Below are 48,477 nucleotides of genomic sequence, written 5' to 3'. Positions count from 1 at the left end.
TGGAGTTCGACGCCACCGCAACCGGCATGTGCTCGCTCAGGAAGCCCAGGAACTTCTGCGCACCCTCAATCAGGTCCACGCCGGAGCTGATGACCTCGTGCTCGGTGGTGAGCAGGTCCTTCATCACGCGTTCATGGTGTTCGGCGTACTCTGCGGAGGCGGTGTCCGGCTTCTGACCGTTCTGCGCCTCGTAGGAGAGCAGGGCAAGCTCCTGCGCGACGTCGGCTGCCGCCAGGCCGGTGAGGCGGTGCTCCACCTCTTCGGTGAAGGGAACAGACCAGCGGGCGAAAAGCTCACGCTGCACATCGTTCCAGACGGTCTCGGAGTCGAGGAGGATGCCGTCGCAGTCGAAGATTGCGCAGCGGGGGAACCATTCGGGGGGTACTGTGTGTTCAAACATAATGTCAGTCTCTCACAGGGCTTTAGGCTATGGAAGCGGTGGCCCGGTGCGTGAGAAAACATGCAGGGCGCAAACCGGGCGAGGGCACAAAAGCACGCAACACAAACGTTGGACATGAAGAAACCCTCCCGCCGCATCCACTGAGAACGCAACGGGAGGGTAGCAGCCGTACAGCTTAGAGAGCGGACACCGGCTTATGAGTCACCTGACGCATAAACGGAATGGTCGCCAACAGGCCCACATAGACCAGCGCCAGACCCAGTGCAATAGCGCCGAAGGTCATACCGAACATCTTCGTCAGAATCTCACCGGAAAGACCCTGCGCCGCAATCAACGCCGTCAGCGGCAGACCCAGCAGCGCAGAAACCACGCTAATGAGCACCAGCGGACCGAAAACCACGGTAAGGCGCGAAGCCTGCAACATCCTCGTGGGGGTACCCATCATATTCAGCGAAGAGTACAGCGAACCACGCTCGTAAATGGCGGCGCTCTGGTTCAACACTGCGGAGAGAGTGATCAGCAGGTACGAGAAGAACAGCATGAGCAGCATGCCCTGGAACATGTCCGACATGATGGTCATGAAGGGGCCGGCGGCGGGGCCTACCTCCTTCGCCGTTTTGTTCATCTCACCCGCCAGAATCAGGATGGGGCCGAAGAAGGTCACCAAGAAGGTCGACAGTGCCACACCCGAAACCTGACGCCACGCCCCGCGCGGGGACTCCAGCACCGCACGGTACCCCAGCAGAACCGACGCCTTCTGGGTCATGCGCACACGAATCTTTGCGTACGCCCACACCAGGAAGGTACCAATCAGGTCGATAGCAACCATCATCAGCAGACCCGGCAGAGCAATGAAAATCGCTAGGTTCTTAATCGCGCTATCGGCACCGCCGTCCTGGAAGGGTGAGAACATGCTAAAACCCTTCGAGGTCGAAGCCAGAATCATCACGGCAATGACCAGAACAACACCGATACCCAGAGCAATGTAACCGGCGGAGCCAGCCTTCGCGCGGGTACGCACGCCCAGCGGGCTGATGCTGACCTTCGCCAGACCGAAGAGGGAGCTGAGAGCCGCCAAAACCATACAACCCAGGAAGCAGTAGAAAATCACGCTCACCGGCAGGAGCATATTCTCAGCACCCAGCGGAACGTTCATGAAGTGTAAAGCGCCAAAGGGGAAAATCAGCACCAGGTAGAGCAACAGACCGATGACGAAACCCACAAGAGAGTACACCAGCGCGTCCGCAACGGACAGACCCACAATCAGGGTTGTGGAGGCACCAATCAGGCGCAGGGACGCCAGACGCTCATCACGGCGGCGGGCACTCAAACGAGCAGCCGAAGCGCCCAGGGTAAAGAGCGGAACAATCAGCACCAGAGCGGCAACCCACGCCAAACCCATGTAGAGCTTCTGAATGCCCATCAGGTTGATCATTTCGTGGTCAACGTTGGCGTGCTCAAGCCAAGTACTCAGCGCCTGAACACCACCGGCAACCGTCAAAAACAGTGCCGAGGAGGCGGCAAAAGCCAGCACGGGAAGAATCGCCTGCGAACTCCATAGGGTTCGCTTGGCGAGTAGAGCATAGATTTGCATTATGCACCTGCCTGAGACTGAGCGCCGAAGCTCTGAGCGTGGTTCTGGGAAGCGGGAACACCGCCCTGGTTATTGCGCTGATCGCTCACAATCTGACCGTCCTGCAGGTACACCACGCGGGAGCACGCCGCCGCCACGTTCGGGTCGTGAGTAACCACCAGCAGAGTCTTACCCTGCTGCGGAATCATGGTCAGCAGCAGAGCCATCACCTCACGCGCGGTCTTCGAATCCAGCGCGCCGGTCGGCTCATCCGCGAAAGTCACGGGGGCACCGTTCACCTGGGAGCGGGCAATCGCCACACGCTGAGCCTGACCACCGGACATCTCGCCCATACGGCGGTCCAGCATCTGACCCAAACCCAGGCGGTTCAGCAGATCAGCCGAAATGGAACGCGCCTGCTGGCGGGGAACACCGGCAATCATCGCGGCGAGGGAGACATTCTCCTCTGCGGTCAGCTCGGGAACCAGTAGACCCTGCTGGAACACGAAACCAAACGAGTTAGCGCGCAGGGAGGTGCGCTCACGCTCACTGAGGGACTCCACCGCCACCTGACCGGTCGGGCCATTGAACAGCACAGAACCGGCATCGAGCTTGATAATGCCCGAGAGCGCGTGCAACAGGGTGGTCTTACCGGAACCGGAAGGGCCCATAATCGCCACGGACTCGCCGGGGAAAATATCCAGGCTCACGTTACGCAGCACCGGGTTATTGCCGTACGACTTGTGCAGGTTACGGGCAGAAATAATCGCACCGCGCGCGAAGGGCGCCTGCTGCGCCTGCTGCGCCTGCTGAGGCACCTGAGCCGGGTAGCCCTGCTGAGGCTGGTAATAACCTGCCTGGCTCTGCTGGTTAGGCTGACCGGGCTGGCCGGGCTGACCCTGCTGGGGCTGACCCTGGTGACCGGAATACTGACCGGCAGGCTGCGCCGCCTGCGGAGGGGTCATTGAATACGGGTTCTGAGCCTGGAACTGCGGGTTCTGAGATTGAGGATTCTGCGTCATGACAACCTTCATTGGGTATGAACTAACGGAAGTACACTTCTATCATCTCAGCTTCTCGGCGGCTCACCCCTCCGTCTGGGGGCTGAAAAATATGGGAAAACCCTGAAAAAATTTGCCCGACCGGGTACTCAACCACCCCGCAGCTCATACCGCGGTATGAGTGCGCTTCATGAGAGAATACGCCTCTTGCCCCCTTGAACTGCGCGGGGGCAATGCCATACTAGAAGGATGACCGACGCACAGAACACCCCCATCATCACTCCGGTAGCCGACCCCGAGGCAGGAACCCGCATCATCTTCCTGCGCCACGGCCAGACCGACTGGAACATTGACCACCGCTTCCAGGGCGGCACCGACATCCCCCTCAACGACACCGGCAGAGAACAGGTCCGCACCGCTATCGGCGCCCTGAAGCAGGCAGCAGCTGAAGGCACCACCGTGGACGCTATCGTCTCCTCGCCGCTCTCCCGCGCCGTAGAAAGCGCCGAAATCGTAGCCGAAGGCCTGGGCGTACCCTACCGCGGTGCCGTTGACGGCTTCCAGGAACGTTCCTTTGGCGACTTGGAAGGGCAGATCGCTACCCGCGAGCTGATCCTCGCCTCCCGCCAGTCCAACAATGCTTTCAATGTGGAACCGAAGAAGGACTTCCTCGCCCGCTCCCTCGCGGCGCTGAACCGCGTCCGCCGCGAATACGAGGGTCAGACCGTTGTGGTCGCCGCGCACGGCATGCTGATTGCCATGACCATGACCGCCCTGGTCGCTGAACGCCACCCCGAACTGCTCAACGAGGACGGCATCTACCCGATCCCGGTAAACGCTTCCCTGACCGAGGTGCCCCTGCAGTACCTGGACAACGCAATCGACCGCCTGGTTGTGCAGCACCTGGAGCCCGAGCTGGGCCCCGAAGAGATCCCGGCGGGTGCCGAGAATACGACCCTCACCCTGATCCGTCACGGCCAGACCGACTGGAACAAGGCGAATCTGATGCAGGGCATCACCGACATTCCGCTCAATGACACCGGCCGCGAGCAGGCACGCACCACCGGCAAGAAGCTTGCCGACATGGGTCTGGAATTCACCGTGCTGGTGTCCTCGCCGCTCTCCCGCGCCCACGAGACGGCGCAGCTGGTCGGTGAGCACTTCGACCTGCAGGTGCACAAGACCTACCCCGAGCTGGTGGAACGCGCCTACGGTGCCGGCGAAGGCCTGGACATTCCCGCCCCCGAACGCCGCGCCCCCGAACGCTACTACCCGAATGTGGAATCCGAACGTGACGTGTACATTCGTGCGGTGCGTACCCTGCGCAATATCGTGCGTGAACTCTCTGAAGCCTCGGGCGACCAGAAGATTATTGCTGTCAGCCACGGCAGCTTTATCCGCCGCGCCCTCTCCGCCGCAGCTGGTGAAGAATGGACCGTGACCGTGCCGAACGCCGAACCGCTCACGATTGACGTACCGGGCCTGTTCGCGTGGGATTCGACCAAGCAGTTCGACGAGGTGGGTCGCCTTGTCTGGTAAAGAATGGTCTGGCGCTCGCGTGTGGCGGCTGATTCTCTGGCCCGTCACGGCGCTGTACTGCGCGGTGGTGGCGAGTATCGTGTTCGCCCCCGTGCACGTGGACGATAACGAGATGGGCGGCCGCCTGGCGCAGCTACTGGATACCGGCCACGCCGAGGGGTGGCTGCCTGCGTTCATCACCTATTCGAGCATTGAGCAGCTTTCGAACGTCATCATGTTCATTCCGGGCGGTTTTCTTTTCGCCCTGCTACTCAAACCGAAGGCTCGCCCGCACGTGCTGTACTCGGGATTTTTGGTCAGCGCCTGCATTGAGACAATCCAGAGTTTCATGCCTGATCGTACCGGCGATCCGGTGGATGTGCTGATGAACGGTTCGGGTGCACTGCTGGGTGCGGCGGGTGCTTTGGGTGTACATCGTTGGCGTCGCGTGCGTCGTGAACGTCAAGGTAAATAAGGTTCTGTGCCCGGTGGAGGCGCTGGTTTCGAGGGTTCTCGGCGAGGTTTCTCGGGGCCGGCGCCTTACGCTTTTTGCCCTGTGAGGGCGCCGTGTAGGTGTTGGATACTGTGCGGATGAGGGGGGAGCGGGAAAACCCAACAGTTCATTAGGTCAAACAGACATAAACAGGCAGTGACCTCCGATATAGTGTGGTTTCTGTAGGGAACATTCGGGTAATATTCCGGTAAATACAGCGTTTTATATTGACTTGCCCACAAAAACCCACATAAAATCAAGTATTACCCTAAAGCGTTCTGTCGGTTCGCTGAAACCATGTCTCTCACGGTCCTGAAAGCCGAGCAGAACGCAGAAAAGAACGCACAGATTTCCTCCCACTAGCCCAAAGGAACACCAGATTTATGTTCGCAGAAGAACGCCGTGCCGAAATTGCAAAGCTTGTTGCCTCCGCACGTCGTGTCAACGGCGCTGACCTTGCGCGCCGTTACGATGTGACCATGGAGACCGTGCGTCGTGACCTCGCCGCACTGGAAGAGGCAGGTAAGCTCCGCCGTGTTCACGGTGGTGCTGTCACCATTGAGCAGTCCACCTCCCTGGAGTCCTCCATCTCCTCCCGACAGGGCATGAACACCCCCGAGAAGCGCCGTATCGCCACCAAGGCATACCAGATGCTGCGCGACTCCGAGGCAGGCTCCATCGTCCTGGACGCAGGCTCCACCATCGAAATTCTCGCCGACCACATCGGCGCCGAGAACTTCAGCCTCAAGACCGGCAACGACCGCATCATCATCACCCACGCACTGCACATTGCAGTCAAGCTCGCCGAAGCCGAGGGTGTCACCCTTGAACTGGTTGGCGGCCAGCTGCGCAAGATGACCTGGGCTGCTGTTGGTGCACGCGCCGCAGAGCACTTCGGTACCATGCGCCCCGATATTGCTTTCATCGGTGCCAACGGCATTGAAGCCCACTTCGGCATCTCCACCCCCGGCATGAACGAAGCTATTGTCAAGACCGCAATTTGCAAGGCAGCCCGCCGCGTGGTCTTGCTTTGTGACTCCGCGAAGTTCGGTCAGGAATCCCTGGTCCGCTTCGCCGGATTTGAGGATATTGACACCCTCATTACTGATCGCGAGCCCGAAGGTGCCCTCCGCCAGGCACTCGAGGCCGCAAATGTTGAGATTGTGATTGCCTAATGATTATTACTTTGACCGCCAACCCCAGCCTGGACCGCACCATTGAACTCGGTGCACCCCTGGCTCACGGTGCCGTGCAGCGTGCTGTCGGTGCCGTACAGGATCCCGGTGGTAAGGGTGTGAATATTTCCCGCGCCCTGCAGGTTTCCGGTGTGCCGACCCTCGCCATTGTGCCCGGTGAAGCCAGCGACCCGGTGCTGACCGCACTGCAGGCGGTGGACGTCGAGTTCGCTAACCTGCCCACCGGTGAGCCGATTCGCTCAAACATCACCGTGGTTGATCCGGATGGTACCACCACCAAGCTGAATGCCCCCGGCACCGTTTTTGATGCCGAACTGCGTCAGAAGCTGGACGAGCTGGTGGTTGAGCGTTCCAAGGGTGCCGACTGGGTGGTTTTGGCTGGTTCGTTGCCTCCGGGCCTGGAGCCGACCTACTACTCCGAGCTGGTGGCGGCACTGCGCGCCTCCGGCTACGAGGGCAAGATCGCTATCGATACCTCTGAGGCACCGCTGATTGCGACCGTCGCCGGTGAGCATAAGCCCACCCTGATTAAGCCCAACTCGGAGGAGCTGGCTCAGCTGACCGGTAGCGATAACTGGGAGGAGCTGGAGGCTAGCCCCGAGCTGACCGCTCGCACCGCCCAGAAGCTGCTCGGCGACGGCATCGAGTACGTGCTTGCCACCCTCGGCGGCGGCGGTGCAGTGCTGGTCACTGAGCAGGGTATCTGGCACGCTGTGCACGAGCCGATTCAGGTTCGTAGCACTGTGGGTGCCGGTGACTCGTCGCTGTCCGGTTTCTTGATTGCTCACACTCGTGGTGAGGATGCCCCCGGTTGCCTGGTTCAGGCGGTAGCTCACGGTTCGGCTGCTGCTGCTCTGCCCGGTACCCGTATGCCTTCGCTGGAGCAGACCACTCCTGAGAAGGTCACTGTTCGTCAGCTGCAGCTCTAATTCGGTCTGTTTTCGCACCTCCAGCTTTTATTCTCAGAAGGGAATATAAGCTGGGGTGCTGTGCGCATATGTCGCACATATACGCACGCTGCACACTCAACACACACTGCGCACACTTTGAACTCATATAGGGGAGAAGCCCGGCACCGCTGAGCGAATCCCCGCCCCAACACATACCCGAGGAGGGAATATGTCTGATCTGATCACCGCAGATCTCGTCCTGCTGGACGAGAACCTCGGCGAGACCCGATTCGACGTAATTGCCAAGCTCGCCCAGGCAGTCGTAAATGCCGGACGCGCTACCGACTTCGAGCAGCTCTACGCGGCTGCCGAGGCACGCGAATCCAAGACCGACACCGGTATCCCCGGCGGTATTGCGATTCCGCACTGCCGTAGCGCCGCCGTCACCGAGCCGACCCTGGCGATGGCACGCCCCAACCCTGCAGTTTCCTTCGGTGCAAAGGACGGCCCCGCCGACCTGATTTTCTTCATCGCTGCACCCGATGGCGCTGACCAGGCCCACCTGAAGCTGCTCTCCACCCTGGCACGCTCCCTGATGAAGAAGAGCTTCACCGCGTCCCTGCGCGAAGCCTCCTCGGCTGAAGAGATTGTTGAGCTGGTCAACGGTGCGCTCGGCGTGGGCGAGAAGAAGGCAGAGGCTAAGCCCGCCGAGGCTGCACCTGCCGTAGCTGCCACCTCCGCTCAGGAAACCCCCGCCGCTTCGGCTCCGGTGAAGAAGATTGTTGCTGTGACCGCGTGCCCCACCGGTATCGCTCACACCTACATGGCTGCGGACGCCCTCAAGTACGCTGCCGAAGAGCTCGGCTACGACCTGAAGGTTGAAACCCAGGGCTCCTCGGGTAACGAGAAGCTGACTCAGGCTGATATTGACGCCGCAGACGCCGTGATTTTTGCGGTGTCCGTGAACGTGCGTGAGCGTAACCGCTTCGCTGGTAAGCCCTTCGTTGAGTCTCCCGTCAAGCGCGGTATTGACGAGCCGAAGGAAATGATTGCGGAGGCTCTGGCTGAGGCCGAGAACCCCAACGGTGCACGTGTTGCCGCTGCCGCATCCAGCGGTGAGGACAGCGCAGGCGCTACCGAAGGCGCTTGGGGCTCGCGCATCTACAAGGCTGTGATGACCGGTATCTCCTACATGATTCCGTTCGTTGCCGCCGGCGGTATTCTGGTTGCCCTGGGCTTCGTTTTCGAGGCAATCACCATGCCGAACCTCGGCGATGTGAACACCAAGGCGATTCTCGAATCGGCAACCCTGTTCAACCTCGGTGATGTGCACTGGACCCTGTACCTGGGTGCTGTTCTGCAGACCATCGGTGGTTTCGGTCTGAGCCTGATGGTTCCGGCTCTTGCCGCGTACATTGCGTACGGTTTGGCTCAGCGTCCCGGTATTGCTCCGGGTTTCATCGCCGGTTCGGTGGCTCTTGCCGTGAACGCGGGCTTCCTTGGCGGTATTGTTGGCGGTATTCTCGCCGGTCTGATTGCGTACGCTCTGGGCACCCTGAAGCTGCCCCGCTGGCTTGGCTCGATGATGCCCGTGGTCATCACCCCGCTGGTGACTTCTCTGGTTGCCGGCCTGGCAATGTACCTGCTGCTCGGTGCGCCCCTGGCTTGGGTTATGACCACCCTGCAGGATTGGCTGACCTCCATGTCTGGTGGTTCCGCTCTGCTGCTGGGTCTGATCCTGGGCGCCATGATGGCTTCTGACCTGGGTGGCCCCATCAACAAGGCTGCTTACCTCTTCGCAACCGCTGGCCTGTCCTCGGGTGCGACCGTGAACCAGGAAATCATGGCTGCCGTCATTATTTCAGGTATGGTTCCGCCGCTGGCTATGGCTCTGGCAACCACCCTGCGTCCCAAGCTGTTCAACGAGAACGAGCGTGAGAACGGTAAGGCTGCGTGGCTGCTGGGTGCTTCCTTCATCTCTGAGGGTGCTATTCCCTTCGCTTCGGCTGACCCGGCTCGCGTGATTCCTTCGACCATTGTTGGTGGCGCTATTGCCGGTGCAATCTCCATGGGTGCGCACGTGGCTTCCCCGGCTCCGCACGGTGGTATTTGGATTATTGGTCTGGCGCAGAACCCGCTGATGTTCTTCGTGGCCGTGCTGGCCGGTACCGTGCTATCGGCTCTGGTGTACGTTGTGCTGAAGTCCATGGGGGCCCGCTCCAAGGCATCCGCATAAAGGCCGTATAACCTCACCTTCATTTGATCGTCTGTTTGCAGGCGTGAGCGTGAAAAAACACGTTACACTGTAGACAAACCACAGATAGGACATGAATTTATGACTACCTACAAGGGCGTCGGCGTATACGCCGGCCGCGTTATTGGCCCCGTTCTTCAGATGCCTAAGCCCATCGAGGAACCCAAGGACGGTCTGCGTCTGAGCGGTGAGACCGCTGAGGCTGCAGCGCAGCGCATCAAGGACGCTTCGGTCCGCGTGAAGGAAGACCTGCTCGCTCGTGCAGAGCACGCTAGCCGTGACGGCAAGGCTGTTCTGAAGTCTACCTCTCAGATGGCTACCGACCGTGCACTCATCAAGAGCGCTATTAAGCTGGTTGAGACTCAGGAGATGGCTCCCGAGCGCGCTATCTGGGAGGCTGCAACCTCCTTCGCAGACCAGATGGCTGCCCTGGGTGGCTACATGGCTGAGCGCGTCACCGACATCCACGACGTGCGTGCCCGCATTGTTGCTGAGCTGACCGACCAGCAGGCTCCCGGCATCCCCGTTTCTGATGAGCCGTTCATCCTGGCCGCTATTGACCTGGCACCGGCTGACACCGCGACCTTGGACCCCGAGAAGGTTATCGCTCTGATTACCTCTGACGGTGGCCCCCAGGCACACACCGCTATTCTGGCTCGCGGTCTGGGTCTGCCCGCTATTGTGGCGGCTAAGGGCGTGACCGAGATTGCTGACGGCACCGTCGTCTACGTGGACTCCAACGAAGGCATCGTTGACACCGAGCCCACCGACGCTGACCGTGAGGCAGCAATCAAGTACGCAAACCGTAAGCCTGTCGCTGACTTTGACGGTCAGGGTGTGCTGGCTGACGGCACCCGCGTTGAGCTGTACGCAAACGTTGGTGACGGCAAGTCCGCTGAGAAGGCTGCAAGCCTGAAGGCTGAGGGTGTTGGCCTGTTGCGCACCGAGTTCGGCTTCCTGGGCCACGACTCTGAGCCTTCTATCGAGACTCAGGCTAAGACCTACAAGTCCGTGTTTGACGCATTCCCCGGCAAGCACATTGTGGTTCGTACCCTGGACGCTGGCGCTGACAAGCCCCTGCCGTTCCTGAACGTGAACCCCGAGGAGAACCCCGCACTGGGTGTTCGCGGTTTCCGTACTGACTGGACCGTTCCGGGCGTTCTGACCCGCCAGCTGGAGGCTATTAAGGCTGCTTCGGAGAACTCCGACGCGGACATCTGGGTTATGGCTCCGATGATTTCGACCACCTCCGAGGCACGCAACTTCGCGAACATGCTCAAGGAGATCGGCCTGCCCGTTCACGGTGTGATGGTTGAGACCCCCGCAGCTGTGATGAACGCTGAGGCTATCCTGGGCGAGGTCGACTTCGTGTCCATCGGCACCAACGACCTGACCCAGTACACCATGGCAGCTGACCGTCTGCTGGGTGACCTGGCGCACCTGAACAACCCCTGGCAGCCTGCAGTGCTGAAGATGATCAAGATGACTGTTGAGGGTGCTCAGCGTGCATCGGTCACCGCGGGTAAGAAGAAGTACGTGAGCGTCTGTGGTGAGGCTGCTGCTGATCCGGCTCTGGCTGTTGTTCTGATTGGTCTGGGCGTTGACACCCTGTCCATGAACGCTGGCGCTATTCCCGCTGTGGCTGCGGTTCTGAAGTCCGTGACCAAGGAGAAGGCACAGCAGATTGCGGCTATCGCTCTGCAGCAGATTTCTTCTGCTGAGGCGAAGGAGAGCGCACGCAAGGCTCTGCCGATTCTGGACGAGCTGGGCCTCTAAGCCTTAAAACAATTTCGGGCTGCCTGCCGCTTCTTGATGGGGTGTGCTGGGCGGTGCCTGAGTCCATGAAAATGCCGGGTGTAGAGTTTTATTTCTGCATCCGGCATTTTTTGTACTTGTTAGCGTATGGCTGAACGGTACAATTTATAGAGTAAGGGCGGGTCCTGAAGCGCCCCGTTCATTTAGAATAGGTACTGATATAGTTCGGTTCCTTGATCAAAGGAGAAACATAATGGCAGAGCGCGAAGCCACTATTGCAAGCCGTGTTGGCCTGCACGCACGTCCGGCAGCTATCTTCGCTGAGGCAGCTGGCGACCTCCCCGTCGAGGTCACCATCGCAGCTAAGGGCGAGCCCGCAGATGAGGCTATGGACGCTGCATCGATTCTGTCCCTGATGTCCCTGGGTGCAAAGCACGGCGACGTTGTTGTCCTGCGCGCTGAGGGTGAAGGTGCTGAAGAGGCTCTGGACTCGCTGGTTAAGATCCTCGAGACCGACCACGACGCTGAGTAATTGACTTTCGCCTCTGAGGTGACCCCGAGCGGTACGCTTCAGATGCTGTGAAGGCTAATAGCCTTAAGGCGTGAATATCCCGTCACTTCGGTGGCGGGATATTTTTTGTTATGAATAATTCATTTTTTATTGAGGTGTGAGTGGGGGTAGGTGGGGGATATTTCTCTGCAAATCTTAATGTATATATAACCTTTATTTTTCCTCGAAAATAGCTCTAGAAATATCTCCCAAAATATCTTCTGTGCAGTAATGACCTGGATTTCTCTTCATATCAATGAACCTTTCTGCCCTAAGTTCCGCAGAGCGCTTTTGCTCACAAAATCACGGGTCAGAAAAGTGATATTTCTGCTCTCCAGTGCTACCGCAGAATCGTGCCCTTGTTAGACTAAAAAGGCACTGTCTATCTGGGAGGGACATTGGCAGAATCGAGGAACACCCCCGCGACCCCCACATCGCGGGAAGCTTCGCATGCAGACGAAGTGAACACTGCCGCAACGGAAGGAAGCGAGCAGAATACCACCGCGGGCTACATCGCCGGTAAACGCGGTTTTCCCCTGGTATCACTAGACCAGGTCACCGACGAGAAATTGCGCCGCGTGCTGGCTCAGCATGCTACCTCCGCGACAAGCCAGGAGGGCACCGTCGCTGCAGAAGCTGTCAGTGATGTACTGCAGGAGGCCGCAGCGGATATGGGTATCACCGCGCAGGAGCCGGTTGAGCTCGCCAGCGACCCCGAACTGACCCCTAACGGCCACGGCGCGCGTACCGTCATTGACCCCTCCCTCGTGCCTGATCATGAGCTGGACGCGTACCGTGAGGACCCGAACCCCGTCACCTCCAGCAATATGGTGACCGAGGAGGCGCTGACCCGCCCCTCCCAGCCAGTGCCCATGACCGGCATGATCCCGCAGGTGCCCAACTCTCACGCAGCCCGACGCTACGGTGCGGATCCTACCGCAATGCCGAAGACCGGGCCCGTCTCGATGCCCACCACCTCCGTACCGCTGGTTGAGGGCGGCTCTCGCGGCCTATTTGGGCGCGGTAGCGGTGGTCGCTGGGGTTCACGTCGCTTCCGCTCCTTCGTGCGCACTGAGGAGGCGGCACCCGCCGCCCCGCGCGGTGCCCAGCGCATTGCGCAGCGCCAGTTCGTGCCGACTATCCGGTCTGACGAGCATGAGCGTCGTGAGGCGTTCCGCCGTGAGAAGGAGTACGCACGCGATACCCTGAACTTCACCCTGCGCCTGGCGGAGGCGATGTTCCACTACGGTGCGGACGCAATGGATGTGGACTCGGCGATTATTGCGGTGTCTTCGGCGTACGGGCTGGATTCGGTGGAAGTCGACATTACGAACCAGTCGGTGACCATCAACTACACTTCGGACCCCGATATTTACATGGAGTCCCGCATCGCCAAGCGCAATGCGAACGCTGAGGAGCGCTTCACCCATACCCTGGTGCGTGTGGTGCGTTCCTCCACGGAGAACTATGAGGCGCTCTCCGAGGTGTACGGCCTGATCTATAAGATCACTCGGGGCGGTATGACCCTGGAAATTGCCGATTTGAAGCTGAACCAGATTACGCACCGACCCAAGCCGTTCCCGCCTCTGGTGGTGTGGTTGGCGAACCTGGCGTGTGCCGGAACCCTGACGGCGGCGCTGGGTGCAAGCTTTGCGACGGCGTTGAGCGCGGCGATTATTTTTATTCCCGTGTACCTGCTGATTCAGTGGTTGAGTTCGATTGGTATTCCGGCGTTCTTCCGTATGGCTGCTAGTGCCGGTCTGATGACCTTCTTGGCGATTTGGCTGGGCGGTGAGGGATCCATTCTTTCGGTGTTGCAGCGTCAGGGGGAGGCGATTTCGGCGCCTCTGGTGGTGGCTGCGGGCATGATTATGTTCTTGCCAACGCCGCGTCTGGTGGGTGCCGTGCAGGACGCGATTAATGGCTTCCCGGTGACGGCTGCGGGTCGTTTCGTGTCTACGGGCATGAGCTTCTTGGGGCTGGTGGTTGGTATTGCGACCGCGGTGAGTGCGATCAATATTTTCAACGGCCCGACCCTGGATATTGAGCAGCTGCGTTTTGAGCCGACGACCCCGCTGGTGGCGTCGTTCTTCTTCCTGGTGGCGATTGCGACCTTTGCGATTACCTTGCAGACGAAGCTGGTGAAGGTCGGGTGGCTGATGGTCATTACGGGCTGCGGTCTGGCGGCGTATTACGGTTATGAGCTGCTGGCTGGCCCGAGTACTGGTCGCGGTCCGACGGCGTGTGCGGCGGTTGTGATTGGTGCGTTGAGCACGTATTTTGCGTACCGTCTGCATGTGCCTCAGGCGATCTTCTCGATTCCGGCGATTACGTTCTTGCTACCGGGTCTGTCGTTCTTCCGCGGCATGTATTTGTTGACGGTTGAGACGGACGTGATTCTGGGTATGCAGAATATGATTACGGCGGTTTCGATTGTGGTGGCGATGGCTTCGGGTGTTGCGTTGGGTAATTACACGATGCAGTATGCACTACAGCGTTTTACGACTCCGCGAAACGTGGAACCGGCTGATTCTTAGCCCTTTTTCAAGGGTATATAGCCAATATTGCATATATTGGATGTTGGGAAGGGGCGGTAGCCTGCGAGGTGAACTCACAAGCTACCGCCCCTTCACTACGCCCATTGCGCCAGCTCGTACACTGGCTCTTATGTTGCGCCTAGCGGACCGTCCAATCCACCGGCTCCGCCCCCTGCTGCACCAGCAGGGAATTTACGGTCGAGAACGGGCGCGAACCAAAGAAACCACGGCGAGCAGACAGTGGCGAGGGATGTGCCGACTCCACGCTCGGGTACGGCTGCAACATAGGTGCGCACTTGCGCGCATCCGCACCCCACAGCAGGCCAACCAGCGGCTGGTTACGCGCCACCAGTGCACGGATAGCGCACTCGGTAATCTCCTCCCAACCCTTGCCGCGGTGCGAACCCGCATCAGACTCGCGCACCGTCAAAACCCTGTTGAGCAGCATGACGCCCTCATCAGCCCAACAGGACAGGTCGCCGTGATCAGCCGGGGCGATACCCAAATCGTCCTGCAGCTCCTTGTAAATATTGTTCAGTGAACGAGGCAACGGCATACCGCGGTGCACCGAGAACGACAGACCCATCGCATTGCCCGGAGTAGGGTAGGGGTCCTGGCCAATAATGAGGACCTTCACCTGGCTCATCGGGCGGCGGAACGCATTGAAAATATCGGCGGCAGGCGGGAAAGTACGGTACCCCGCCGCGTGCTCTTCACGCAGGAAAGCGCCCATGGCGTGAATCTGCTCTTCGACGGGGGCGAGTGCTGCCGCCCAATCCTCGCTCATAATGCTGCTGAGGGGCTGGTTCATGAATCTCCTCGGGAATCTCCTGATGCTGATGCGACCCGGACGGTGACGGAACCGGGCGCGGGATGAACGTTTCTCCTCTAGACTGAGTTTCTCTTCTAGACTAGGGGATGACGGATACACGCGCTAGGAGACGCCAGCCGCGGCAGGCGAGCTGCAGACAGGAGGGAACGTGTCAGAACGGGAACGAGCTGAAACCGCGCAGACCCAGCCGGAACAGCAGACCCAGCCGGAAGCACAGAACCAGCCGGAAGCACAGAACCAGCCGGAAGTAGGGAGCCAACCCGGTGGCCTGACCCCGGTGGAGCGCCGCATCCTTGAGGTGGAGCGCCGCCGCTTCAAGCACCAGGGCTCCAAAGAGAAGGCGATTATCGCCGCCGGATTCACGCCCATTGCCTACTACCAGCGCCTGAACGTGATGCTGGACGATGAGCGGGTACGCGCCGCAGCGCCGCAGATAATCGACGTTCTGCGCGCCCGCCGAGACACTGACTAGGGGCTCAAACTGGGAGAGCCGTGCGAGCTTTCCAACTCCTGCTTTTAGCCCTGCGCACCTCAAGTTCAACCAGAGATTGAACACTGTGCGGTGTCCGTCTCTTTCACAGCCGGTTGCGGGGCGTTCACGTTGGTTCTCGCTAGTTGAGACGGTACTCTAGGTACTAGAACACCAAGACCGCACCTTCCGCAGCCGCGCCCGCGCGCCCGGTAGGGCGGTACGGTACCAGCCGGTAAACAGAGACCCGTGAAATGAGGATAAATGAGCTACCCCCGCGACGAATTTGACGAGGTAGACGAAAACACCGCCCGCCGCGGAACCTACCGCGCGGTCAATGCTGACCCGGCAAAGAGCCCCAAGGGCGCTATCCCCCTGGTAGCTGCAGGCGTAGTTGGTCTGCTCATCGGCGGCGCAATGTACGTGTACGCGCCGCGCACCGCCTCCCCGCAGTACTCGGCGTCCACCGCGAAGAGCAGCTCCGCCCCCGCAAGTGCGTCGGCGTCCTCTGCGCCGGCTAAGGCTTCCGCCTCGGCAAGTGCTACGAAGACTGGTCTGGCTGAGTCCATCTCTGTGGCGGTCTACAATGCGGCGGCTCCGGCGGGTAGCGCCTCCAGCGCGGCGGCTCTGCTGACCGGCTACACCATTAACGAGACCGCGAATTACACCGGTGTGGCTCCTGCAACCAGCGTGGTCTACTACGCTGAGGGCTACCAGTCGCAGGCGCAGAGCATCGCCTCGAAGCTGGGCATTACTCAGGTGCGCCAGGCGACCGCCAACGTTGAGATGGGCAACCACGAGGTCATCGTGATTCTGTCGTCGGATTACACCGCCTCCGCTACTGCCGCGGAATAGGTTTAGGCGGTTGCTCGGGTGATTCTAAGCCCGTGCCAGCTGTTTCATCCATAACGACTTCTGCTCAACCCCATCCGCGCAATTCCACTGATGCGCCGGGTGGGGTTGATGCTTTTAACACCCCTCCCGCACTCCCGGCGGGCACACCGATAACGCCCCTTTTGACGGGGTTGATGAGCGCAGATTAAGCACTGGGCGATTAACCCTTCAACCTTGGGCTTAAACGTTTGCTCCATGCCGGTGCGGGTGCCACAATTGATGTAGCGTTCGGGTGCTTTATGCCCTGCTCTGCCCGCACCTCCGTAACGGGGGCGTTGTGGAGGGGCAGCCGCCCGATTTTAGATGTACCGCACCCGCAGGGGTGAAGGAAAAAATCCGATCGTCCAGGAGGACACTTATGGCAAAGCTCATTGCTTTTGACGAAGAGGCACGCCGCGGCCTTGAGCGCGGTTTGAACACCCTCGCCGATGCAGTGAAGGTGACCCTCGGCCCCCGCGGCCGCAACGTTGTGCTGGAGAAGGCGTGGGGCGCCCCCACCATCACCAACGACGGTGTCTCGATCGCGAAGGAAATCGAGCTGGAGGATCCGTACGAGAAGATTGGTGCGGAGCTCGTCAAGGAAGTTGCTAAGAAGACTGACGACATCGCAGGTGACGGTACCACCACCGCTACCGTTCTGGCTCAGGCACTGGTCCGCGAGGGCCTGCGCAACGTGGCTGCTGGCGCTGACCCACTGAGCCTCAAGCGCGGCATTGAGAAGGCTGTTGAGGCTGTGACCGAGGCTCTGCTCTCCTCCGCGAAGGAAGTTGAGACCGAGGAAGAGATCGCTGCAACCGCGTCTATTTCTGCTGGCGACGCTGAGATCGGCAAGCTCATTGCTGAGGCAATGGAGAAGGTCGGCAAGGAAGGCGTCATCACCGTTGAGGACTCCAACACTTTCGGTCTGCACCTCGAACTGACTGAGGGTATGCGCTTCGACAAGGGCTTCCTGTCCGGTTACTTTGTGACCGACCCGGAGCGTCAGGAAGCAGTCCTGGAGGACCCCTACATCCTGGTTGTGAACCAGAAGATTTCGAACGTTAAGGACCTCGTCCCCGTCCTGGAGAAGGTCATGCAGTCTGGCAAGCCGCTGCTGATCGTTGCTGAGGACGTTGAGGGTGAGGCTCTGGCTCTGCTGGTGCTGAACAAGATGCGCGGCTCCATCAAGTCTGTTGCTGTGAAGGCTCCGGGCTTCGGTGACCGCCGTAAGGCTCAGATGGCTGATATCGCTATCCTGACCGGTGGCCAGGTCATTACCGAAGAGGTTGGCCTGTCCCTGGACGCAGCAACCCTGGACATGCTCGGTTCCGCTCGCAAGGTCGTTGTGACCAAGGACGAGACCACCATCATTGAGGGTGCAGGCGACGCAGCAGCTATCGAGGGTCGCGTTGCTCAGATTCGCGCAGAGATCGCTAACTCTGACTCCGACTACGACCGTGAGAAGCTGCAGGAGCGCCTGGCTAAGCTCGCCGGTGGTGTTGCTGTGCTGAAGGCTGGTGCCGCAACCGAGGTTGAGCTGAAGGAACGTAAGCACCGCATTGAGGATGCTGTGCGTAACGCTAAGGCTGCCGTTGAGGAGGGTATCGTCCCCGGTGGTGGCGTTGCTCTGATTCAGGCTGGCGTGAAGGTCTTCGACAAGCTGGAGCTGACCGGCGACGAGGCGACCGGCGCGAACATTGTGCGCGTAGCTATTGACGCACCGCTGAAGCAGATCGCTGCTAACGCTGGCCTGGAGCCGGGCGTTGTGGTTGACCGCGTTCGTTCCCTGCCCGCTGGTACCGGCCTGAACGCTGCGACCGGCGAGTACGAGGACCTGATGGCTGCTGGTATTGCTGACCCGGTGAAGGTGACCCGTTCGGCTCTGCAGAACGCTGCGTCTATTGCTGGTCTGTTCCTGACCACTGAGGCTGTTGTTGCGAACAAGCCGGAGCCCGCTGGTGCGGCTGCTCCCGGTGCGGACGCAATGGGCGGAATGATGTAATAACTTTTTGTCCCTGATGGGGCAAAAAGTTATGGAATCCGAAGGGCACGAAGTGGCCTTCGGCGGTGACCCGGCGCTGGTACTCAAACCGGCGCAGGTCCACGCATCCGTATGAGGCGGGGGCGGCTACCCATGAAGGGTGGTCGCCCCCGCTTTTGTGTGCCCATGCGTCCTGTCCCGCCGGTGGAGGCGGTAGAATGGCTCCTTATGGAATGCGCCTATTTTCGTGATGACCTCTGCTCCTCCTGCCCCAGCATTGAGACCGCCTACACCGCGCAGGTGCAGGCGAAGCAGGAGCACGCCCGCGCCCTGCTTGCCGCCCACCCTCAGCTGCAGTGGCTGGACCCGGTGACCAGTGCGGAGGCGGGCTTCCGCAACAAGGCGAAGCTCGTGGTGGGAGGTTCGGCGAAGAACCCGACCCTCGGCATTGTGGATTACCGTACGGGCGCCTCCACGGATCTTGGAGAATGCCCGCTCTATATGGAGCCGATTCAGGCGGCTATACCGGTGTTGCGTGAGCTGATTCAGCGCGCGGACTTGACCCCTTATGACATTCCGAATCGTCGCGGTGAGCTGAAGAATATCCTGGTGACTGCTTCGGCGGCGGGTGAGCTGATGGTGCGTTTCGTGCTGCGTTCGAAGAAGCTTCTGGTGCCGATTCGCCGCCAGATGGACTGGCTGCAGGAGCAGCTACCGAACCTGGCGGTGCTGTCGGTGAACCTGCTGCGTGAACCGGTGGCGCGCGTTGAGGGTGATGAGGAGATTATCCTTTCGGAGCGTCAGACTCTGCCGATGCAGGTGAATGACCTGACTCTGCATTTGCGCCCGCAGAGCTTCTTCCAGACGAACACGAAGGTTGCTGAGGCGATGTACGCGCAGGGCCGTGAGTGGGTGCGTGAGGTGGCTCCGCGCTCGCTGTGGGACCTGTACTGCGGCGTGGGCGGTTTTGCCCTGCATGCCGCTTCGGTGATGGACGGCGGCTCGGTGACGGGTATTGAGATTAGTGCGGAGGCGGTCGCTTCGGCGCAGCGCACGGTGGCTGAGTATGGCCTGGAGGGTGTGGACTTTTCGGCTCAGGACGCGCCGGAGTTCGCGGTGTCTTCGGGCGCGGTGCCGCAGATGCTGGTGGTGAATCCGCCGCGCCGCGGTATTGGTGAGAGCTTGTGTGCGTGGATTGAGGGTTCGGGTATTGACCGTGTGGTGTATTCGAGCTGTAACGCGGTGACTTTGGCGAAGGATCTGGAGCGTATGCCCTCGTATGCGCCGGTGCAGGGCCGTGTGCTGGACATGTTCCCGCATACGGACCACTATGAGGTTATGACGTTGCTGAAGCGCGGGTAGGTTTCTCGGGTCAAGCGCTCATTCCTATCCCAAGTCCGCGAGCAGATACATAACACTAGGGCGCGAGCAGGTGATTTTTGGCCGAGCAGGTAGTATTTTTCCTGCATGCTCGGCCAAAAATCACCTGCTCGCGGTGTTATCAGGGTTGCCCGCAACGTGGCGGAGGTGAGGCGATGATGCCCCGAGGCGATATACAGAGCACAGTCATGCACCCGCACGGCTCTTTGCCTCATTCCGCGATTCCTGCGCCCGTATCGCTCGCGCAGTCGGGCCGAGAATGAACGTGAATACGGTGGCGATGATGAAGAGTGCCCCTCCGGTAACAATGGTGTTGATCGCGCCGAACGCTGGTACCGCCCATCCGGTGATGAGGTACCCGACCATACCCGCTAGGGAGAAAACCACACCCATGAAGCTGTAGACGCGCCCGCGCATGTGTTCGTCGATAGCGTCTGCGAAGAGGACTTGCCCGAGCACTTCTTCGGGTCCGTAGAACATGCCCCAGATGAACCAGAGCACGAGTACCGCCCACAGCGCCGGGTGTAGTCCCATACTCAGACAAACGGCGCCGTAGCCGAGTCCGGAGATGCACATCCACCCGCGTTTGGTCATACGCACCCGCCCGGCGCCTGTACCGACGCCGAGTTTGGCTGAAAGCCAGGAGCTGATCACGCATCCGGCGGCGTAGACGGAAGTTGCGATTCCGAAGGCGGTGTAGTCGTGCCCGAGGCCGCGGGTGAGGTATTCGAGCATGGGCAGGGTGGTGATGGGTACGGCGGCGATGGAGAGGAACCAGAAGGTGAGCATACCGCGCACGATGGGGTTGTGTGCGGTGTAGGCGGCGCCTTCGCGCAGGAGTCTGCCGGTGTGGTGTTCCTGCACGGTGGCGGTGCGTTCGGCGTGGGTGAGGTCGTAGTTGCGTATGGTGGCGACGGTGAGGGCAGCGAGCAGGTTGAGGGTGCCTGCGAATCCGACGGCGAGGGCTGGGGTGGTGAAGGATGCGACGGCGGCTGCGATGGTGGGGCCGAGGGTTTGGGCGAGGAAGATGAGGCTGCCGCGGCGTGCCATGTATTTTTGGTAGTCGTCGCCGAGCAGGGAGGGCATGGCGGCGGAGGCTGCGGGGGATGAGAAGGTGCCGAAGGTTGAGACGAGGAATGCGATGGTGAGGAAGGCGGGTAGTCCTGCGGCGGCGTAGAGGGCTGGGGATGCGATGAGTAGGGCGGCGCTGGCGAGCCTGAAGCTGACGGTGAGGGTTTTGCGGTTGAATTTGTCGGCGATAGCGCCTGCGAATGGTGCGAAGAGGATGACGGGGACTGCCTCGACGACCATGACGATAGCGGAGTGGGCGAGGTCGCCGGTGGCGCCGTAGGTCAGCAGGGGCATGGCGATAGCTTGGATACTGGACGCAAGAGCATCAGAAACCTGCGCGGTCAGGAGCGTGAGCTGCCCGCGTGCGTTCAGCGGCGTTGCTGATGTGGGTTTTGCGGTCGCGTCTGATGTGTTTGTTGGAATGCGCGACGCAGGTGATTCAGGGTGCTCAGGCGAAGGGTCTGTGGTGCGTCTCATAATACTGTGGATTCTATCACGGGTAAGAACGCTGTAACCGAGGCGAAACAAGACACAAGATGCGCGAGCAGATAACAGTCCGTTATCTTCTCGCCGAAATATTATCTGCTCGCGGTGTTATCGGGGTTGCCCGCAACCGGGCGGTGGCGTCTCGGGCTGGTTGTGTCCGAGGCGCCACCGCTTTTTCGTTCCCCTCTAGCGGGCGTGAAATTCTATCCCTGCGCCGCGAAATCCTGTGCCGCGAGAATACCCGCCGCGTACGCCGCCTGGCCTACGTGCTGGGCTGCGTCGTCAATCAGGCTGACCAGGCGCACACCGCGAGTCACCGCCGGAGTCCACGAACGGTCAATAACCTCGCTCAAATCAGCCTCGCTCAGCGTCTGCGCGTAGGCCGCGAGCGCCTCGCCGGTTGCCACAAGGTACTCCACCAGCAGGGCAGAATCTGCAACCACGATGGAGCGTGCCTGCTCGGGGGTGTGGCCGTAACCTATGGTGTCGCCAAGCTCGCCCAGGTTGAAACGTTCCCTGAAGCCCTGAGCCTCCCAGACCTGCGGCTGACCGTTCAGAGCAGAAAGCTGCATGTCCATCTGTCGTCCGGCGTGCCAGAGTAGCCACGCAATAGAGTTCGGGTGCCCGCCCGGGTGGGCGTTGAGCGCCTCAGCTGATAGCCCCTTGACGGCTACGGCGGCTTCGATGCCGGGGCGGCTGGCGGCGTCACGCAGAATGTCGTGGGTTTTCATGGAATCCTCCTGAAGATGCTGGCTCCTCGCAGGGAGCCGGGTAGTTTCAGTCTACGCCCGCGTGTTCGCTGCCTTGAAAGAGTCGCCTTGAAAGAGTCGGTTTGGAAGAAAAAATGTGGCGCGCGGGAATAATACTTATTTCTTCCCGTTGAACTCTGTGAAGACATCATCATCTAAATTTCACAGGAGAATATTATGACCACCCCCGCTCAGTTGCACTTTGACATGGTCGTCATCGGCTTCGGCAAGGGCGGCAAGACCCTCGCCGGTGCATACGCCAAGACCGGCAAGAACGTTGCCCTCATCGAACAGTCCACCGGCATGTACGGCGGCACCTGCATCAACATCGGTTGCGTGCCCACCAAGGCGCTGGTTCACCGCGCCGACGAGTTCCGCGCCAGCGGCGAGCGCACCCTAGAAGAGGCAAACGCCGCCTACGAATCCGCCGTGGTTTTCCGTGACAAGCTGACCGGCATGATGCGCGCCAAGAACCGCGAGATCCTGCTGTCCAACGAGACCGCTAAGCTCATTGACGGTCACGCACGTTTCATCTCCGACACCGAGGTTGAGGTCACCGCGGGCGAGGACACCCTGCGCGTTACCGCCGACTACTTCATTGTCAATACCGGTGCCGTGTCGGTTATCCCGCCGATTGAGGGTATCCGCGAATCTGAGCGTGTGCTCACCTCCACCGAGCTGCAGAAGCTCACCCCGCGCCCCAAGCGTCTGGGCATTATCGGTGGCGGCCCCATCGGTGTTGAGTTTGCCGGTATTTTCTCCTCCTACGGTACCGAGGTGACCATTCTGGATGGTGCACCCGCCCTCTTCGGCCGCTACGACGAGGACGTTGCCCAGGTTGCCCGCGAGATTATCGCAGATCAGGATATTGCCGCTCATACCGGCGTGCGCGTGCAGTCCTTCAAGGACGGCGCTGACTCGGTGACCGTGACCTACCTCGACTCCGAGGGCGCTACCCGGGAGCTGGAGGTGGACTACGTGATGGTTGCGACCGGCCGCAAGCCCGCCACCGAGGGTCTGGGTCTGGAGAATACCAGCATCGAAACCAACGACCGCGGCGCAATTGTCGTGGATGAGCACCTGCGTAGCACCGTGCCGAACATTTTCGCACTCGGTGACGTGAACGGCGGCCCGCAGTTCACCTACATCTCCATGGATGACTACCGCGTGGTGCTCTCCCAGCTGGTCGGTGACGGTTCCCGCTCCACCAAGGACCGCAAGGCAGTGGCTTCGACCATTTACATGAACCCGCCGCTGTCTTCGGTTGGTCTGACTGAGCGTGAGGCGATTGAGGCTGGCCACAAGGTGAAGGTCGCTTCGAAGCCGGTTGCCGCGGTTGCCGCGATGCCGCGCGCGAAGACCCAGGAGAACCCGCGCGGCATCATGAAGTTCGTGATTGACGCGCAGACCGACCAGATTCTGGGTGCCCAGCTGCTGGTAATCGAGTCCATGGAGGTTATTAACCTGGTGGCTCTGGCGATGCGCCACGGCATTACTGCTTCGCAGCTGCGCGATGAGATTTACACTCACCCCTCGATCACTGAGGGTCTGAATGAGGTTCTTGCCGTCACGGCGCCCGTGAACTAGTTGAACTAGAATCGCGTCTGGATTCGCGGTTCGTATAGCGTTTCTGCTGGTCTGAGTGCTTCCCTGCCCGTTCCGCCCGTTGTGCTGTCAACGGGGGTGCGGGTGGGGAAGCATTTTTGTTAAGGCTCATATATACCTTGCACCTAAGCATGCCCTAAGATGGTTATGAGATAAGCGCAAGCTCACCGGTTGGGTGGTCAGCGCGAGAGGGCTCGGAGGAGACACCCACTCGCTGCTACACCCACCACAGCGCACCGCCTGCGCCGCGCATACAACCGAAAACCAAAGGCACGAACCGGGAGAATCATGGCACTGCCCAAAATCAAGCCCTACACCTACGTCGACCGTGAACACAGCAACCGCGTGAGCTGGCCCGTGGACCCCTCCCGCGCTGTACTGCTCGTACACGACATGCAGGTACACTTCGTCCAGGCTTTCGAAGGGGCCAACCTGGGTGAGGGTAACAACAACCCGGACGCCCAGATTAACATCGCCATTCGGAACCTGCGCCGCCTCATTGACGCCGCCCACGCCGCCGGAATCCCGGTCTACTACACCGCACAGCCGCCGCGCCAGAACCCCGAAGACCGCCGTCTGCTCATCGACTTCTGGGGCGACGGCCTGCAGAACGACGAGTCCGCCCGCATCCTCGACGAACTGGCACCCACCGACCGCGACACCGTGCTGACCAAGTGGCGCTACTCCGCGTTCGTGCGCAGCCCCTTCGAGGACCTGCTCAAGGAGTCTGGCCGCGATCAGCTCATTATCGGCGGCGTGTACGCGCACATTGGCTGCCTGACCACCGCCCTGGAGGCGTTCATGCGCGATATTCAGCCGTTCATGGTCGCGGATGCGCTCGCCGACTTCTCGGAAGGTGAGCACCGCACGGCGTGCGAGTACGCTTCGGGTCGTTGCGCCCGCGTGCTGAACACCGCCGATGTACTTGCCGACCTGCATGCTGCAGAAGGTGCTGAGAAGGCTGAGACTGCTGAGAAGGCTGAGACTGCTGAGGAGGCGCGCGCATGAGCTGGGTCATTGTGACCGGCGCGAACGGCGGTATTGGTGAGGCAACCGTCCACCAGCTCATCAAGAACGGTTATTCGGTGTTTGCGGCTGACCTCGCGGAGCAGCCCATTGCCTCCTTCGGTACCTACGGGGATGCGATCTTCCGCTACCGCGCCGTAGACGTTACGAGCGAAGAGTCCGTCACCGCCCTCGCCAACGCTGTAGCGGCACTCGACGAACCCATCACCGGCGCGGTGCTCGCCGCGGGCATCGCCCACAGCCAGCCGTTGCTGGAAACCAGTTTCGATACCTGGAAGCGCCTGCACGCGGTCAACTCCGATGGCGTGTTCCTGTGCCTGCGCGAATTCGCGCGCATCATGATTGACCAGCAGGAGAGCGACCCGGCGAACAGCCGCTCCCTGGTGACAGTCGCCTCCAACGCGGCACGTGTGCCCCGCGCGGAGTTTGGAGCCTACGGCGCATCGAAGGCGTCGGCGGCGCGCGTGAGTTCCAGCTTCGGTCTGCAGCTTGCCGCGCACGGTATTCGCGTGAACTCGGTCTGCCCCGGCACCACCCGAACCCCCATGGTTACTGACGCCTGGGAGGGTGAGGACCGCTCCGCCCTGCCGGTTGCCGGCAACCCGGAGACCTTCCGCCTGGGCATTCCGCTACGCCGTATTGCCGATCCGGCGGATATTGCCTCGGTGAATGCTTTCCTCATTTCTGAGGCGGCACGCCACATCACCATGCAGGAGATTGTCGCTGACGGCGGTGCGACCCTCTAACGGCACTGATGTGACTGCAATATACCCGCGCCCGCAATGTACTCTAGGTATTTCCGGCGCGAACCCACACACCACTGATAGAAGTACGATGACGAACCTTCCCGACTTTATCTTTGCCACCGGCACCCGCGTTCTGCGCGCATCCGGTGCGATGACCCCTGTCACCTTCGATAATGCCCTGGACGAGGCGAAACGTGCCGGTAGCGCCGTCGTGGGTCTGATTCCTTTTGACCCTGATATGCCCGCTTACCTCTTCGTGCCCGAACGCCTGGAGGAGCAGCAGGTGCCGGTCCCCGAGCAGACCGTGGCGCTTGCCGAGCCGGTGTCGGTCACCGGCCGGCAGAACGACCGGTTCCGTGCCGCCGTTGCGACCGCCGTGGAGCGTATGAAGGCGGGCGAGCTGAGCAAAATTGTGCTCTCGCGCGTGCTCACCGCCCGCTACGCCCCCGGCGCCCTGGACCTGGAGGCGCTGTACAACAATCTGCGCGCCCAGCAGCGTTCCGCCTTCAACTTTGCGGTGCGACTGCCCGACGGCGAGCGCGGCATGAGCGGAAGCTACCTGATGGGTGCCTCCCCGGAGCTGGTGTTCCGCGCCGAGGGCCGCGCCTTCAAGACCCACCCGCTTGCCGGTAGCGCCCCGCGTATTGCCGAGCCCGGTAGCGCCGAGGACGAGGCGATTCGTGACCGCCTGTTCGCCTCGCCGAAGGACCGCCACGAGCACGCCTACGTCATCAACGATATTGCCGAGCGCCTGGCACCCATTGCCGAGGAGCTGAACGTACCGCAGGTGCCCTCGCTGCTGCAGACCCCGCAGCTGTGGCACCTGGCGACCCCCATCGACGGTGTGCTGAAGGAGGGGCTGACCTGCTTGGACGGTGCTCGCGCGATCCACCCGACCCCCGCGATTTGCGGTGCCCCCACCGAGAAAGCACTCGATCTGATTCGCCAGCTAGAGTCTTTCGAGCGCCGCTACTTTGGCGGCCTGGTCGGCTACATGGACGCCGAGGGTAACGGCGAGTGGGCGCTGGTGCTGCGCTGCGCTCAGGTCAGCCCGGATGAGGCGGTGCTGTACGCGGGTGCGGGTATTGTGGCTGAGTCCGACCCGGAGCTGGAGCACACGGAGACCGGTACGAAGCTCGGCAGCTTCGGTCGCGCACTGGGCGTGGATACGCTGGGTGAGGATACCCCCTAGGCTCTGTCTTGAACGCCTTGACGAGGCGGAATAAAACGACAGAATAAAACAGCAGAATAAAACGACTGAACGCGCTCGCTGGCATGGCGGGTGCGTTCAGCCGTTGTATGAGCTGTTAGAGGATTGAGCGTGGCTAATCGGTGAGTAGGCGCTTGAGTTCCAGGGGAGTAGCCACCGGCAGAAGCTGAGCCTCAACCTGCGCGGGCTCACCCTGGGCTGGCTCGCTCTGGGCAGGGTTCTCCACAGCCAGGGCGATGAGCATCTTCTGCGCGTGCTCGGGGTTCTCAGTATCGGGTAGCGCCACGGGCACCCACTGCAGGCTAAAGCTACGCTCGATAGCCTCACCGCCGCCCTGAGTCGCGGGTGCGCTAAAGGTCGCGCGGGTGGTCAAACTGTCCTGAGTCAGTACGCGCAGGGCGGTCGGCTCGGGGGTGCTGCCGTCCAGAAGGTCGCCCGGAACCTCCTCGTTCATGGCAGACTCGAGCGCATCCAACTGGTCATCGGTGAGCTGCACCCGGACCAGGGAAGGTACCACGCTCAGACCGTGACCGGTCGCCTTGAGTACCGCCTCCTTAGCTGTCCACAGTGCCACCGAGAGTAGGTGCAGTACGGGTGCGGGGCGTTCCTGAGCCACCCGCTCATAGAACGTACGTTCTTCATCGGAGAGTGCCAGGCGCGCAAAACCCGAGAACAGGCGCGCATCCAGAGTCTCAACATCCACACCGAGCACCGCCGAGGGGTTACGGCTAAAAGCGCCCACGACCAGCGGGTTCACCTGCGACATGTTGAAATTTACGCCCGCAATCCGCGGCTTACCGTGCTTCTTACCGCTGGTGCACAGGGTGCAGGAACGATCCACCTCAATCTCAGAAGCAGCACTCGAGGGAACATCCAAACGTGCCGCCGCCATGGCACGCATGAGCGCCTGAGTGCTCAGGTAGCTGACCGCCGCCGTGGAGGTCGGCAACTGCGCCGCATGCTGCTGCTCAGCAAGCCCCAGGTAGCTCAACCAGCTAAAACGCAGGGAACCGTACATCGTGCGGGTGGGAAGAGCGAAAATCTGCACGCGCTCGCTCGGACGGGCGGTAGGGCGCTCTGGGCGCTGTGCGCTGGGTGTTTCGGGGGCAGAATAGCTCATAGGTTTAGTGTACCCGCCCGGCTATGGTGGGCTCCTATAGGTTGTCCACAGCCGTGACCGCGCGCTACGCACCCTCGCCGCCGGTGCGGTAAAGTCATCACAGACATCATTACGGACTGCCGCCCGCACAATAGAGCGGCGGCGCAGAAAGAAGGTACCGTGAACAGCACGCAAGAGATCATTGCCGCCGCAGACGGCTCGGCGCTGGGCAACCCCGGACCGGCGGGCTGGGCATGGTATATCGACGACGACCACTGGGCGAGCGGCGGCTGGGCGCACGGCACCAACAATATGGGTGAGCTCAAGGCTGTCCTGGATCTGTTCGAGGCGACCGCATCCCGCCCGGAGGCAAAGCTGCGCGTGTACTGCGATAGCCAGTACGTCATTAACTCGCTGACCAAGTGGATGCCCGGCTGGAAGAAGAAGGGCTGGAAGAAATCCGACGGCAAGCCCGTGCTCAACCGCGACCTTCTGGAGGCGCTGGATCAGGCGCTGACCGGCCGCGACTACGAGTTTATTTGGGTGAAGGGCCACGCGGGTCACGCGCTCAATGAGAAGGCGGATTCCCTGGCGAACGGTGCCGCGCGCGCCTACCAGGAGGGCCGTGAACCCGCGCACGGCCCCGGCTTCGGTGCGGCTGCTGAACCCACTACTGCGGCTGAGCCTGTGGAGGCTCCGGCTGTTGAAGTGCCGATTGTGAACGCTCCGGTTGCAGAACCTGCCCTCTCTGACGTTGCGCTCTCTGATTCGGCGCCCTCCGAGTCTTCCGCGGACGCCCACCTGCCCATGCAGGAATTCACCGCAGCCGAGATCGAGAACGCCCAGCGCGGCGTGGAGAGCCTGCGCCTGTCCGGTCTGTTGCGCCCCGCCTCCGCGGTGAACGCCCCCGACCCGGAGGCGGTCCGCACCCGCAAGGAACAGCTGGCGCTCGCGGCAGAGCGTGCCGCTGAGCGTGACGCAAAGGCACTGGCACGCCAGCAGGAGGAGACCGCTCAGCAGGCATCGAGTGCCGCGCAGGCGGAAGAAGAGGATGACCTGACCGGTCTGGAAGAGTTCGCAGGTCTGGACCCGAACGATGTTGACCCGGCGGAACTGCTGGGCGAGACGGAAGCGCACGCAGAAGAGCAGGCGGTAGAGCCCGCCGCGGCGCCCGCACAGACCGTAGAGCCCGCTCAGGTTGAGGCACCCGTGAAGGACGCACCCGCTTCTGCCCCTGCGGCACCCGCGGCACCCGCTCTGAACCCCGAGGAAGCCGCCGCCGCAGAACAGCTACTCGAAAGCCGCGGCTCCGTCATGGAGGCACCGCAGCTGGAGTCCATGCTGCACGAGCGTCTGGTGTGGGTGACCGCCACCGGTAAGTCGGTGTCCCGCTCCTCGGTGCTGCAGTACCGCGAACGCGCCTTCACCCAGCAGGGTGCCCCACTCAAGCAGGGTATGCAGGTGCTGGATTCTTCCAGCGTGCTGGTTATGGCGGCGGTTGCGACCGCGCGTGGTCGCGTGAGCCGTTCGAGCATTTGGCATTACGATGCTGAGCGCGGCCTGTGGCGTCTGCGTTTCCGCCAGGAGACCCCTGCTTCCTAAAGCTCAGCTCCTAAAGCTCAGCTCCTAAGGAATGGGCTCTTGGGCGCAAAGATTTCCGTGCAATAAAACCCCGCCGCATCCTCATTCTCGAGGATGCGGCGGGGTTTTCTCAATAGATGTTCGCCGCCTTCTGGCAAATCTGGCGGGCGGTGTGCCGTGCGTCCGGGACCTTTAAACCACCCGGCCTGCTGCCTGGCTGCGGGTGGGGTTTTGGGCTTGCCGCCCTGACCCCTTAGCCGACGAACATGGAGGCGTTAGCCTGCTCGGTGTCTGCGTAGTTCACGCCTGCGCGGGTGAGTGCCTCGTTGATCTGGGTGATGGATGCTTCGACCTGGCGCTGGGTTGCGTGCCACTGGTCCAGTACGCCCTGGAAGTTGGCGGATGCGGAGCCGGTCCAGGAGCTCTGCAAATCGTGCAGGGATGCGGTCATACCGTTGACGTCTGCGGTGATGGATGCGACGTAGGATCGTGCCTGTGCGCTCTTGGCTGCGATGACTTCGGAATCGACATTGAACTGTGCCATGGTTTTTCTCCTTTGAGATATGTGAGATAGGTGGGGCGGTTGCCCCGTGGTGGCGCTTGGGGTGTGGATCTCTGGAAGGGTTGAGTTCCTGACCGGAAGCTTGTTATCACTATATCTTTCAAAATGCATCAAATGAGCTGAAAAGTGATTATTAAATAAATCTGTGGATAAACCCGCCAGATTCACTCCGCATCTCGAAAAAATCGAAAGCCCTCCCGAAAATGACGTCGCCATGACGCGCGCTAGGTTGTTCCCGCTGTTCTTTAGCCGTGCCGCTCCTTCTTACTCACGCTCTCTTTACTCGCGCCGCCGCGAGTTATCATCCCGCCTCCGGCGCACAGCAAAACCCCCGAACCGCAGAACACTCAAGTTCCACAATCCGGGGGTTTATGCATCAGTACTACTTCATCAGCTGATCGTCCGAGACGGGCGGCGGATAGAACGGCAAAGAAATCACGAAGGTAGCGCCGCCACCATCGGTCTCTTCAATGTGAATCTTGCCTTCATGCTGCTCGATAATCGCAGCCACAATGGACAGACCCAGACCCGTACCGCCGGTCTCACGCGAACGTGAAGCATCGGTGCGGTAGAAACGCTCGAAGACGCGCTCGCGGTCCTCGCCGTGAATGCCGGGGCCGTGGTCGCGCACCTCCAGCACGGACAGCGGGAAGCCGGGAACCTCTTCGCGTACGCCCACCGCAATCTCCAGGGGAGAGCCGTCGGGGGTGTAACGCATGGCGTTGGTCAGCAGGTTTGCCACGACCTGACGCAGGCGCGATTCGTCGCCGAGCACGGTTGCGGAGGTAGGTGCCACCTCTTCGTTCAGACCCACCAGGGACACCGCACGGTCGGGTGCCGTAGCGTAGGCGTCGTTACTTGCGTCCACCGCCAGGTTGAACAGGTCGAAGGGTGCCAGCTTGGATTCACGGCGCTCATCAATACGCGCCAGGGTCAGCAGGTCTTCCACGAGCTGACCCATACGCTTGGACTCCGATTCGATGCGGCTCATCGCGGTAGCGACGGCCTCATCGGTCGGTAGCGCGCCCTGACGGTACAGCTCCGAGTAGCCTCGAATACTGACCAGAGGGGTGCGCAGCTCATGCGAAGCGTCACCCACGAAGCGGCGCATTTTTGCCTCGCTCTTCTCGCGGGCTTTGAAGAGCATTTCAATCTGGGTGAGCATCGTGTTCAGCGAAACCGCAAGGTTACCGATCTCGTTGCTGGGGTTGTAGTCCTCAATACGCTGAGAGAGGTCACCGGCAGCGATCTTGGCGGCGGTCTGCTCCACGCGAGCCAGCGGCTCGAAGGTGCGGGTCACAATCACCCAGGTCATTGCAATCGCGGAGGCGAGGGTCGCCAAACCAAACGCGAAGGTCAGCACACCTACGAGGGCGACCACCTGGTTCGTTTGTTTCAGCGGCATGGCAATGATGAGGGAAGCCGCCTCCGGCAAGCCTGAAGAGTCGTTGGCTTCAATGGGCACGGCGAGCACACGCCAATCGGAGGAGCTTCCCACCGAGTTGACGGTGACCGCCTCCTCGTTTTGCTTGCGAACCTTCTCTTCGGTCCAGCCCTGCAGCGCCGGCTCGCTGAACTGTTCGCTGTCCTCGGACTTGAGCGAGTACAGTACGTTGCCGTCCTTATCGAGCAGGTACAGGCGGTAGGTGCTCAGGGATTGTTCCTGATTGCCGGAAGGGCGCACGGTCGCCAGCTGCACGAGTGAGGGGGCGCTGTTCTTCATCTCTTCGTCCAGCTGGTGCACCATCTGGGCACGCAGAGCGGAAATCGCCACCAGGCTCGTCACCGCAATGGAGAGGGCGATGAGCATGGAGGTAATGAGTACCAGCTGGGTGCGAAGGGAAAGAGACTGGGGGATCCGGTCGAGGGGTTTGAGCGCCACGTTAGCCTCGAGAACCGCGAATCATGTAGCCCACACCGCGCTTGGTGTGGATGAGCGGCTCGTGGTTTTCACGGTTGTTGTCAATCTTGCGGCGCAGGTACGAAATATAGGACTCAACGATGGAGGAGTCGCCGTTGAAATCGTACTCCCACACGTGGTCGAGAATCTGCGCCTTGGACAGTACGCGGTTGGCGTTGAGCATCAGGTAGTGCAGCAGGTTGAACTCGGTGGGGGAGAGGTCAATCTCTTCGTCACCGAGGAACACTTCGTGGGTGTCCACGTTCAGGGTGAGGGCGTCAACGCGCAGTACGGCGTCGTCCTCTTCCTGGACGCTGCGGCTACGGCGCAGAATCGCGCGGATGCGGGCGATCACCTCGTCGAGGGAGAAGGGCTTGGTGACGTAGTCGTCACCACCGGCACCCAGACCGGTCACCTTGTCCTCGGTGGCGTCCTTTGCGGTCAGGAAGAGTACGGGGGTGGTGGTGCCGTTTTCGCGCAGGCGGCGGGTCACCTCGAAGCCGTCCATGCCGGGCATCATGACGTCCAGGACAATGAGGTCGGGGTTTTCGGCGTGCGCCTTTTCGAGGGCTTCGCGGCCGTTGCCGGCGGTAACTACTTCAAAACCGGCGAAACGCAGGGAGGTGGCGAGCAATTCAAGAATGTTGAACTCGTCATCGACGACTAGGAGTTTTGCTTCAGCAGACATACTCTATCTTTCTCTCTGAATGGCAGGCTGTACTTGATAAGTGAATGATGTGTGTGAGCTTGCGGCTCAAATCTTTATGCCTTGTTGCGGCGCATGACCGACAGGATGAGTGCGGCCATGAGTGCAATAAAGGCGACGGGTAGGAGGACCAGCGGAATCTGGCTCATGAGGGCGGGCGGCGTTGCCCCAACCCACTTCATCACGAGCATGGCAACTCCGGTGAGCAGACAGAGCAGGGCGAGAAGCGCACCTGCCGCGCCGAGCCAACGGATGGCTCCGGCGTAGGGCAGGGGTGCAGGGATCTGCTCTGCAGTGTTGTGCTTATCCTGTGCGGGTTCATTACTCATGAAATTAACGGTATCAGCTCACACACAGCTGTTCGTGGGCGAAGCCCCAGATTTAGCGGTTTGAGACCCAAATTCACAGCGTATGCGAAGCTTGGAGCGGGCGCCGCAATGTTTGCGCACGCGAGATGCTTTAATAGGGGTATGTCTGAACAGGTTATTGAACTGCTCCCCGAAACTACGCCCGCTACTGACGCGCCCGCAGAGTCCGTTGTGCCTTCTGCCGCGCCTGAGAGCACCGACGAGGGTAGCGCTGTACCTGCTGAGACTCAGCCCTCCGTGAACGCTGAGGAGACTGAGGCGGCTGATACGCCCACTGAGGGATCTACCGCTGAGGAATCTGCCTCCGGGGAATCTGCTGCCGAAGAAACCGCACAGAACGAAGACTCCACCCCCGACCCCTTCACCCCGCTGGATGAAGAGGTGGGCGCCCCCTCCCTGGGTGTTCCGCACAAGCTGCGCCGCACCTCCAAGGTGGATGAGATTCTTGCCGCCGCCAAGGATGTGGCTTTGCAGGGCGTTCAGGAAATCGCCCCGGCACACGCTATCGGCCTGGTGCACCACGTGCGCGCCGAGGAAGAGCGTCTGAGCACTCACCTTTTCGAGTGCACCCTGCCCGGTTACCGCGGCTGGTTCTGGTTCGCGACCCTCTCGCGTGCGCCTCGTTCCCGCGTGGCAACGATCTGCGAGGTGGGCCTGCTGCCCGGCGACGACGCGCTCATTGCGCCGGATTGGGTGCCGTGGGCTGACCGCGTTCGCCCGGAAGACCTGGAGGAGAACGCCGAGCAGGAGAACGCAGAGTCTGCCGAAACCGCTGAGGCAGAGGAATCTGCTGAGCCCGCAGAGAACAAAGCGGAAGAGAACGAATCTGCCGTGGAAGAAACCGCTGAGGCTGAGTCCGCAGAGTAAGCCTACCGTCTACTCCTCTTAATAAGGGGTGGGTTAGCAAAAGCGTATATATAAGGTGTCTTGAGTCGTCCAATGAGTTTTCATTGGGCGACTCAATGACTTAAGCCGTGGCAAAAGCCGCTGAAAAAGTACATAATAGATTATTGAATTAAGTAACGACTTAGGCAGTGCTATCTAAGTACTGTTGCGGTGATAGCTGGGAGAGATATATGACAGACCTCATCGATACCACAGAGATGTATTTGCGCACCATCCTCGAACTGGAGGAAGAGGGCATCGTCCCCATGCGTGCGCGCATCGCTGAACGACTCGAGCACTCCGGCCCGACCGTTTCCCAAACTGTGGCACGCATGGAGAAGCACGGCCTGCTCACCGTTGAGCCGGACCGCCACCTCGAACTGACCGAGGAAGGCCGCCACAAGGCGGTCGAGGTGATGCGTAAGCACCGCCTGGCTGAGCGGCTACTCTCCGACATTATTGGTCTGGAACTTGAGTACGTGCACGAAGAGGCATGCCGCTGGGAGCACGTCATGAGTGACAAGGTGGAGAAGCGCATCCTGGAGATGCTCAAGGACCCCAAGTTCTCCCCGTACGGTAACGCTATTCCCGGCCTGGAGGACCTGGGCCACGCTAGCGAGAAGAACGACGAGCGCACCGTGCCCATGTCCCTGGCGGCACGCGACTCCGGTCCCGAGGACCGTTTCACTATTTCTCGCTTCCCCGAGTCCATTCAGACTGACGTTGAGTTGCTGAAGCTGCTGGCTGACGCAGGTATTGTTTACGGCGCTTCGGTGTCCGTGGTCGCCGGTCAGGACGATGACGTGATTGTTCACGCCGACGGTGAAGAGGACACCCTCTCCCTGGATATGGACGTGGCAAACGCAATTGTGGTCAAGCGCGGCGGCAACCTCTAAGCTCTAATTCTGAGAGTCCGCTAACCCAGTTCACGCTAAACGGTGGTATCGCCTCCTCACTTGAGGAGGCGGTACCACCGTTTTTTGTGCCGTTAGCTCCCTGAGAACCGGCTTTGTCTTAGATAATGGACGATTTAGCTCAATAATCGGAGTAAAACGCCGCATATAAGGGAAGAATCGGGGAAAGCGGAGGAACGAGGCGTATTCGGGCTGCAAAAGGTGGACTAAGTGGCGTAGATCAGTGGCCCAGGCTACCCTCACGTGAGCGAGCATATACTCCTCTCTTAACTTTTTGGCAACTGCGCTTGAGTGCATTTTTCGCGTTTTTCGCTTAAATCTGAGGTTGAAGCTAAGAGACACGCCGGTTTCTGAGTGAGTATATGGGAGCAAAAGCTTAAGAGACGAGGGTCATTTTTAAGAGTTTTGAACCATGCCCTTAAGGGGTGGTAGTGTATTAAAAGCGAATGTGCATCCTTGTGAAATGCCTAGTCAAACGCCTTAATCTGCTTAAGCTCCCATAAATAAACGGGGTTCTAGTTGCCCAAACCCGCTCCGTTCCGCCGGGGGTGAAAGCTCAAAATTTAAGTCCGAATGAAGTGACAACTGGGAGTTTTCTGTGTATTCTCGATTTGTGCCTAAATCCTAATCGTAAGAGGGCACCGTCGAAGCGGTTCCGCTGAGTTCTGCCAACGCTTCGATGAACGTCTACCCAATATGGCAGAAGCGGGGGACCCAATCCCCAAGCTGGGATACGGCTTCTCAATCGAGAGGCCTCGGGGCTAAGTCACTTCGGTGGCCGAGCGAATCCATGCTCGAGTCCGACAGCTCACCTCGTCAGGCAATGGAGGAATTATCAATGGTTAAGAAGATCGTACGTACCGCAGGTGCAACCCTCGCAGCAGGCGCAATCCTGCTCGGCTCGACCGTTCCCGCGAACGCATTTGCACAGATCCCCGCTGCTGCTGATCTGTCCTACGACTACACCAACTACGAGTTCGACTACACCAGCTACAACACCCCCGCAACCACCTACGTTGCACCCCAGGCTCAGGCACAGCAGACCTACGTTGCTCCCGCAGCAACCGAGGCACCCGCTGCTCCCGCAGTTGAGACCTCCTACGTAGCACCCCAGGCTGAGGCACAGCAGGCTTACGTTGCACCCGTTGCAGCTCCGGCACCCGCTGCTCCCGCAGCTTCCACCGGTAACGCATCCCGCGACGCAATCGTTGCAACCGCAATGAGCGGCCTGGGCGGCGCATACGTTTGGGGCGGCAAGACCTTCGGTGCATGGGACTGCTCCGGCTTCACCTCCTGGGTTTTCGCTCAGCACGGTATCAAGCTGACCGCTTTCACCTACGCAATGAAGAACGAGCTGCGCCCGACCGCTAACCCCCAGCCCGGCGACATCGTCTTCCAGAACGGCTACAGCCACGTTGGTATCTACCTGGGCGACGGCAAGATGATTTCCGCTCTGAACCCCACCAACGGTACCCTGGTGCACCCCACCTCCTGGATGTCCGTTGACGGCTACTACACCGCTCTCTAAGCCTTAGCATATAAGAGCTGGGTCTAGCCCAACATACTTCTCAAAAGGCGCCTACCCCGCACGGGGTGGGCGCCTTTTGTGTACCTGAGATTTGCGTACCCGAGAGATTCCATGAAAATACCGCCGAGAGGGCACCTTAGTATGGGTGCATTCTCGGCGGTATGTGTTGAGGTGTGTGCGGCTAGGGCGCGAGAACCTGCAGAAGCCCCTGCGGGTCCTGCTCCCACTCTCTGAGCTCAGCACGCAGATTAGCCCGCGCGGGCTCCTCCCAGAGCTGCATAGCCTGTTCGGAGAGGAAGATGCGCTTACGACCCAGGATCGAACGCAGGAAGGTCGTACGACCGGTGCGGAACGCCTCATCGTCACAATGGGAGTATTCGCTACGCACTCCGCGCAGGTAGCGGCGGTAGCGTGCCGAATCAGCCGCCAGGATAGCCATATCGGCATCGAGGAAAAACTGAATATCCTCCGGCTCATAGCCCACCGGTAGGTCGGCAGACTCGGGCAGCTCGTGGGTTGCCGTGGCACGCACCAGAAGGCTCACCATCTGCAGCTCGTCACCACTGAGCAGACCCGCGGTAACCAGCGGCTCCAGGGAGGCGCTCGCCAGCTGCTCGCTACGGCGCTCATCCTCACCCGGCGCGCCCTCATACACCGCGTCGTGGAACCACGCCGCCAGAACCAACGCCAGGGGAGTAGAACCCTGCGTGCGGTGTGTGTAGAGGCGGTCCAGATCGGTGAGCATCTGCGAAAGGTGCCCGCTGTGGTGGTAGGCGCGGTGCGGCTGCTCCCACGCCTGCAACAGGCTCTCACCCAGCTCCGCGACCTGTTGCTGGAATGTAGCGGGAGCCTTCTCGAGGCGGGGTGCAAACGCCGCCTCCCAGGCGCGAAGCAGGCGCGGGCGAATCTTCTCGGGGCGTTCCTTTAGGGGAATGCGCAGACCGCTGGCAATGAGCGTGCGAGTCAGCTGTGCGCCGCTGAGTTCCTTCGCACCCGCCCGCACCAGCTCGTCGTAGAGGTGCGCCGGAACATCGTAGTGGTCGCGGTCGAAGGCACGCTCACTGATGCCCGCAGTCGCGGCGAACTCGTGCAGTTCCGCCAGGGACACATCGGAGATGAGATGTGAGAAGACGGTGCCGTGTGCGGGCCAGGTGGGCGGGTCAATGTAGATGCTCATTCGTACATTGTATGAGCGGTTCTGCCGCCGGGTGCGGGTGTCCTCAGGCGGTGAACACGGGCTGTGCGGACTCGCGGCGCGGGGTGCTTTATACTGGATAGGTACGCCCTCGTAGCTCAGGGGATAGAGCACTTCTCTCCTAAAGAAGGTGTCGGACGTTCGAATCGTCTCGGGGGCACACAGAACCGGTATTCACGCCGGTACGAGAAAACCGCCCGTCGCTTGCATTAGCAGGCGCGGGCGGTTTTCTTATCTTTGCTCGAATGAGAGGGCGGCGGATGACCGAGCGGGTGGGAGCCGCGGAGCAAATGCGGTAGCATGGAATATCGAACGTGTATTCTAGGCAGCGAGGTAGATGATGAGCGACAAGCCCGAACAGCAGAAGCAGCCCTTCACCGAACAGGACGGCCTGTTCGCCGCCGAACTCGTCACCCCCGCAGCACCGGTAGCGGATGACGAGCCGCCCTTCGACCCCTACTACGACGTACCCCCTGCCGAGGACGACTACTACGCCCCTCCCATGGACGCCGCAGTGATGGACGCCCCGATGATGGAGGCGCCCGCACAGGACGTACCCGTCGCCCTGCCCACCGGCATGCCCGCCTACGGTACCCCTGCTACCAGCGCGCCCGTTCCTGAACCCGGCGCACCCGCAGCCTTCACCGCCGCAGACCCGCTCGGCGACTTCATGCCGCCCGCCTACCGCGTCGGTGGCTACGGCGATGACTTCGACCCCGCCGACCCCTACGGCGAACGCGCCCACAGCCTCAACGCCGTGGACCCTACCTCACTCACCGCAGGGCTCAACGAACGCCAGGAAGAAGCCGTGCTGCACTCCGGCGCGCCCCTGCTCATCGTCGCGGGCGCCGGCTCCGGCAAGACCCGCGTGCTCACCCACCGCATCGCCTACCTGCTCGCAACCCACCGCGCGACCCCCGGCCAGATTCTCGCCATCACCTTCACCAACAAGGCCGCCGCCGAAATGCGTGAGCGTATCGAGGCGCTGGTTGGTCCGCGTGCCAAGCACATGTGGATTTCTACTTTCCACAGCTTCTGCGTGCGCGTGCTGCGCCGTGAGGCCGCCGCGCTGGGTTTGAAGTCCACCTTCACCATCTACGATTCGACCGACTCGCAGCGCCTGCTGAGCCTCATCATTAAAGAGCTCAACCTGGACACCAAGAAGTTCACCGCCAAGGCCGTAGGTAACCGCATCTCCGCGCTGAAGAACGAGCTGGTCAGCGCTGAAGCGTACGCATCCCGCGTGGCGAGCGATAATCCGTACGAGAAGACCATCTCGCAGATTTACACCGTCTACACGCAGCGTCTGCGCGCCGCCAACTCCCTCGACTTTGACGATTTGATTGGCCGCACCGTCTTCTTGCTCAAGAAGTTCCCCGAAATCGCGAACTACTACCGCCGCAAGTTCCGCCACATCCTCGTGGACGAGTACCAGGACACCAACCACGCCCAGTACCAGCTCGTGCGTGAACTGGTCGGCGCCCACACGAAGGCACCGGCTGACCGCGGCCCCTACCCGGACGCCGTGCCCCCTGCCGAGCTGACCGTGGTGGGTGACTCCGACCAGTCCATCTACGCCTTCCGCGGCGCGGATATCCGCAATATTACGGACTTCGAGAAGGACTACCCGAACGCCCACACGATCCTGCTGGAGCAGAACTACCGTTCCACGCAGAACATCCTCTCCGCGGCGAACGCGGTCATTGAACGCAACCCCGACCGTCGCCCCAAGAAGCTGTGGACCGCCTCCGGCGCGGGTGCGAAAATCATCGGTTACGTTGCTGAATCCGAGCACGCCGAGGCGCGCTACATCACCCGCGAAATTGACCGCCTTGCCGATGAGCACGGCGTGCAGCCCGGTGACGTCGCAATCTTCTACCGCACCAACGCGCAGTCCCGAACCCTCGAGGACATGCTCATGCGTGCCGGCCTGCCCTACCGCGTGGTCGGTGGTACCCGCTTCTACGAGCGTAAGGAAATCAAGGACGCGCTGGCGTACCTGCGCGCCCTGAGCAACCCCGATGACGACGTGAACGTGCGCCGCATCCTCAACGAACCCAAGCGCGGTATCGGTGCCAAGTCTGAGTCCGTGGTGGCGGAGTACGCGAGTGCGAACCGCATCTCCTTCTACGCCGCCGCACGCCAGGCCGCCGATATCCCCGGCCTGGGCGCTGCCGCCGTGAAGAAGTACGCCGAGTTCGTGCGCCTCATGGACGACCTGGCGCAGATTGCCCGCACCGAACCCGCCGCAACCTGCCTGGAAGCGGTCCTGGAGCAGACCGGGTACCTTGCGGCCCTGCGCGCCTCAAAGGACATTCAGGACGAATCGCGCGTGGAAAACCTCTCCGAACTGCTCGACGCCATGGTCGAGTTCGAGACCGAGAACCCCGGCGCCGACCTGGAGCAGTTCCTCGAACATGTGGCTCTGGTCGCCGACGCCGACTCGATTCCGAACCGTCCCGCCAGCGCGGAGGGTGAGAACGCCTCCGCAGCGCAGATTGCCGCGGAAGCAGCCGAGGCGAAGGCGCAGGGCATGGTCACCCTCATGACCCTGCACACCGCCAAGGGCCTGGAATTCCCCGTGGTGTTCCTGACCGGCATGGAACACGGCCTGTTCCCGCACCAGCGCGCCCTGACCGATGAGAAGGAAATGAGCGAGGAGCGCCGCCTGGCGTACGTGGGTCTGACCCGTGCCATGGAGCGTCTGTACCTGACCCGCTCCGAGACCCGCACGATGTGGGGTAAGAGCCAGTTCAACCCGCCCTCGCCCTTCCTAGAGGAGATCCCGGAGGAGCTGATTGAGTGGAAGCGCACCGCCGGTTTCTCGGGCTTTGGTGCCTCCGGCATGGGTGCGTACGGCGCTCGCGGTTCCTATGGAGGAAGCTCCTACGGTAGCTCGTATGGTGGCGGCTATTCGGGTGGTTCCCGTTCCGGCTACGGTGGCTATTCGGGCGGCTATGGCTCGGGTGGTTACAGCGTCGGTAGCTCGCGCGGCTCATACGACCCCTACGAGTCTCGCCCCGCACGCCGCTCTGAGCCGTCCACCGCGGATATTAACGGCTCGGCAAGCTACGGGCTGGCGGCGGTTGCCTCCTCGAAGGTGACGAACCGTTCCCGCGTGCATCAGAGCAAGGAAATCCCGACTCTGGCGGTCGGCGATACCGTGCGCCATACCAAGTTCGGTGAGGGCCGCGTGCTCGCCGTTGAGGGTAGCGGCGATAAGACCGTGGCGAAGGTTCGCTTCGGCTCGGAAGAGAAGCGCCTGCTGCTGCGTTACGCGCCGCTGGAGAAGGTGAGCTAACGCGTCAGGGGGTGAGAACCTGACAACGCCGCTGGAGGGGCGGGTACTTGAGGGTGCCCGCCCCGCTTTTGTGTGCCGTATCGGGCGTGTTGTCCGCCTGCTGAGAAGGTGGCCGAGGCTTCGCAGAGCACGGCGGTAAACGCCGCATTTTCGCCGGTATTTCGCGGCGGATGGGGGAGCGCGAGTTCGGGTTAGTTACCCGGTGCACAGCCTTTGGGTGGAATGTACCCAAAATATTTGTGAGCTGAGTCGCTAAAATCTCAGATTTGGGGCTCTGTGAGTGCGAGCTCACGCCGAATCCGATAGAGTAGAGACGAGAGAAATTCCCCGCGTCAATGATGCGTGTGCGCCGGGTGCGAGAGACCCCTATCGCACCGTACTGACCACACGGGGGAACCTCCTCTAATGACCAGGCCGAGTGCACCAGTACTCGGCACCACTTCGAAGAAGAAGGACACCTGTGGACCTTTTCGAATACCAGGCGCGCGAGCTCTTCGCAAAGCACGGTGTACCCGTGCTCAAGGGCATTGTTGCGACCACCCCTGAAGAAGCAAAGGCAGCAGCTGAGGAAATTGGCGGCCTGACCGTCATTAAGGCTCAGGTTAAGACCGGCGGCCGCGGTAAGGCTGGCGGCGTTAAGCTCGCAAAGTCCCCCGAAGAAGCTTACGAGCACGCTAAGGCAATTCTCGGCATGGACATCAAGGGCCACACCGTTCACCGCGTGCTGGTCGCTGACGGCGCAGACATCGCCGAAGAATACTACTTCTCCCTCCTGCTGGACCGCGCAAACCGCTCCTACCTGGCAATGTGCTCGGTAGAAGGCGGTATGGAAATTGAGCAGCTCGCTGCTGAGCGCCCCGAGGCACTGGCAAAGATCGAGGTTGACCCGCTGGTTGGCCTGGACCAGGCTAAGGCTGAGGAAATTGCTAAGGCAGCAGGTTTCTCCGCAGAACTGCAGGAGAAGGTTGTTCCCGTTCTCGTCAAGCTGGGCGAAGTCTACACCAAGGAAGACGCAACCCTGGTTGAGGTTAACCCCCTCGTTCTGACCCCCGAGGGCACCATCCTCGCCCTGGACGGCAAGGTCTCCCTGGACGACAACGCAGAATTCCGCCAGCCCGAGCACGAGGCTCTCGTGGACAAGTCCGCTGAGAACCCGCTGGAAGCTAAGGCAAAGCAGTTCGACCTGAACTACGTGAAGCTGGACGGCGAGGTCGGCATCGTTGGTAACGGTGCAGGTCTGGTTATGTCCACCCTGGACGTCGTTGCATACGCTGGTGAGAACCACGGCAACGTCAAGCCCGCAAACTTCCTTGATATTGGTGGCGGCGCGTCCGCTGAGGTTATGGCTGCTGGTCTGGAAATCATTCTGGGCGACGAGCAGGTCAAGAGCGTTTTCGTGAACGTCTTCGGCGGCATCACCGCATGTGACGCAGTGGCAGACGGCATTGTGAAGGCTCTGGAGATTCTGGGCGACGCAGCAACCAAGCCCCTGGTTGTGCGCCTGGACGGCAACAACGTTGCTGAGGGTCGCCGTATCCTCTCCGAGGCGAACCACCCGCTGGTTGTTCTGGCTGAGACCATGGACTCCGGCGCTGACAAGGCAGCAGAGCTCGCTCACAAGGCGTAATCGCCAGCAAAGGATTTCAAGGAAGTAATATGTCTATCTTTGTGAACAAGGACTCCAAGGTCATCGTTCAGGGCATCACCGGTGGCGAGGGTACCAAGCACACCGCACGCATGCTCGCAGCAGGCACCAACATTGTGGGCGGCGTGAACGCTCGCAAGGCTGGCACCACCGTCACCCACAAGGCGAAGGACGGCTCCGACATCGAGCTGAACGTGTTCGGTTCTGTAGCTGAGGCTATGGAGAAGACCGGCGCGAACGTCTCCATCGTCTTCGTTCCCCCGGCCTTCACTAAGGCAGCAGTTCTCGAGGCTATCGAGGCTAAGATCGGCCTCGTCGTCGTCATCACCGAGGGCGTTCCGGTTCAGGACTCCGCAGAGTTCTGGGCAGCTGCTAAGGCATCCGTGGACGAGAACGGCAAGCAGATCACCCGCATCATTGGCCCCAACTGCCCCGGCATCATCTCCCCCGAGGAGTGCCTGGTTGGTATTATCCCGGCGAACATCACCGGTAAGGGCAAGATTGGTCTGGTTTCCAAGTCCGGTACCCTGACCTACCAGCTGATGTACGAACTGTCTGACATTGGTTTCACCACCGCTATCGGTATTGGTGGCGACCCCATCATCGGCACCACCCACATCGACGCTCTGGAAGCTTTCGAAGCTGACCCCGAGACCGAAGCAATCGTCATGATTGGTGAGATCGGTGGTGACGCTGAGGAGCGTGCTGCAGAGTACATCAAGGCAAACGTGACCAAGCCCGTCGTTGGTTACATTGCAGGCTTCACCGCTCCTGAGGGTAAGACCATGGGCCACGCAGGCGCTATTGTCTCCGGTTCCTCCGGTACCGCTCAGGCGAAGAAGGAAGCTCTGGAAGCAGCAGGCGTGAAGGTCGGTAAGACCCCCTCCGAGGCTGCAAACCTGATGCGCGAAATCTTCGCAGCGAAGTAAACAGCATAGTATTGCGGCAGATGCCGGTAGTCCATGAGGCTACCGGCATCTGTGCTTTAACCGAGAACTTAACAGAGACAGCGCCGAAGAACGCTCAGAGGCGCTGGGGGAGTGCGCTGGGGAAAAGAGGAGGGATAGAGCCGCTCCAGCTGTCGAACAGTGCTGGGATTTGAGGGTGCTTTTGAGATGTTTGAACCAGAGCGGTAGAACTTGCGACAGAAAGTAAGATTGTGCACATCCGCCCTCATAAGGTGCAGATATAACCTTAACCTTTGTATACTGGAGTGCATTGAGCCTAGTCAGAATCATTTTGAGCGGCTCTAAGAAACATCAAACACTCACAGGAGATCACTACACTCATGACTCAGCCCATCTCTCGCCGTACCATCGCCAAGGCAGGCGTCTGGTCCGCACCCGTCGTCGCAGCCTCCGCGGCCGTTCCCGCCTACGCCGCATCTAAGGAAACCCCCGGCGTGCAGTACGGCGTGTACGTCAGCGTGCAGAACAACGGCGGCTACGTCGGCTACGCATCCTCCAACAACACCGGCACCATCAACCCGGCAAGCCCCGAGGCGCACTTCACCGCCTCCGGCACCCCCGACTCCGACATCAACTGGGACGACGCAACTTCCAAGCCCAAGAGCGCAACCTACGTCAACGGCGAAGGTAAGTTCACCCCCGTCACCAACTCCCAGACCGGCGCAAACGGCGCATACATGTCCTCCAGCGGCTTCTGGTGGTCCGTACCGACCAAGGACACCGCAACCGGCACCGGCTACATCCCCGGCAGCAACGTAACCCTCGCAGCTGGCGCAACCTTCGTGACCGAGGTTGAGTACACCGTCGCCGCCAGCGCACAGTCGCTCCTTAAGCTCGGTAAGATCAACGGCCAGGCATGGGCCCCCTCTGGTCGCAAGCTGACCGGTAAGACCACCGAACTGGTAGCCTCCGCAGGCCAGGCAAAGTACCTGTCCGTGGCGCAGACCGCCGGCACCTGGACCGCAGAAGTACCGACCGTCACCAAAAACTCTGACGGCACCTACACCTTCAAGGGTCGTATCGTCTACACCACCAGCAAGGCGTACACCATGAAGCAGACCGGCACCAAGTACTACAGCCAGACCAACTTCATGCCGGCGCAGCTGCGCTTCCCTGCAAATGACGGCTGGGTCTCGTACAAGCAGACCTCCAGCGTGCAGGTTGCAAACCTGACCTACTCCGGCAATGGCGCAACCGGCTCGGAGAGCGTTTCCGGTCAGGCCACCACCGCGGAGATTCACCCGTAATAGATCAACCCCTCATGCAGGGTAAGAACATATAGAAAACCCCCGGCGGATACACTGAATGTATCCACCGGGGGATTTCTGCATCCGAATAGTTCTCAAACGCTTGAAAACAAATTCCAGAGCGGCTATATACACTTGTCGAGAGCTTATTGGGGGTGTTGTAACTAGCCGACCGTCGTGCCGAACGCCAGACCCAGCAGGTAGGTCACGAATGCAGCGCCAAAGCCAATTAGAATCTGACGAACACCGCGCTTGAGCGGGGAAGCACCCGAAAGCAGGCCCACCACGCCGCCGGTGAAGCCCAGCGCCGCACCCACAAACAGCAGGGACAACACCATCGCGAACACACCCGACAAGCCAAAGATATACGGCAGAATCGGAACCAACGCACCCGAAGCGAAGAACGCGAACGACGCTGCGGCGGCACCAATATCGGTACCCAAAGCCACATTCTCCTCACGATCCTCTTCCTCGCGGTGAGACAGCGACGGATCGCAGTCACAATCCAGGTAGCCGAAACGCTCCATCGCACGGTGATGCGCCGCGTCCGGCTCCATGCCGCGGGCACGGTAAATGAGCTCCAGCTCGTTCGAATCCAAATCCAAATCGTGCGCAACACGCAGGGTCACCTGGGTCGGCTGGGAGGCATCCAGCAGCTCACGCTGAGAACGCACCGACACGAACTCACCCGCCGCCATCGACAGCGCACCCGCCAGCAGACCCGCAATACCCGACAGCAGAACCATCGAACTGGACGCGCCCGACGCGGTAATACCCATAGTCAGCGCCAGATTCGACACCAAACCGTCGTTAGCGCCAAAGACCGCCGCACGGAAATTACCCGAAAGCTTCTCGCGACCGTTAGTCGCCAGGGCGCGAATAATCTCCTCGTGAATCGCCTCGTCAGCCGCCATTTCCTCGGTGGCGTCCGGGTCCTCAGCGTAGGGGGAGCGGGACTCGGCGCGCTGAGCCATCGCAAGAATAAACACCGAACCGAAGTTCTTCGCCAAGAACTGCAGTAGCTGCGATTGCAGGGACGGGCGCACGTGTACATCCGCGTGCTCGCCGAGCATGTCACGCCAATGCTGCTGGTGACGCTTCTCCGCCTCAGCAACCTGCAGCAAAATCTCACGGTCGGTACCCTCGGCACGGCGAGCCAGGTAGCGGTAGATGCGCGCCTCCGACTCCTCATCGGCAAGGTAGCGGCGCCAACGCTTAATCTGCGTGGGGGAGGGGGAGGTAACGGCGCTATGGCGGGTGGCCTGCGGAGCCTCGGTAGCGGTGTTTTCCGGCTGAAGTTTCTCAGTTTCTTCGCCGTGCTCGTGCTGGGCGTGCGTGCTCATAGTTCCCTTTCCACGGGTGCCGTGCGTGCAGGGCTGGATCCCTGCGCCTGATGATGCGTTCATGTCTGTGTGCTCTGTCATGAACAGTGAACCACTCTAGAACACTCTGAACAGAAAATCTAGGACGGCCTAACCCGATAATAATGTTCGCCTCAACGTACTCTAGAGTACCCCGCGGGCGAGGCGAAACGTCGGGAAAAAGCACCGAAACAGCACAGAAACCGGGCGGGTGCACCCTCCATAAAGGAGAGCGCATCCGCCCGGTTTCGTGATTCTAAAAATTCGTGTCTTTAGAACGATGGCTTAGATGTTGCCTTCGCCGTTTTCCAGGAACGCGCGGATGAACCACTGGAACTTCTCCAGCTCAGCGGTCTGACCAATCAGCAGGTCCTCAGTGACGGGGTCGGACTCACCGGCAAAAGCAATAGCCTTGCGGTGATCCTTGATCACACGGGTGTACACGTCGTTCAGAGCGTGCAGGTGGTCAGCAACGCGTGCGCGGCCGACGGGGTAGTCCTCGACGGTGCGCTGTGCGACCAGTGCGCCAGCCAGGCCATTGGGGGTTGCGCCCAGGGTTGCCATACGCTCTGCGATGGCGTCGACGAACTCGCGGACGGTGTCGACCTGGGGGTCAATCATTTCGTGAACGGCGATGAAGCCGGGGCCGGTCACGTTCCAGTGAGCGTGCTTCAGCAGCAGGTGCAGGTCGTTCAGGTCGTGCAGACGTGCCTGGAGAACCTCGGAAATGCCCTTGCCTTCTTCGAGGGTCAGGCCGGGTGCGGTGTAGTTTGCGAATGCCATGATGGTCTCCTTCATGATGCTGTGATGCTTGTGGTTCGGTGGGATTTGTCGCCCCGCCGAATCGTTATTATGAGTAAATCATTTTAAGGAACCATTGTCAAGGTTATTTTGAGTAATTCGTAATAAATTGTCATCTATGTGTCGCGCCGCACTTAAAAGCCCCTGTTCAAAAGGCGCTGCTTAAACGTGTCAGCCCCAAATGCCCGCGTGGCTCACCGCCCAAGCACGCACAAAGGGTGGGACACGCGGTATCTCATATCGCGCATCCCACCCTTTATGGTGAAGCGTATTCAGTTTTCTACAGAGCTTCCGGCCTTTCTGTAGGGCTTCCCGCGTGCGAATCGGGCGGTTACGCCAGCGCGCGAACCGCCTCCAGAGTCAGCTCCTCATGCTTGAGGCGCGCGGTGCCCAGCTCCGCCGGAACCTCCAGCTCGCCCGGCACAACAATGACACGCATACCCGCCGCGGTCGCACTGCGCACGCCCGACGGGGAGTCCTCAAGAGCCACGCACTGAGTCGGATCAACACCAAGACGCTCCGCCGCCAAAAGATAGGGCTGCGGGTCCGGCTTGGGGTTGGTGGTCTCATCGTTGCCAATAACCACCGAGAACGTGCCCTCGGGTGCCGCGTTTGCGGTGCGGCGAGCCACGGAGGTGGTTGCGTTTGTGACGATGGCGGCCGGAATCTGTGCATCGTGAACCTCCGAGAGGAAACGCTCAATGCCAGGAAGGAACTCGACCGGCTGCTGCGCCAGGGCCTCGCGCACCTTCGCCACCAGTCGATCGTTAATCTCCTCGTCCGGCAGGTTCACGCCGCGCTCGCGCAGACGATCCAGGGTGAACTGCATCGACAGGCCCAGGCAATCGAGGGTGTCCTGCTCGGTCCAGGTGCCGCCAAATTCTGCGGTGAGAGCAACCTTTGCGGCAGCCCATACGGGTTCAGTATCGACGAGGGTTCCGTCGTGGTCGAAGAGAATGGCGGCGGGGAAGGTGTTCGTAGTCGTCATGTCATTAAGCCTACCGGTTTATTTCTGGGGCGAGTGTAGGGCAACGTCCCCAATCGTCACCAAAAAATCTGTGCCCGCATTCTGAGGGTTCTTGGCGATAGTGAGCAGTGCATCGGCAACGTCTTCACGGGCAATCGTGGGGATGCCCGGAGTTCGCTCGACGCTCGCCATGTCAAATACCTTCACCCCGCCCTTACCGGGCTTATCGGTCAGCCTGCCCGGATGAGCACGCGAAATATACGGCTGATATTCGGCAACCAGGGCGTCCGCCTTAACCTTGTCGGTAAAAATGCCGCGCATGATGACCTTGCACACCAGGCGCATGGGGAGGGACGCGGTCCGTACCGTATCGCCCACACCGTAGGCACTCATCAGAACGCAATGCTTTACGCCTGCGCCCGTGACCGCCTCCATGATGAGGGGCAGACGCTCCTGCATGAACGTGGAGGAGAGAAACTCTCGCACCGTGGTTTTCTGGCCCAGGATGCTGACCATGACGTCCTGCCCGGAGGATGCTGCGGCGAGCTGTTCGGCATCGTTCAGGGTCCCCGGAATGATAGTGAGATTTTGGTGCGCCCCCAAAAGCGCTTGTGCCCTATCGGGGTTGCGCACGTAGGCGGTGACGGTGTGCCCCTCCTCTAGGGCTTTGCGGGTGAAGAGGTAGCCGGTGCGGCCGGTTGCACCTAGAACCAGTATTTTCATGTGGGTCCCCATTCGTGACTGTGATTGTTGTGGGAGCCCGCAAGCACCCAGCCTCGCAAGTACCCAGTCCGGTCAGTATAACAATGCGGTTTTGACTGGGGCTTGAACTGCGCCCCGAAACTTGGACGCAT

At 60.7% G+C, this 48,477-nt stretch carries 40 protein-coding genes, 1 tRNA gene and 1 riboswitch; of the genes, 25 read left to right on the top strand and 16 right to left on the bottom strand.

Annotated features, from left to right (window positions below):
• From HMPREF2842_RS09335 to HMPREF2842_RS02045, 3 genes are all read right to left on the bottom strand, one after another.
• Positions 1-400, bottom strand: a 400-nt coding sequence (locus tag HMPREF2842_RS09335) for an HAD family hydrolase (protein ID WP_371259995.1), incomplete at its 3' end; no start/stop codon positions are given.
• Positions 401-575: 175 nt separating this feature from the next.
• Positions 576-1,994 carry an FtsX-like permease family protein gene (locus HMPREF2842_RS02050; RefSeq protein WP_049340885.1) on the bottom strand — a complete coding sequence of 473 codons (1,419 nt, stop codon included), beginning with the start codon at positions 1,992-1,994 and terminating at the stop codon, positions 576-578.
• Positions 1,994-2,995, bottom strand: coding sequence for an ABC transporter ATP-binding protein (locus tag HMPREF2842_RS02045; protein WP_070642347.1), 1,002 nt, complete (start codon positions 2,993-2,995; stop codon positions 1,994-1,996). The genes HMPREF2842_RS02050 and HMPREF2842_RS02045 overlap by 1 nt, the downstream gene beginning before the upstream one ends.
• 228 nt (positions 2,996-3,223) lie before the next feature.
• Between HMPREF2842_RS02045 and HMPREF2842_RS02040 the strand changes: the two genes are divergently transcribed.
• The 8 genes from HMPREF2842_RS02040 (at position 3,224) to HMPREF2842_RS02005 (ending at position 14,167) form a co-directional block, all read left to right on the top strand.
• Complete coding sequence (locus tag HMPREF2842_RS02040) at positions 3,224-4,513, top strand: histidine phosphatase family protein (RefSeq protein WP_070642342.1); 1,290 nt, start codon at positions 3,224-3,226, stop codon at positions 4,511-4,513.
• A complete protein-coding gene (locus HMPREF2842_RS02035) occupies positions 4,503-4,967 on the top strand; it encodes a VanZ family protein (protein ID WP_070604178.1) in 465 nt (154 codons plus the stop codon). Before HMPREF2842_RS02040 ends, HMPREF2842_RS02035 begins: the two co-directional genes overlap by 11 nt.
• Before the next feature lie 401 nt (positions 4,968-5,368).
• Positions 5,369-6,160, top strand: coding sequence for a DeoR/GlpR family DNA-binding transcription regulator (locus tag HMPREF2842_RS02030; RefSeq protein ID WP_049357323.1), 792 nt, complete (start codon positions 5,369-5,371; stop codon positions 6,158-6,160).
• Positions 6,160-7,110 (top strand): 1-phosphofructokinase family hexose kinase, encoded by a 951-nt coding sequence (locus HMPREF2842_RS02025; protein WP_070593162.1) that lies wholly within the window; start codon positions 6,160-6,162, stop codon positions 7,108-7,110. Before HMPREF2842_RS02030 ends, HMPREF2842_RS02025 begins: the two co-directional genes overlap by 1 nt.
• A 190-nt stretch (positions 7,111-7,300) precedes the next feature.
• Positions 7,301-9,307 carry a PTS fructose transporter subunit IIABC gene (locus tag HMPREF2842_RS02020; RefSeq protein WP_070642337.1) on the top strand — a complete coding sequence of 669 codons (2,007 nt, stop codon included), beginning with the start codon at positions 7,301-7,303 and terminating at the stop codon, positions 9,305-9,307.
• 99 nt (positions 9,308-9,406) lie between these two features.
• Complete coding sequence (ptsP, locus tag HMPREF2842_RS02015; protein WP_012902843.1) at positions 9,407-11,101, top strand: phosphoenolpyruvate--protein phosphotransferase; 1,695 nt, start codon at positions 9,407-9,409, stop codon at positions 11,099-11,101.
• Positions 11,102-11,333: 232 nt separating this feature from the next.
• Entirely contained in the window at positions 11,334-11,612 is a 279-nt protein-coding gene (locus tag HMPREF2842_RS02010) for an HPr family phosphocarrier protein (RefSeq protein WP_005504506.1), read from the top strand.
• Positions 11,613-12,091: 479 nt separating this feature from the next.
• Positions 12,092-14,167 carry a threonine/serine exporter family protein gene (locus HMPREF2842_RS02005; protein ID WP_246823145.1) on the top strand — a complete coding sequence of 692 codons (2,076 nt, stop codon included), beginning with the start codon at positions 12,092-12,094 and terminating at the stop codon, positions 14,165-14,167.
• A 139-nt stretch (positions 14,168-14,306) separates the two neighbouring features.
• Here HMPREF2842_RS02005 and HMPREF2842_RS02000 read toward each other — a convergent pair whose 3' ends face one another.
• On the bottom strand, positions 14,307-14,978 hold the full coding sequence (locus tag HMPREF2842_RS02000) for a uracil-DNA glycosylase (RefSeq protein WP_070642327.1): 672 nt from the start codon (positions 14,976-14,978) through the stop codon (positions 14,307-14,309).
• Positions 14,979-15,147: 169 nt separating this feature from the next.
• Here HMPREF2842_RS02000 and HMPREF2842_RS01995 point away from each other — a divergent pair, with 169 nt between their 5' ends.
• The 4 genes from HMPREF2842_RS01995 (at position 15,148) to rlmC (ending at position 19,684) form a co-directional block, all read left to right on the top strand.
• A complete protein-coding gene (locus tag HMPREF2842_RS01995; RefSeq protein ID WP_070633685.1) occupies positions 15,148-15,471 on the top strand; it encodes a DUF3263 domain-containing protein in 324 nt (107 codons plus the stop codon).
• 261 nt (positions 15,472-15,732) lie between these two features.
• Entirely contained in the window at positions 15,733-16,323 is a 591-nt protein-coding gene (locus tag HMPREF2842_RS01990; RefSeq protein ID WP_049340902.1) for a LytR C-terminal domain-containing protein, read from the top strand.
• A 397-nt stretch (positions 16,324-16,720) separates the two neighbouring features.
• On the top strand, positions 16,721-18,343 hold the full coding sequence (gene groL / locus HMPREF2842_RS01985; RefSeq protein ID WP_049346117.1) for a chaperonin GroEL: 1,623 nt from the start codon (positions 16,721-16,723) through the stop codon (positions 18,341-18,343).
• Between the two features lie 207 nt (positions 18,344-18,550).
• On the top strand, positions 18,551-19,684 hold the full coding sequence (gene rlmC, locus HMPREF2842_RS01980) for a 23S rRNA (uracil(747)-C(5))-methyltransferase RlmC (RefSeq protein ID WP_070642322.1): 1,134 nt from the start codon (positions 18,551-18,553) through the stop codon (positions 19,682-19,684).
• A gap of 204 nt (positions 19,685-19,888) precedes the next feature.
• On the opposite strand, the gene HMPREF2842_RS01975 is transcribed toward rlmC, so the two are convergent.
• Both HMPREF2842_RS01975 and HMPREF2842_RS01970 read right to left on the bottom strand, forming a co-directional pair.
• Complete coding sequence (locus tag HMPREF2842_RS01975) at positions 19,889-21,250, bottom strand: MFS transporter (protein ID WP_246823142.1); 1,362 nt, start codon at positions 21,248-21,250, stop codon at positions 19,889-19,891.
• A gap of 212 nt (positions 21,251-21,462) precedes the next feature.
• Positions 21,463-21,990, bottom strand: coding sequence for a mycothiol transferase (locus tag HMPREF2842_RS01970; RefSeq protein WP_049353950.1), 528 nt, complete (start codon positions 21,988-21,990; stop codon positions 21,463-21,465).
• Between the two features lie 195 nt (positions 21,991-22,185).
• Between HMPREF2842_RS01970 and HMPREF2842_RS01965 the strand changes: the two genes are divergently transcribed.
• The 4 genes from HMPREF2842_RS01965 to HMPREF2842_RS01950 all read left to right on the top strand — a co-directional run bounded on the left by HMPREF2842_RS01965 (position 22,186) and on the right by HMPREF2842_RS01950 (position 26,577).
• On the top strand, positions 22,186-23,595 hold the full coding sequence (locus tag HMPREF2842_RS01965; RefSeq protein ID WP_070642313.1) for an FAD-dependent oxidoreductase: 1,410 nt from the start codon (positions 22,186-22,188) through the stop codon (positions 23,593-23,595).
• A gap of 306 nt (positions 23,596-23,901) precedes the next feature.
• Entirely contained in the window at positions 23,902-24,621 is a 720-nt protein-coding gene (locus HMPREF2842_RS01960; protein ID WP_049363482.1) for an isochorismatase family protein, read from the top strand.
• Positions 24,618-25,385: an SDR family oxidoreductase gene (locus HMPREF2842_RS01955; protein WP_070642307.1), complete on the top strand. Its 768-nt coding sequence runs from the start codon at positions 24,618-24,620 to the stop codon at positions 25,383-25,385. The genes HMPREF2842_RS01960 and HMPREF2842_RS01955 overlap by 4 nt, the downstream gene beginning before the upstream one ends.
• An 88-nt stretch (positions 25,386-25,473) precedes the next feature.
• Positions 25,474-26,577 (top strand): isochorismate synthase, encoded by a 1,104-nt coding sequence (locus HMPREF2842_RS01950; RefSeq protein WP_070642302.1) that lies wholly within the window; start codon positions 25,474-25,476, stop codon positions 26,575-26,577.
• A 133-nt stretch (positions 26,578-26,710) separates the two neighbouring features.
• Here the strand turns inward: HMPREF2842_RS01950 and HMPREF2842_RS01945 are convergent, their stop codons facing one another.
• A complete protein-coding gene (locus HMPREF2842_RS01945; RefSeq protein WP_070642298.1) occupies positions 26,711-27,715 on the bottom strand; it encodes a 4'-phosphopantetheinyl transferase family protein in 1,005 nt (334 codons plus the stop codon).
• Between the two features lie 159 nt (positions 27,716-27,874).
• Between HMPREF2842_RS01945 and HMPREF2842_RS09400 the strand changes: the two genes are divergently transcribed.
• Positions 27,875-29,296: an RNase H family protein gene (locus HMPREF2842_RS09400; RefSeq protein WP_005504525.1), complete on the top strand. Its 1,422-nt coding sequence runs from the start codon at positions 27,875-27,877 to the stop codon at positions 29,294-29,296.
• A 232-nt stretch (positions 29,297-29,528) separates the two neighbouring features.
• On the opposite strand, the gene HMPREF2842_RS01935 is transcribed toward HMPREF2842_RS09400, so the two are convergent.
• From HMPREF2842_RS01935 to HMPREF2842_RS01920, 4 genes are all read right to left on the bottom strand, one after another.
• On the bottom strand, positions 29,529-29,819 hold the full coding sequence (locus tag HMPREF2842_RS01935) for a WXG100 family type VII secretion target (protein ID WP_005504526.1): 291 nt from the start codon (positions 29,817-29,819) through the stop codon (positions 29,529-29,531).
• 400 nt (positions 29,820-30,219) lie between these two features.
• Positions 30,220-31,719, bottom strand: coding sequence for a sensor histidine kinase (locus HMPREF2842_RS01930; protein ID WP_070642295.1), 1,500 nt, complete (start codon positions 31,717-31,719; stop codon positions 30,220-30,222).
• A gap of 1 nt (position 31,720) precedes the next feature.
• Complete coding sequence (locus tag HMPREF2842_RS01925; protein ID WP_005504528.1) at positions 31,721-32,425, bottom strand: response regulator transcription factor; 705 nt, start codon at positions 32,423-32,425, stop codon at positions 31,721-31,723.
• A gap of 74 nt (positions 32,426-32,499) precedes the next feature.
• Entirely contained in the window at positions 32,500-32,772 is a 273-nt protein-coding gene (locus HMPREF2842_RS01920) for a hypothetical protein (RefSeq protein ID WP_049357300.1), read from the bottom strand.
• A gap of 141 nt (positions 32,773-32,913) precedes the next feature.
• On the opposite strand from HMPREF2842_RS01920, the gene HMPREF2842_RS01915 reads away from it, so the two are divergent.
• The 3 genes from HMPREF2842_RS01915 to HMPREF2842_RS01905 all read left to right on the top strand — a co-directional run bounded on the left by HMPREF2842_RS01915 (position 32,914) and on the right by HMPREF2842_RS01905 (position 36,138).
• A complete protein-coding gene (locus HMPREF2842_RS01915) occupies positions 32,914-33,678 on the top strand; it encodes a DUF3027 domain-containing protein (RefSeq protein ID WP_246823141.1) in 765 nt (254 codons plus the stop codon).
• Between the two features lie 209 nt (positions 33,679-33,887).
• Positions 33,888-34,592, top strand: coding sequence for an iron-dependent transcriptional repressor DtxR (locus tag HMPREF2842_RS01910; RefSeq protein WP_049346095.1), 705 nt, complete (start codon positions 33,888-33,890; stop codon positions 34,590-34,592).
• Between the two features lie 696 nt (positions 34,593-35,288).
• A riboswitch (cyclic di-AMP (ydaO/yuaA leader) is annotated at positions 35,289-35,448 on the top strand.
• Positions 35,449-36,138, top strand: coding sequence for a C40 family peptidase (locus HMPREF2842_RS01905; protein ID WP_070642288.1), 690 nt, complete (start codon positions 35,449-35,451; stop codon positions 36,136-36,138).
• A 181-nt stretch (positions 36,139-36,319) separates the two neighbouring features.
• Here HMPREF2842_RS01905 and HMPREF2842_RS01900 read toward each other — a convergent pair whose 3' ends face one another.
• Complete coding sequence (locus HMPREF2842_RS01900) at positions 36,320-37,315, bottom strand: DUF4031 domain-containing protein (RefSeq protein WP_070642285.1); 996 nt, start codon at positions 37,313-37,315, stop codon at positions 36,320-36,322.
• Positions 37,316-37,420: 105 nt separating this feature from the next.
• Between HMPREF2842_RS01900 and HMPREF2842_RS01895 the strand changes: the two genes are divergently transcribed.
• The 5 genes from HMPREF2842_RS01895 to HMPREF2842_RS01875 all read left to right on the top strand — a co-directional run bounded on the left by HMPREF2842_RS01895 (position 37,421) and on the right by HMPREF2842_RS01875 (position 44,494).
• Positions 37,421-37,493, top strand: a tRNA-Arg gene (locus tag HMPREF2842_RS01895).
• Positions 37,494-37,670: 177 nt separating this feature from the next.
• Positions 37,671-40,634 carry a UvrD-helicase domain-containing protein gene (locus tag HMPREF2842_RS01890; protein ID WP_070642282.1) on the top strand — a complete coding sequence of 988 codons (2,964 nt, stop codon included), beginning with the start codon at positions 37,671-37,673 and terminating at the stop codon, positions 40,632-40,634.
• 460 nt (positions 40,635-41,094) lie between these two features.
• The gene (gene sucC, locus HMPREF2842_RS01885; RefSeq protein WP_005504561.1) at positions 41,095-42,261 is read left to right on the top strand and encodes an ADP-forming succinate--CoA ligase subunit beta; all 1,167 of its coding nucleotides are present in this window, start codon (positions 41,095-41,097) and stop codon (positions 42,259-42,261) included.
• 29 nt (positions 42,262-42,290) lie between these two features.
• Positions 42,291-43,208: a succinate--CoA ligase subunit alpha gene (gene sucD / locus HMPREF2842_RS01880; protein ID WP_005504562.1), complete on the top strand. Its 918-nt coding sequence runs from the start codon at positions 42,291-42,293 to the stop codon at positions 43,206-43,208.
• A gap of 359 nt (positions 43,209-43,567) precedes the next feature.
• Complete coding sequence (locus tag HMPREF2842_RS01875; protein WP_070642279.1) at positions 43,568-44,494, top strand: amino acid oxidase; 927 nt, start codon at positions 43,568-43,570, stop codon at positions 44,492-44,494.
• A gap of 164 nt (positions 44,495-44,658) precedes the next feature.
• Here HMPREF2842_RS01875 and HMPREF2842_RS01870 read toward each other — a convergent pair whose 3' ends face one another.
• From HMPREF2842_RS01870 to HMPREF2842_RS01855, 4 genes are all read right to left on the bottom strand, one after another.
• On the bottom strand, positions 44,659-45,837 hold the full coding sequence (locus HMPREF2842_RS01870) for a VIT1/CCC1 transporter family protein (protein ID WP_049340937.1): 1,179 nt from the start codon (positions 45,835-45,837) through the stop codon (positions 44,659-44,661).
• A gap of 303 nt (positions 45,838-46,140) precedes the next feature.
• On the bottom strand, positions 46,141-46,638 hold the full coding sequence (gene dps / locus HMPREF2842_RS01865) for a DNA starvation/stationary phase protection protein Dps (protein WP_005508202.1): 498 nt from the start codon (positions 46,636-46,638) through the stop codon (positions 46,141-46,143).
• 349 nt (positions 46,639-46,987) lie between these two features.
• The gene (locus HMPREF2842_RS01860) at positions 46,988-47,644 is read right to left on the bottom strand and encodes an HAD family hydrolase (protein WP_049340938.1); all 657 of its coding nucleotides are present in this window, start codon (positions 47,642-47,644) and stop codon (positions 46,988-46,990) included.
• An 18-nt stretch (positions 47,645-47,662) separates the two neighbouring features.
• Positions 47,663-48,346 (bottom strand): NAD(P)-dependent oxidoreductase, encoded by a 684-nt coding sequence (locus HMPREF2842_RS01855; protein ID WP_070642275.1) that lies wholly within the window; start codon positions 48,344-48,346, stop codon positions 47,663-47,665.
• Between the last annotated feature and the right edge of the window lie 131 nt (positions 48,347-48,477).

This window comes from Rothia sp. HMSC069C10, assembly GCF_001812205.1.
Classification (GTDB): Bacteria; Actinomycetota; Actinomycetes; order Actinomycetales; family Micrococcaceae; genus Rothia; species Rothia mucilaginosa.
Note: the sequence above shows the minus strand (reverse complement) of the source record. Positions and strands in the feature narration are given on the sequence as shown.

Bases quoted from the DNA above. Each gene is read 5' to 3' on its own strand.
- HMPREF2842_RS02050 (WP_049340885.1), bottom strand. From the start codon at position 1,994: ATGCAAATCTATGCTCTACTCGCCAAGCGAACCCTATGGAGTTCGCAG.
- HMPREF2842_RS02045 (WP_070642347.1), bottom strand. From the start codon at position 2,995: ATGACGCAGAATCCTCAATCTCAGAACCCGCAGTTCCAGGCTCAGAAC.
- HMPREF2842_RS02040 (WP_070642342.1), top strand. From the start codon at position 3,224: ATGACCGACGCACAGAACACCCCCATCATCACTCCGGTAGCCGACCCC.
- HMPREF2842_RS02030 (WP_049357323.1), top strand. From the start codon at position 5,369: ATGTTCGCAGAAGAACGCCGTGCCGAAATTGCAAAGCTTGTTGCCTCC.
- HMPREF2842_RS02025 (WP_070593162.1), top strand. From the start codon at position 6,160: ATGATTATTACTTTGACCGCCAACCCCAGCCTGGACCGCACCATTGAA.
- HMPREF2842_RS02020 (WP_070642337.1), top strand. From the start codon at position 7,301: ATGTCTGATCTGATCACCGCAGATCTCGTCCTGCTGGACGAGAACCTC.
- ptsP (WP_012902843.1), top strand. From the start codon at position 9,407: ATGACTACCTACAAGGGCGTCGGCGTATACGCCGGCCGCGTTATTGGC.
- HMPREF2842_RS02010 (WP_005504506.1), top strand. From the start codon at position 11,334: ATGGCAGAGCGCGAAGCCACTATTGCAAGCCGTGTTGGCCTGCACGCA.
- HMPREF2842_RS02000 (WP_070642327.1), bottom strand. From the start codon at position 14,978: ATGAACCAGCCCCTCAGCAGCATTATGAGCGAGGATTGGGCGGCAGCA.
- HMPREF2842_RS01990 (WP_049340902.1), top strand. From the start codon at position 15,733: ATGAGCTACCCCCGCGACGAATTTGACGAGGTAGACGAAAACACCGCC.
- groL (WP_049346117.1), top strand. From the start codon at position 16,721: ATGGCAAAGCTCATTGCTTTTGACGAAGAGGCACGCCGCGGCCTTGAG.
- rlmC (WP_070642322.1), top strand. From the start codon at position 18,551: ATGGAATGCGCCTATTTTCGTGATGACCTCTGCTCCTCCTGCCCCAGC.
- HMPREF2842_RS01975 (WP_246823142.1), bottom strand. From the start codon at position 21,250: ATGAGACGCACCACAGACCCTTCGCCTGAGCACCCTGAATCACCTGCG.
- HMPREF2842_RS01970 (WP_049353950.1), bottom strand. From the start codon at position 21,990: ATGAAAACCCACGACATTCTGCGTGACGCCGCCAGCCGCCCCGGCATC.
- HMPREF2842_RS01965 (WP_070642313.1), top strand. From the start codon at position 22,186: ATGACCACCCCCGCTCAGTTGCACTTTGACATGGTCGTCATCGGCTTC.
- HMPREF2842_RS01960 (WP_049363482.1), top strand. From the start codon at position 23,902: ATGGCACTGCCCAAAATCAAGCCCTACACCTACGTCGACCGTGAACAC.
- HMPREF2842_RS01955 (WP_070642307.1), top strand. From the start codon at position 24,618: ATGAGCTGGGTCATTGTGACCGGCGCGAACGGCGGTATTGGTGAGGCA.
- HMPREF2842_RS01950 (WP_070642302.1), top strand. From the start codon at position 25,474: ATGACGAACCTTCCCGACTTTATCTTTGCCACCGGCACCCGCGTTCTG.
- HMPREF2842_RS01945 (WP_070642298.1), bottom strand. From the start codon at position 27,715: ATGAGCTATTCTGCCCCCGAAACACCCAGCGCACAGCGCCCAGAGCGC.
- HMPREF2842_RS01935 (WP_005504526.1), bottom strand. From the start codon at position 29,819: ATGGCACAGTTCAATGTCGATTCCGAAGTCATCGCAGCCAAGAGCGCA.
- HMPREF2842_RS01925 (WP_005504528.1), bottom strand. From the start codon at position 32,425: ATGTCTGCTGAAGCAAAACTCCTAGTCGTCGATGACGAGTTCAACATT.
- HMPREF2842_RS01920 (WP_049357300.1), bottom strand. From the start codon at position 32,772: ATGAGTAATGAACCCGCACAGGATAAGCACAACACTGCAGAGCAGATC.
- HMPREF2842_RS01915 (WP_246823141.1), top strand. From the start codon at position 32,914: ATGTCTGAACAGGTTATTGAACTGCTCCCCGAAACTACGCCCGCTACT.
- HMPREF2842_RS01910 (WP_049346095.1), top strand. From the start codon at position 33,888: ATGACAGACCTCATCGATACCACAGAGATGTATTTGCGCACCATCCTC.
- HMPREF2842_RS01905 (WP_070642288.1), top strand. From the start codon at position 35,449: ATGGTTAAGAAGATCGTACGTACCGCAGGTGCAACCCTCGCAGCAGGC.
- HMPREF2842_RS01900 (WP_070642285.1), bottom strand. From the start codon at position 37,315: ATGAGCATCTACATTGACCCGCCCACCTGGCCCGCACACGGCACCGTC.
- HMPREF2842_RS01890 (WP_070642282.1), top strand. From the start codon at position 37,671: ATGATGAGCGACAAGCCCGAACAGCAGAAGCAGCCCTTCACCGAACAG.
- sucD (WP_005504562.1), top strand. From the start codon at position 42,291: ATGTCTATCTTTGTGAACAAGGACTCCAAGGTCATCGTTCAGGGCATC.
- HMPREF2842_RS01875 (WP_070642279.1), top strand. From the start codon at position 43,568: ATGACTCAGCCCATCTCTCGCCGTACCATCGCCAAGGCAGGCGTCTGG.
- HMPREF2842_RS01870 (WP_049340937.1), bottom strand. From the start codon at position 45,837: ATGAGCACGCACGCCCAGCACGAGCACGGCGAAGAAACTGAGAAACTT.
- dps (WP_005508202.1), bottom strand. From the start codon at position 46,638: ATGGCATTCGCAAACTACACCGCACCCGGCCTGACCCTCGAAGAAGGC.
- HMPREF2842_RS01860 (WP_049340938.1), bottom strand. From the start codon at position 47,644: ATGACGACTACGAACACCTTCCCCGCCGCCATTCTCTTCGACCACGAC.
- HMPREF2842_RS01855 (WP_070642275.1), bottom strand. From the start codon at position 48,346: ATGAAAATACTGGTTCTAGGTGCAACCGGCCGCACCGGCTACCTCTTC.